Source organism: Streptococcus sp. 2100, from assembly GCF_013276335.1.
Classification (GTDB): Bacteria; Bacillota; Bacilli; order Lactobacillales; family Streptococcaceae; genus Streptococcus; species Streptococcus pseudopneumoniae.
Window position 1 is genome coordinate 57,672 of record NZ_VMKV01000017.1, and the last position, 41,337, is coordinate 99,008.

General features: G+C 38.2%; 42 protein-coding genes, 5 pseudogenes and 1 riboswitch (1 of these 48 cut by a window edge). Of the genes and pseudogenes, 8 read left to right on the forward strand and 39 right to left on the reverse strand.

The window, feature by feature from the left end:
• The 14 genes and pseudogenes from galE to HT669_RS03545 all read right to left on the reverse strand — a co-directional run.
• A protein-coding gene (gene galE, locus HT669_RS03480; protein WP_000996560.1) for a UDP-glucose 4-epimerase GalE crosses the window boundary here: on the reverse strand, nucleotides 1–602 show its 5' portion. The gene continues 409 nt to the left of window position 1, outside the view; 602 of the gene's 1,011 nt are visible here — the first part of the coding sequence; it begins with the start codon at nucleotides 600–602; the stop codon falls past the left edge of the window.
• A 12-nt stretch (nucleotides 603–614) separates the two neighbouring features.
• Nucleotides 615–2,090, reverse strand: coding sequence for a UDP-glucose--hexose-1-phosphate uridylyltransferase (gene galT, locus HT669_RS03485; RefSeq protein WP_172922061.1), 1,476 nt, complete (start codon nucleotides 2,088–2,090; stop codon nucleotides 615–617).
• 12 nt (nucleotides 2,091–2,102) lie between these two features.
• Nucleotides 2,103–2,744, reverse strand: coding sequence for a phosphate uptake regulator PhoU (locus HT669_RS03490; protein WP_084675175.1), 642 nt, complete (start codon nucleotides 2,742–2,744; stop codon nucleotides 2,103–2,105).
• A gap of 57 nt (nucleotides 2,745–2,801) precedes the next feature.
• The gene (locus HT669_RS03495; protein ID WP_084675176.1) at nucleotides 2,802–3,548 is read right to left on the reverse strand and encodes a protein phosphatase 2C domain-containing protein; all 747 of its coding nucleotides are present in this window, start codon (nucleotides 3,546–3,548) and stop codon (nucleotides 2,802–2,804) included.
• Nucleotides 3,532–5,688, reverse strand: a complete 2,157-nt coding sequence (gene pfbA / locus HT669_RS03500; RefSeq protein WP_172933621.1) for a multi-ligand-binding adhesin PfbA — start codon at nucleotides 5,686–5,688, stop codon at nucleotides 3,532–3,534. Before pfbA ends, HT669_RS03495 begins: the two co-directional genes overlap by 17 nt.
• A 1,163-nt stretch (nucleotides 5,689–6,851) precedes the next feature.
• A complete protein-coding gene (locus HT669_RS03505) occupies nucleotides 6,852–8,078 on the reverse strand; it encodes a DegT/DnrJ/EryC1/StrS aminotransferase family protein (protein ID WP_084675178.1) in 1,227 nt (408 codons plus the stop codon).
• A 42-nt stretch (nucleotides 8,079–8,120) separates the two neighbouring features.
• Nucleotides 8,121–8,813, reverse strand: coding sequence for a sugar transferase (locus tag HT669_RS03510; RefSeq protein WP_000922216.1), 693 nt, complete (start codon nucleotides 8,811–8,813; stop codon nucleotides 8,121–8,123).
• Between the two features lie 183 nt (nucleotides 8,814–8,996).
• Nucleotides 8,997–10,739 carry an ABC transporter ATP-binding protein gene (locus HT669_RS03515; RefSeq protein ID WP_001180122.1) on the reverse strand — a complete coding sequence of 581 codons (1,743 nt, stop codon included), beginning with the start codon at nucleotides 10,737–10,739 and terminating at the stop codon, nucleotides 8,997–8,999.
• A complete protein-coding gene (locus tag HT669_RS03520) occupies nucleotides 10,729–12,474 on the reverse strand; it encodes an ABC transporter transmembrane domain-containing protein (RefSeq protein WP_000022577.1) in 1,746 nt (581 codons plus the stop codon). The genes HT669_RS03515 and HT669_RS03520 overlap by 11 nt, the downstream gene beginning before the upstream one ends.
• Nucleotides 12,475–12,528: 54 nt before the next feature.
• Nucleotides 12,529–13,160 (reverse strand): annotated as a pseudogene (locus HT669_RS03525) (DUF421 domain-containing protein).
• Nucleotides 13,157–13,612, reverse strand: a complete 456-nt coding sequence (locus HT669_RS03530) for a DUF3290 family protein (RefSeq protein ID WP_000675346.1) — start codon at nucleotides 13,610–13,612, stop codon at nucleotides 13,157–13,159. The pseudogene HT669_RS03525 and the gene HT669_RS03530 overlap by 4 nt, the downstream one beginning before the upstream one ends.
• Before the next feature lie 126 nt (nucleotides 13,613–13,738).
• A complete protein-coding gene (locus HT669_RS03535) occupies nucleotides 13,739–14,380 on the reverse strand; it encodes an SdpI family protein (RefSeq protein ID WP_079247579.1) in 642 nt (213 codons plus the stop codon).
• The gene (locus tag HT669_RS03540; RefSeq protein ID WP_050222921.1) at nucleotides 14,361–14,648 is read right to left on the reverse strand and encodes an autorepressor SdpR family transcription factor; all 288 of its coding nucleotides are present in this window, start codon (nucleotides 14,646–14,648) and stop codon (nucleotides 14,361–14,363) included. Before HT669_RS03540 ends, HT669_RS03535 begins: the two co-directional genes overlap by 20 nt.
• Nucleotides 14,632–15,531, reverse strand: a complete 900-nt coding sequence (locus HT669_RS03545; protein WP_101514727.1) for a type II CAAX endopeptidase family protein — start codon at nucleotides 15,529–15,531, stop codon at nucleotides 14,632–14,634. Before HT669_RS03545 ends, HT669_RS03540 begins: the two co-directional genes overlap by 17 nt.
• Nucleotides 15,532–15,750: 219 nt before the next feature.
• Between HT669_RS03545 and HT669_RS03550 the strand changes: the two genes are divergently transcribed.
• From HT669_RS03550 to HT669_RS03565, 4 genes are all read left to right on the forward strand, one after another.
• Nucleotides 15,751–16,578, forward strand: a complete 828-nt coding sequence (locus tag HT669_RS03550; protein ID WP_172922065.1) for an exodeoxyribonuclease III — start codon at nucleotides 15,751–15,753, stop codon at nucleotides 16,576–16,578.
• Between the two features lie 11 nt (nucleotides 16,579–16,589).
• On the forward strand, nucleotides 16,590–16,976 hold the full coding sequence (locus HT669_RS03555; RefSeq protein WP_172933622.1) for a VOC family protein: 387 nt from the start codon (nucleotides 16,590–16,592) through the stop codon (nucleotides 16,974–16,976).
• A 217-nt stretch (nucleotides 16,977–17,193) separates the two neighbouring features.
• Nucleotides 17,194–17,289: riboswitch (purine riboswitch) on the forward strand.
• 122 nt (nucleotides 17,290–17,411) lie between these two features.
• The gene (locus tag HT669_RS03560; RefSeq protein WP_000770400.1) at nucleotides 17,412–17,993 is read left to right on the forward strand and encodes a xanthine phosphoribosyltransferase; all 582 of its coding nucleotides are present in this window, start codon (nucleotides 17,412–17,414) and stop codon (nucleotides 17,991–17,993) included.
• Nucleotides 17,993–19,255: a nucleobase:cation symporter-2 family protein gene (locus HT669_RS03565; protein ID WP_023940821.1), complete on the forward strand. Its 1,263-nt coding sequence runs from the start codon at nucleotides 17,993–17,995 to the stop codon at nucleotides 19,253–19,255. The genes HT669_RS03560 and HT669_RS03565 overlap by 1 nt, the downstream gene beginning before the upstream one ends.
• Before the next feature lie 55 nt (nucleotides 19,256–19,310).
• Here HT669_RS03565 and HT669_RS03570 read toward each other — a convergent pair.
• Nucleotides 19,311–20,801, reverse strand: a pseudogene (locus tag HT669_RS03570) (Sau3AI family type II restriction endonuclease).
• A 117-nt stretch (nucleotides 20,802–20,918) separates the two neighbouring features.
• On the opposite strand from HT669_RS03570, the gene dcm reads away from it, so the two are divergent.
• Complete coding sequence (gene dcm, locus HT669_RS03575; protein WP_000865858.1) at nucleotides 20,919–22,184, forward strand: DNA (cytosine-5-)-methyltransferase; 1,266 nt, start codon at nucleotides 20,919–20,921, stop codon at nucleotides 22,182–22,184.
• A gap of 63 nt (nucleotides 22,185–22,247) precedes the next feature.
• Here the strand turns inward: dcm and HT669_RS11025 are convergent.
• From HT669_RS11025 to HT669_RS03685, 22 genes and pseudogenes are all read right to left on the reverse strand, one after another.
• Nucleotides 22,248–22,628 (reverse strand): annotated as a pseudogene (locus HT669_RS11025) (DpnD/PcfM family protein); the annotation flags it as partial.
• A pseudogene (locus HT669_RS03585) lies at nucleotides 22,624–23,386 on the reverse strand (DpnI domain-containing protein). The pseudogenes HT669_RS11025 and HT669_RS03585, both read right to left, overlap by 5 nt.
• Before the next feature lie 139 nt (nucleotides 23,387–23,525).
• Nucleotides 23,526–23,864: pseudogene (locus HT669_RS11030) on the reverse strand (hypothetical protein); the annotation flags it as partial.
• A gap of 256 nt (nucleotides 23,865–24,120) precedes the next feature.
• On the reverse strand, nucleotides 24,121–24,471 hold the full coding sequence (gene rbfA / locus HT669_RS03595) for a 30S ribosome-binding factor RbfA (RefSeq protein ID WP_001273597.1): 351 nt from the start codon (nucleotides 24,469–24,471) through the stop codon (nucleotides 24,121–24,123).
• A gap of 165 nt (nucleotides 24,472–24,636) precedes the next feature.
• A complete protein-coding gene (infB, locus tag HT669_RS03600) occupies nucleotides 24,637–27,519 on the reverse strand; it encodes a translation initiation factor IF-2 (protein WP_172933623.1) in 2,883 nt (960 codons plus the stop codon).
• Between the two features lie 16 nt (nucleotides 27,520–27,535).
• Entirely contained in the window at nucleotides 27,536–27,835 is a 300-nt protein-coding gene (locus HT669_RS03605; protein ID WP_172933624.1) for a YlxQ-related RNA-binding protein, read from the reverse strand.
• On the reverse strand, nucleotides 27,828–28,121 hold the full coding sequence (locus HT669_RS03610; protein WP_000857562.1) for a YlxR family protein: 294 nt from the start codon (nucleotides 28,119–28,121) through the stop codon (nucleotides 27,828–27,830). Before HT669_RS03610 ends, HT669_RS03605 begins: the two co-directional genes overlap by 8 nt.
• 21 nt (nucleotides 28,122–28,142) lie before the next feature.
• Nucleotides 28,143–29,279: a transcription termination factor NusA gene (nusA, locus tag HT669_RS03615; RefSeq protein WP_172922070.1), complete on the reverse strand. Its 1,137-nt coding sequence runs from the start codon at nucleotides 29,277–29,279 to the stop codon at nucleotides 28,143–28,145.
• Between the two features lie 43 nt (nucleotides 29,280–29,322).
• On the reverse strand, nucleotides 29,323–29,802 hold the full coding sequence (gene rimP / locus HT669_RS03620; RefSeq protein ID WP_001808916.1) for a ribosome maturation factor RimP: 480 nt from the start codon (nucleotides 29,800–29,802) through the stop codon (nucleotides 29,323–29,325).
• Between the two features lie 125 nt (nucleotides 29,803–29,927).
• Complete coding sequence (gene trmB, locus HT669_RS03625; RefSeq protein ID WP_023938706.1) at nucleotides 29,928–30,563, reverse strand: tRNA (guanosine(46)-N7)-methyltransferase TrmB; 636 nt, start codon at nucleotides 30,561–30,563, stop codon at nucleotides 29,928–29,930.
• Nucleotides 30,560–31,354: a phosphotransferase family protein gene (locus tag HT669_RS03630; RefSeq protein WP_016399198.1), complete on the reverse strand. Its 795-nt coding sequence runs from the start codon at nucleotides 31,352–31,354 to the stop codon at nucleotides 30,560–30,562. Before HT669_RS03630 ends, trmB begins: the two co-directional genes overlap by 4 nt.
• Nucleotides 31,355–31,515: 161 nt before the next feature.
• On the reverse strand, nucleotides 31,516–32,127 hold the full coding sequence (locus tag HT669_RS03635) for a type II CAAX endopeptidase family protein (RefSeq protein WP_023938707.1): 612 nt from the start codon (nucleotides 32,125–32,127) through the stop codon (nucleotides 31,516–31,518).
• A 29-nt stretch (nucleotides 32,128–32,156) separates the two neighbouring features.
• Nucleotides 32,157–32,405: an immunity protein BlpZ gene (gene blpZ / locus HT669_RS03640; RefSeq protein ID WP_023938708.1), complete on the reverse strand. Its 249-nt coding sequence runs from the start codon at nucleotides 32,403–32,405 to the stop codon at nucleotides 32,157–32,159.
• Nucleotides 32,406–32,445: 40 nt separating this feature from the next.
• On the reverse strand, nucleotides 32,446–33,135 hold the full coding sequence (locus HT669_RS03645) for a CPBP family intramembrane glutamic endopeptidase (RefSeq protein ID WP_023938710.1): 690 nt from the start codon (nucleotides 33,133–33,135) through the stop codon (nucleotides 32,446–32,448).
• A gap of 51 nt (nucleotides 33,136–33,186) precedes the next feature.
• On the reverse strand, nucleotides 33,187–33,570 hold the full coding sequence (locus tag HT669_RS03650; protein WP_165778272.1) for an immunity protein: 384 nt from the start codon (nucleotides 33,568–33,570) through the stop codon (nucleotides 33,187–33,189).
• Between the two features lie 625 nt (nucleotides 33,571–34,195).
• On the reverse strand, nucleotides 34,196–34,600 hold the full coding sequence (locus HT669_RS03655) for an immunity protein (RefSeq protein ID WP_101514701.1): 405 nt from the start codon (nucleotides 34,598–34,600) through the stop codon (nucleotides 34,196–34,198).
• Nucleotides 34,597–34,761 carry a hypothetical protein gene (locus tag HT669_RS03660; RefSeq protein ID WP_049511538.1) on the reverse strand — a complete coding sequence of 55 codons (165 nt, stop codon included), beginning with the start codon at nucleotides 34,759–34,761 and terminating at the stop codon, nucleotides 34,597–34,599. Before HT669_RS03660 ends, HT669_RS03655 begins: the two co-directional genes overlap by 4 nt.
• 286 nt (nucleotides 34,762–35,047) lie before the next feature.
• Nucleotides 35,048–35,167, reverse strand: a complete 120-nt coding sequence (locus HT669_RS03665) for a PncF family bacteriocin immunity protein (RefSeq protein WP_101514702.1) — start codon at nucleotides 35,165–35,167, stop codon at nucleotides 35,048–35,050.
• Between the two features lie 278 nt (nucleotides 35,168–35,445).
• On the reverse strand, nucleotides 35,446–35,802 hold the full coding sequence (locus HT669_RS03670) for a hypothetical protein (protein WP_101514703.1): 357 nt from the start codon (nucleotides 35,800–35,802) through the stop codon (nucleotides 35,446–35,448).
• 68 nt (nucleotides 35,803–35,870) lie between these two features.
• Nucleotides 35,871–37,220 carry a sensor histidine kinase gene (locus HT669_RS03675; RefSeq protein WP_101514704.1) on the reverse strand — a complete coding sequence of 450 codons (1,350 nt, stop codon included), beginning with the start codon at nucleotides 37,218–37,220 and terminating at the stop codon, nucleotides 35,871–35,873.
• A gap of 13 nt (nucleotides 37,221–37,233) precedes the next feature.
• Entirely contained in the window at nucleotides 37,234–37,971 is a 738-nt protein-coding gene (locus HT669_RS03680) for a LytTR family DNA-binding domain-containing protein (RefSeq protein WP_001219132.1), read from the reverse strand.
• Between the two features lie 4 nt (nucleotides 37,972–37,975).
• Complete coding sequence (locus HT669_RS03685; protein WP_000682128.1) at nucleotides 37,976–38,314, reverse strand: LytTR family DNA-binding domain-containing protein; 339 nt, start codon at nucleotides 38,312–38,314, stop codon at nucleotides 37,976–37,978.
• Between the two features lie 358 nt (nucleotides 38,315–38,672).
• On the opposite strand from HT669_RS03685, the gene HT669_RS03690 reads away from it, so the two are divergent.
• Together HT669_RS03690 and HT669_RS03695 are read left to right on the forward strand one after the other, a co-directional pair.
• Nucleotides 38,673–38,924 carry a hypothetical protein gene (locus HT669_RS03690; protein WP_001130045.1) on the forward strand — a complete coding sequence of 84 codons (252 nt, stop codon included), beginning with the start codon at nucleotides 38,673–38,675 and terminating at the stop codon, nucleotides 38,922–38,924.
• Nucleotides 38,925–38,952: 28 nt separating this feature from the next.
• A complete protein-coding gene (locus tag HT669_RS03695; RefSeq protein WP_000131861.1) occupies nucleotides 38,953–39,276 on the forward strand; it encodes a hypothetical protein in 324 nt (107 codons plus the stop codon).
• Nucleotides 39,277–39,337: 61 nt separating this feature from the next.
• On the opposite strand, the gene HT669_RS03700 is transcribed toward HT669_RS03695, so the two are convergent.
• Nucleotides 39,338–40,387 carry an ABC transporter permease gene (locus tag HT669_RS03700; protein ID WP_000653756.1) on the reverse strand — a complete coding sequence of 350 codons (1,050 nt, stop codon included), beginning with the start codon at nucleotides 40,385–40,387 and terminating at the stop codon, nucleotides 39,338–39,340.
• Nucleotides 40,384–41,115, reverse strand: coding sequence for an ABC transporter ATP-binding protein (locus HT669_RS03705; RefSeq protein ID WP_000889950.1), 732 nt, complete (start codon nucleotides 41,113–41,115; stop codon nucleotides 40,384–40,386). The genes HT669_RS03700 and HT669_RS03705 overlap by 4 nt, the downstream gene beginning before the upstream one ends.
• Nucleotides 41,116–41,182: 67 nt before the next feature.
• Between HT669_RS03705 and HT669_RS03710 the strand changes: the two genes are divergently transcribed.
• A partial coding sequence (locus HT669_RS03710; RefSeq protein ID WP_172924385.1) for an HIT domain-containing protein occupies nucleotides 41,183–41,337 on the forward strand: 155 nt, incomplete at its 3' end.

The window sequence follows — 41,337 nt, forward strand, 5'->3', positions numbered from 1 at the left end:
GGCATCAAGTTGTTAGGAATTCCTGAGGGATCTTCCCCAATAAGCCCAGACTCATGAGCACCAATTGGATTGAAATAACGAAGCAACGCAATACTCCATTCTGAATCTGCCACATGAACATCTTTTAAAATTTGCTCAAGCATCACTTTCGTATACCCATAAGGATTTGTCGCACTTGTTTGCATCGTCTCAATTAGAGGTGACTGATTGTTAATTCCATATACAGTCGCGCTTGAAGAAAAGACAATCTTTTTAACATTAAATTCTGACATCACTTCAACAAGTGCCAATGTACTCATAATATTATTTTTGTAGTACATCACAGGCTTTTGCACGGATTCTCCGACAGCTTTATAACCTGCAAAATGAATTGCAGCATCAATCGATTCTTGTTCAAATACCTTTCTCAATGCTTGTTTATCACAAACATCTAATTCGTAAAACACAGGACGTATTCCTGTAATTGCTTCAATACGGTCTAGCACCAAGATGCTAGAATTCGAAAGGTTGTCGACAATGATAACTTCCTTTCCTAAATTTAGTAATTCTACTACGGTATGGCTACCAATATAACCAGCTCCGCCTGTTACCAATATTGCCATTTGGGTTTCCTCCTAATTAATTCCAACCGACTTAACAAATCTCATAAACGCTTCATGTCCAGATGAAGTATTCTTATAAACACCTGCATCTTCTAGGACTCTCGCAAATGCTTGTCCTACTTCGTGTTGAACTACGCTATTAACCTCTTCTTTTTTAATGTTAGGATATTTTTCTTTCAATTGGTCGGCCCATTCTAAATGATAATCCGCAATTGCGTTTTCCTCTCCTAAAAGATATTTTCCAACTTCTTCTAACTCTGGTTTCAAACGAGGTGGTAATATCGCAAGTCCCATCACTTCGATTAATCCGATATTTTCCTTTTTAATATGTTGTACATCTTGATGAGGATGGAAAACACCATCTGGGTATTGTTCAGTAGTATGATTATCTCTTAGAACAATATCTAATTCATATCTCCCGTCCACTTTACGAGCAATAGGAGTCACCGTATGGTGTGGGACATCTTCAGTCATAGCAATGATGTCTACTTCTAAATCTGAATATTCTCTCCACTTATTTAGAATTTTAGTAGCTAAATCTAACAAGCGATTTTTATTTTCACTTTGTAACCTAATTACTGACATTGGCCATTTTACAATACCAGCATTAATATCCTCAAAGTCTTTAAAACGAAATTCACTCTCAAATTTTGCTTTTTCCATTGGGAAAATATGTTTCCCTCCCTGGTAGTGGTTATGACTAAGAATGGAGCCTCCTGAGATAGGAAGATCAGAATTTGAACCAGCAAAATATCCTGGCAAAATATCAACAATCTCCAATAATTGTTCAAATGTTTTAGAGGTAATAGCCATTGGTACATGTTGACTATTTAAAAATATCGCATGCTCATTAAAGTATGAGTAGGGAGAATACTGGAATCCCCATACTTCGTCACCAAGTTTCAACCGAATAATTCTATGATTCGAACGTGCTGGATAATTTATTCGCCCCTGATATCCTTCATTTTCCATACATAGTAAACATTTGGGATAATTAGTTGCTTTTACTAATTTTTCAGCAGCAATTGTTTTTGGATCTTTTTCGGGTTTTGACAAATTTATCGTAATCTCTAGCTCTCCATATTTAGTTGATGCTCTAAACTCAATATTCTTAGCAATAGCAGAAGTTTTAATATAATCACTATCTTTACTTAACTTATAAAATTCTTCAACTGCTTCTTGAGGTGATATATCATATGAACTCCAAAAAATATCATTTAATCGACTAGGTAAAGGAACTATGAAATTCATTAACTCTGCTCCTAAACATTCCTTTTCCTCAATTAAATCTTTAATTTTACCGTTTTTTAAGGCGATTTCCACTAAGCAATCTTTTATTTGTTTCAGGTCATTTTCATCGGAAATACGATCAGTTCCCTCCTCACCTATTAACGCTAGTACTCTATTTTTCACATATATTTTGTCAATTTCATTATACATTCCGTATTCAATTACTCTATCAACAAAATTATCAATAATTGTTTTCATATATTTTTCTTTCTAATTTATGTTCCCATATTTTCTATACATTATCCATTTATAAATTGCTTGCGTAGTATGAGCAATTTTATCAAGGTGATGAATAATATCTAAAGCACCAATTACTTCAGAAACGTTCCCATCATCTTCAAATATGTAATTCATTATTTTCTTTTCAATATTTATACTAAGCTCTTCTATCTCATTCTGTTTTTGTATAACAACCATATCTAAACATCCAGATTGTTCCTCTCTATAACAAGATATAGCCCTATTCATATGCAGTCCGATAACTTCATGAAGTATTTTTATTTCTGAAATAATTTTCTTCAAATTTTCATTATTTTGAATAATCTGTAGATTTTTTAAAATTTCAACAATTCTATCCCCAATACGTTCAATGTCAGTTGATATTTTTATTACACTAATAATTCTTCTTAAGTCATATGAAACAGGATGTTGTAAACAAATTAACTCAAATCCTTTTTTATCAATATTTAGAACTGACTCATTTATGATTAAATCTTCTTTAATCAATTCTACTCGTTCTTCATTTGATAAATATTCAAATAACTTCTCGTATTTATCAAGCACAGATACCCAAATAGTCTCTAAATTATTTGATAATTCTATAATTTCATTTTCTAAATATAACCTTAACATTTAGGTACCTCTTCTTAACAAAGTTCAATAGTAACAATTAATATTTTAAACAATATATCAAACATCAATAACTAGAATACTTGCATCATCCTTCTTTCCATAGATTGGATCAATAGCAGAAGAATTAAATCTCATCTTAATTAACTCTTCAAAAGTCTTATTTTGATTATTTTGATAGAATTCATAAAAGCCATCGCTCATTAAAACAATTTGTTCACTAGTAACATCTATTTGATTAATAATAGCATGGTCTAAAAATCTCTCATCCAACGAACCTATCCAGTACCCACTCGGTTGATTAGATAATTTTCTGATTTTTTGTAAAATAATTTTTTTATTTAAAGCACTATTTGTACCAATTGAATCTTTTATCTCATTTTTTCCTTTTTCAAATAAGTTATCTACTCTATGATCAGTTATTTCCATTTCGTTTACTAACATGACGCAGTCACCTAGCATCATATACTCCAACTTTTTTTCTGAAAGTTTAGCAAATATAAAAGCAAATGTTGGTAAGCGATAATACTCTGTTAATTCATATGAGTTTAAACCGATTTCATCTTTAACCTCTAGTAAAGCAGTTTCAAATATTTGTTTAAGAGTTTTTGATTCTTTACAATTAACCGACAAACTTTCTGATAAAATATGTACAACTTCTGAGACTGAATAACCTATCTCCTCTTTAGAATTATATAAATCTGTAGCTCCATCGATAATCCAAAAATACTGATTTTGTGAACCTACAGTATCCTCATTTTCTACAGAACTTCCTTGTATCGAACAAATTTTATTTATCTTTACCATAATACTTCAACCCTTTTAGTGTCAAAAGTAAACCAATTCCTGTCACTGTTAAGAATAGTTCCATAATCTTGTTCGAACCAGTCTTTGGTAATTTTTGTTTTACATCTACTATTTCTTTAGATTTATTAATATGATTTTCAGTTTCTCTGCCATCTCCAACTATTTTATAGTTTACTTCTTCTGTCTTATTATCTTGTTTATTGTCGATCTTGTCATTAATTTGTCTATTATCTTTACTTGAGTTAAACTCTCCTTTCTTCTGGTTACTATCAATTACATTATTTGAATTAGATTGTTTTTCATGCACATATGAACTTGTTTTAAATTTTTCCTCTTTGTTTTTTTCTTTTTCGTTTTTATCACTTAAGTTATTTGTTACAATTTTATAAAGCCCATTCTCCGTTACAATATTGAAATTACCATCGCTATCACGTATAACAGGTTCTTTCTCATTTGCATTAGATTTGATGAATGATATATACTTACCGGATAAATTATAAAATTGGTTATTTAAAACGGTTATTTTACCCTTTGAATCCTCAATAACAATTCCTTCTTTACCACCGAATATACTATTCTCTGAGACTACTAAATTATCACTAACTCGTAATAATTCAATATTTGGTTGTTCTGTTTCCTTAGAATTATTATTAATTACATTTTTTGTTACAGTAATATCTGATACTTTTCCTAAATATTCTGCACTATCTTTTGCAACTCGTATCGCTTTTGTTTTAGGATCGGCAATATTAAATATATTTTCGGCGATAACCACCTGTTTATTTAAATCTAATAGGTCTTTAGTGTTTTTATAGCTATAAGCATTTACTAAAGCTGCTCCGCTTTCTCGATAATGTACACTCTCTCCTTTAACTTTCTTATCAAAGCGATTTCCTTTGATTAATACATCAGTGAATCCTGTAAAACGTACACCTGCATACATCATGTTATCAAAATGATTATTTAAAATTTTAATATTAGAGGGGTTCTGTGTCGACAATGTTTGATAGTGTGTGCCAATTGCTGTTACTAATTCTCCAGATTTATCACTTTTGCCAAAATAGGAATTTTGAATAGTCACATTTTCAGATTTTTTCCCATCATCATTCAAGGCATAAGGAAAACCTTTTCTAGTTAATGGTTCAATCTGAATGCTCTCCTTACTTATGATTTGCCCATCCTTCATCGTTTTGGGTAAGGCTTGCCCAAGAAAACGAGAATTATCAACTAATACATTTTTCGAACCTGCAATTTGAATAGCATGCCCTTGATAACTATCCTTGAATGTTACATTTTTTATAGTTACGTTATTTGAATTCCCAATAGCAAATGCACCTGAAGAATTTATAAGTGGTAGATTTTTTGCTTTAGTTCCTTCTTCATTCAAAGCACCGTTCATATCAATAGTACCACCAGAATAACTAATATCTTCTGTTGGGCTCCATCCTACTTGCGCACCATCATCCGTAAATAAACCTGTCATAAAAACAATGGAAGGGTGATTCTTAATATTTATACCATTTAGAATTGTAGCTTTCTCATTCAATTCTAAGTGTGTATGACTTTTTAAAAAAACAATTTCTTTTACTAAATAAGTTCCTTCAGGAAAATATACATTTCCTCCACCTAGTCCTTTAGCTGCAGCATCTATTGTATCTTGAATTGCTTGACGATCATCATTAACTCCGTCACCTATTGCTCCATAATCTTTTACACTTAAAGCAGTATCTTCAAATTCTTTTTTGATAATTCTGTCACTTATAACATCTTCCTTATAACTCTTATTTTCATTAGTAGATGTTACTGTAGATTCAACTGTTCTGTTGTCTAATTGTGAATTAGAACGAATAGTACCATTAGAGCTGATACTATTAACACTTAACGAATTATCTAAACCATTAGTGGTTGAATTAGAGGCAATCATTTCAGCAGAACGATTCTGATTAACAGTTGGTGAATTATCTAAATCATTAGTAATTGCATTAGAAGACTCTTTTGTAGCCATCGGTGAAGAACTAGTAACAACTTCATCCGATAAAATACCTTGGCTTCCCAAAATTGAAATTGCCAATAGTACCGAGCAAGTCCCCACCTTTAATTTACGAATACTGAATACCTCATTAGGAACAAAATATTTCATCAGAACCTCCAATTTTTTTACTATTTTTTAACAATTGATTATTACTTTTCTTAAAATAGATAGAATGACACCGCTGTCATTATCTTTATCATATATTTTCCAAATTGAATTGTCAAGGAATAACACAAGAAAATATTAAAATTTATACTCTTCGGAAATCTCTTCAAACTAGGTCAGTGCCGCCTTGCCCTAAGTCTAGGTTACTGACTTGGTCAGTTCTATAGTAGATTGAAACTAGAATAGTACACCTCTACTTCTAAAACATTGTTAGAAATCGATTTGACTATCCCGATTGATTTGTCCTATTCTTATTTCATTTTACTATATCTACAACCTCAAAGCAGGGTTTTGAGCTATCTATGGCCAACTTCCTAGTTTGCTCTTTAGCCTTCCATTTAAAAATGATGCTATCTTTCTTAGCTTGAATATAAAATATCCCATTTACTATATTTAAATTTATTGATATGTTGTAAATTATAAATGAAAGAACAAATACCTTGTCATACAAGCATTCGCCAGGGATATTTACCTGAATATCGCTCATATGGCGGATTGAAACTAAAACACTACAATATATTTCTTAAATAGACCTTCTATAAAAGCTAGATTTAACCTCGATAAAAATAGATGCAGTGCTTCTAAAATACTGGAATAGGGTATATAGGTAATCGTAGACAAGTGTTTTATAGATTGTCTCGCAGGAGATCTAATGATGTATAGCAAGCTTCACTAAACATATGGGATATTTGTATTATTATAATATCAAAACGCTATAAATTCTATCATGCAAAAGAATGACTAGAACATGAAAGACAGGCACAAAACTTTGAACAATATTCTGAAAACAAAAAAAGACGCGAGTTTCCACAATCTCACTCATGGAAACTCACGTCTTTCAAAAAATAGGGTGAATTGAAAACTAGAACAAGACACTAGATTTTCTAAATGATGTCTAGTAAGGATTCTAAATGCTACACCAAATTGCTCACATCTTATTTCAAACCACGGGACTCCCACAAGAAAGGAAAATCCTATAAAAATTCTCTCTCTGAGGAGAAAGGAGCCTCAACTACAGGTGTAAACTATTATCAATTGAAAACAACAGTTTTTACACTCAATTAGACTTTTTAAGGACAGGATCACTTTCGCTTGTCTGTAGTTTGTCATTTTTTTGATAAAGTTAGTACTTTTTCAGAAACTGTTTTGAAAGTCTCAATGATATAGTCTACTTCTTCATCGCTTAATTTAGTATGAAGAGGGAGGGTAATTTCATTCTCAAAGAAGGCATAGGCCTTAGGATAGTTCGTCATATCAAATCCAAGATTCTTATAGGCTGTCAAGAGAGGAAGCGGTTTGTAGTGAACATTACTTGCAATTCCTGCTTTAGCCAATTCTTGGATGATGAGGTTGCGTTCTTCTAGGCTTGCTCCTTCTACACGGGTGATGTAGAGGTGGCGTGAAGATTCGACAGTTTCAGTCTTGTGTGCCAAAGGATGGATGCGAGAACCTGCAAAACCACTATCATAGCGGTCCACAATGTCCTTACGGCGTTGCAACAAACTTGGATAGCGGTCCAATTGTACCAAACCAAGTGAAGCCATGATATCGGTCATGTTGCACTTATAGGCTGGTGTAACGATATCGTATTCCCATGACCCCAATTGCATCTTGGCAAGAGCATCCTTAGTTTGCCCGTGAAGGGAAAGGATTTGGAATTCCTTGTACATCTCTTCGTCATCAATCACTGGATTGGCTTTCCAAGTCGCACTTCCACCTTCTGCCGTTGTAAAGTTCTTAACGGCATGGAATGAGAAGGAAGTAAAGTCAGCGATAGAACCAGAAGGTTGTCCTTTATAAGTAGATCCCAAAGCGTGGGCACTATCAGAGACAATGACAATACGGTTAAAGGCCTTTTGCCACTTGCTTGAAGCGGTAAAGAAGTCACGTTTTTTCTCCACGACTTGGAACAAACGGTCATAATCGCAAACAATCCCTGCGAGCTCTACTGGGATAATCACCTTAGTTTTCTCAGTGATAGCTTGCTCCAGCAAGTCATAGTCCATTTCAAACGTATCTGCTTGGATATCTACCATGACAGGGGTCGCTCCTACGTGCGTGATGACACTACATGAAGCTGTATAGGTCATGGCTGGAACGATGACTTCATCACCAGGCCCAACTTCAAGCACACGCAAAATTAACTCCAGAGCGGCTGTCGCAGAGTTAAGGCAGACAGTCTTAGGCGTCTGTGTGTATTGGGACAAGCGACGCTCCAGTTCTTTGGTCTTAGGACCTGTTGTAATCCAACCAGAACGAAGGGTATCCGCTACTTCAGCAATTTCTGATTCCGTAATATCGGGTGGTGAAAATGGAATATTGTAATTTGGCATTGATTTGCTCCTTTTATCTGTACTCATTCTCTTATGACTACTTTATTTTAGTACCTCAAATACGGTTTGAAACATGATTTTGATGTCTCCAAGGAAACTAAACTCTCGGAGATAGACGAGGTTATAGCGCATCTTTTCAGGAAGGACGTGTTCGACATAGGCTTGGTCAACCGACAGACCTTTCTCCGTCATTTGACTGATGATAGTGTCCTCATCCTTGTAGTTGATGCTGGTTGGAGAGGTAATCCCTGCTGGTAAGAGCAAGGTCGCCATCATTTCAGGGCTATACCGCTCTGTGTAACGAGGCACTTCAGGTCGTGTACCGACAAAGGACATTTCGCCTTTCAGGACATTGACCAACTGAGGAAGTTCATCCAAACGCACACGGCGGATGAAATTACCAACCTTGGTAATGCGGCTATCGTTAGCAGAAGTCACCAGGCTCCCTTTTTTATCCGCATCCGTCACCATGGTACGGAACTTCCAAATCTTGAAAGGTCGATTGTACTGGGTCACGCGCTCTTGCTTGTAAATCACTGGCCCCTTGCTATCCAACTTGATCCAAATGCTCAAGATGAGAAAGATGGGTGAGGTCAGAACCAGTACTACCAAGGCTAGAACCCAATCCAAGCAACGCTTGAAAATCAGCGAACTCTTCCTTTTAGAGACAAGCTGGTAGTAAGACTCAACCTCGCTTGATTTCATTTCCACGGGCAAGTCTTCCCATTTCAGCATGCTGTTTCTCCTTTGTTTTTATTATACTATTTGTCAACATTTTTCATTATACCACAAAATGGAAAAGGCGGTGAAAGAAATCTGTAATTTGAAAGATTTCCTTCTGGTACTCAATGAAAATCAAAGTACAGCTTTTAGGTTGCAGATAAAGCTGACCTGGTTTTAAGAGATTTTCAAAAAATATTAAGACATAGCTCCTGCCTGCAAGCTATACATCTTGTGATAAGTCCCTCCCAAGGCCAAGAGTTCCTCATGTGTTCCACTCTCAATAATGCGCCCCTTGTCCAAAACATAGATGCAGTTGGCGTCTTGAATAGTAGAAAGGCGGTGAGCGATAGCAATAGTTGTTCGGCCCTGTCTCATCTTCGCCAGAGAAGCTTGAACCAAGCTTTCTGTTTCAGAGTCAATATTGGCGGTCGCTTCATCCAAAATCAGGATTTTAGGCTGGCTGGCAACTGTTCTGGCAAAGGCAAGAAGCTGTCGCTGACCAGTTGAAAAACTCGATCCACGCTCAGACACAGGGGAGTCGTACCCCTTAGGAAGTTCTTGAATAAAGGAATCTGCATCCACAAAGGCTGCCGCAGCCTGAACCTGATCATCACTGATTTCTTGGTACATGGCGATATTGGACTTAATAGTTCCATGATAGAGAAAGGGTTCCTGCAAGACCAAACCGATGTTTTTTCTCAGCTCTTCTTGACTGAAATCCCTGATATCCACATCATCCAAGAGAACTCTCCCTGACTGGAATTCATAAAAGCGCATGAGAACATTTATAATCGAAGATTTCCCCGAACCTGTATGACCTACAAAGGCAATGGTTTCACCCTTGTTGACCGAAAAAGAAATATCATCCAGAATAGGATGTTTGCCATCATATGAGAAACACACATGTTCAAAACGAATATTGCCTTCTTCAACCTCAACCTGACTATTTTCTTGAAGAGGCTCATAGGTTGCCTCGTCAATCAAGGCAAAGACACGGCCTGCAGACACCATAGACGTTTGCAGGGTTGAAAAGTTTTGCGTTACTTCAATCAGAGGATCAAAGAGACGATTGATGTACTGGATAAAAGCATACATAGTCCCGACCGTTATCCCGATAGAAAGACCACGGTAGCCAAAATAGGCCATTAAGACAGTATAACCTAGGAGTTTCAACAAACTCATAGCAGGGCGCAACAAGAGGGCATCAAAGGCTACAGAGCGGTTGGCATAGACCAAGTGTTCTTGGTTAATCTCATCAAATTCTGCCTGCTGGCGCTTTTCTTGATTAAAGACCTGGATAATCCTAATTCCTTCGATATTTTCTACCAGCTTACTATTGATATCTGACAAGAGACTTCTGGTTTTCTCGATAATCTTGACTGATTTTTTACGATAGAGATTGACCAAAAGGAAAATCAAAGGGAGAAAGAGCAGGACTAATGCTGTCAAACGAAAATCCAACACCAACATGGTATAAAGGGTTGTCAAAAAGATAAAAATTGCTGAGATAAAACTGGATAAAATCCCCGAAAACATATCACTGATTGTCTCGGTATCATTAGTCAAACGAGAGACGATAGAGCCTGCTGGCGTCTTGTCAAAATAAGACATGCCTAGCTTCTCCATATTGGCAAAGGCATCGCGACGAATATCCCTCACAATACTGTAAGACACCCGTACAAAGAGAAGATTTCCGACATACTGAACCAGAGTTTGCAGGATATAGAGACCATAGTAGGCCAGCAACACTGTCACAGCGAGTTGATTGAGATTGCTGAGATACTGGTCGATAAAGTGGGAAGCCACAAGGGGAATGACACTTTTAATGACCGTAGTCGCTAGGAGAAAGCTGAGTGCCAAAAAGGTCAGAAGACCATAAGGCTTGAGATAAGATATCAAGCGCTTCAATACAGCCCATTGTTCTTGTTTATTCTGCATCTTCTTCTCCCTTCATTTCCAGCTGCTGAGACTGGTAGGTTTGGGCATACCAGCCATCCAAAGCTAGCAAGTCTTCGTGCCTGCCTCGTTCGATGATTTGACCATTTTGCAGGACTAAAATCAAATCTGCATGGACAACTGCACTGAGGCGATGAGCCGTAATAATGGTTGTCTTGTCCTTTCGCGTCTCCTTAAGGTTGTCGATAATCGCATACTCTGTCTTGGCATCCACGGCCGACAAAGAATCATCCAAAATCAAGATATCAGGGTCTAAAATCATAGCCCGACTCATAGCCAGACGCTGCTTTTGCCCACCAGAAAGACTGACTCCCTTTTCACCAATCAACGTATCAAATCCCTGTGACATGGCTACAATGTCTTGGTAAACTTGAGCTAGCTTAGTCGCTTCCTCGACCGCTGAAATGGGCAAGTTAGGATTGCCAAAGCGAATATTGTCTAAAATCGAAGTCGCAAAGAGGAACTGGTCCTGAGGGACGTAGCCCATAAGACTACGAAGGTCTGTCAAACGATAATCGCGAATATCGTGACCATTTAGATAAATAGCTCCCTTATCCACATCGTACTCACGCAAGAGGAGTTTAATCAAGGATGTTTTCCCAGAGCCTGTCTGCCCAACCAAGCCCAGAGTTTGCCCTTTTTCCAAACTAAAGTGAATATCCATTAGCGTTTCCTCGTTTTCAAAAGCAAAGTTATCAATAGCATACTCCAAGCGCCCGTTTTCAATACCATCCAGAGGAAACTCGGAGTCTTTTACAGATGATTCCTGAGACAAAAGATTCTCAATCCGCTGGTAAGAAACCTTTCCTCGCTGAGTGATATTAAAGAGGAAACCAATAGCCATGAGAGGCCAGACCATCATATCCAAATAACTAATAAAAGTGACCAAATTTCCAACTGTAATCTGCCCCTCCCGAACCATCAAAGAGCCGACTAAGAGTGTTAAAACATAGGATAATCCAACAAACAAGAAAACCATTGGGTCAAAGAGTCTATCGTATTTCATGGTTTGGAGATTCTTTTGGAAGGTTAATTCATTGACTGCCTGAAAGGACTCCAGCTCATCTGCCTGATAACCAAAAGACTTGGTCACTTTGATACCTGATACAGACTCCTGAACCTTGTTATTGAGTTCAGAAAAGGCATCCTGTGACTCTCCAAAGACCTTATGAGTCTTTCTTCCCAAACGACTGGTCGCATATGCCATAAAAGGCAGGGGTAAAATTGCAACTAGAGTCATCTGCCAGGAAATGCTAAAGAGCATGGTCAGCAAAGTCACTAAAGCTGTAATAGAGGCATCCACCGCAGATATAACACCACCACCTGCAAGACTCGTCAAAGAATTGATATCATTGGTTGCGTGTGCCATCAAGTCCCCCGTCCGATAGGTTTGATAAAAGGCTGGAGACATCTTTGTAAAATGCTCAAACAAGCGAGACCTCATAATCTGCCCCAGACGGTAGGATGTCCCAAGAATATACATACGCCAAACATAGCGCAGATAGTACATACCAAAGGCCGCAAGAAGCAAGTAAAATAGGTAAATAAGTAGTTCATTCTGAATTAATTGCCCCGATGTGATAGCATCAATGATCCGCCCCATGACCATTGGGGGAATGAGGTTAAGGACAGAAACCAAGACCAAGGCCACAATTCCGACTAGATAACGGCGTTTTTCTAGCTTAAAAAACCACCAGAGTTTTTGAATAATGGACATAAAATTCCTTTCTAGTTCCAAATGGAAACCTGAGACTCCGACCCCAGGTTTTTCTTATTCATAGGTTACAACTGTAACGTCACCTTTGTCATACTCAGCGATAAAGATATTGGCTACATTGTCATGCCCTTGTTTGCCGAGATTATCAATCAAGCACTCTTCGCTACAGCCAAGCGATTCCAAGACTTCTACTTGGATAACACCATCAGTCACAATTAGATACTTAGGATTTTCATCTCCCATTTGGACCACGATGAGTTGGTCATTTTGCTCCTGCACAGCTCGTTCAACTTGCTTCATCTGGAAAATCCCTTGGCTACGAAGTTTGAGGGTTACATCCACCCCAAACAAATCAACCGAACGACAGGCTTCTAGGTCAATCTTCTCATGTTTGATGAGGAGAGTTGGCTTACCATCAATCAAACATTTCACAAAACGAATATTATGAAGCCACTTGAGGGTCAAAACCAAAATAGTCCACATCAGTAAAATCACCTCGTACTGCAAAATGCTGATAGAACTATTGTAAATCACACCACCAATGATAGCACAGAGAACATAATTCTGAATTTAATCTGTCGCAGAGTTAGGTGCTAAGTTCCCCTTTCCTGTCACATTGATAACAAAACAAGTGAGAAGAGCCCCAAGGCCAGTTCGATTACAATTTCCATACAGTTGAGTGTCACTTGTTTACCTTCACCAATTCAATAACGTCTGTTTGATGCAATTCTAATTTCTTTAAAAGATACTTGTCTAATTCGCTCCCGTTCATAGCACGATAGACATTTGAACCTACCTTGACAAGCGCTCCATCAGTGGTAACTGAAGTATTTACGTAAACTTCTGATTTATCCACTCCCAAGTCTTTGGAAACGACCTCTATAAAATGAAGTGAAGTTTGAAATTGGTTGTTAGAGGCTTGATTGGTCTGGTATTTTGAAATTGTCACCAAAAGCATGGCTACTAAAGTCAAGGCTAAAATCATGACCAATTCCCGAAACTTAGTCCCCTTTTTATCTCGATAAGCTTTAAAAGCAAAAAAACCTGTGATAGCTAGGAGAATAATCCCAAAGCCAATCATGATTCCATTTTGCTGACTGATTTGGCTAAGAACATATTCATATGAGTAAAATTTCATTTATTTTCACGCCTTTTCATAAAATCATTCTTCATTATAAATGAAAGAGGGTGATTTTTCAAACCATACGTTGGGGAAACAGACATATCAGACCAACTTCTCAAACTAATGACTCCAGTAGCTATTTCAAGATTCTAATTTTGATAATTGATAAGAATAGACACTAGGAATTATCACTACAAAGAAAAGTGTCAAGAAGAATACCCAGTAAACATATAGTTGCACAAAGGAATTTAGAAACAATAACAATCCTCCGAATACCCAAATTTTCCCAGCTAGGCGATGCGTTTTTCTCCAGTTTTTATCATTCTCCAAGGTCCACGGAAGTCGAATACCGATTATATAATTTCGGTGTGTTTTTGGTAGATAATTTCCAATTACGATCATCACGACTCCCATAAAAATCTGAGCTAGAATCCCGCTCATCATGGAATAACCCAAAGATTCTCCGAAGATAGAAATCATTAATAGACAAGATACAAAAGGAATAATCCAGTAAATCAAAACTTGTATTTTTGAACTGATATTGCTAGATTTAGGATCCTTAATCATTAAAAATAGAAGCAACCAATGCATCAAAAGCATGAGAGTCGGTAATCCAAAGATAGCAGACATTTTATGATTGTAGCCATCTGCTTGACCCAGTAGATTAAAATGAGTGGGTATCTCCTCTGGTAATTGATTCCAGAAAACACAACCTACAAGGGAAGGTAGTAGGATGAGAATGCTCGTAAATAATACCAATTTCTTATTGATTTTTATCTTCATCAAAATGATCTCCTTTCAGATCTGCTAACCAAACCATTATATCCTCTAAAACCGATGTATTTAACTCATAATAAATAAAGTTTTTTTCTTTCATTTCATGAATCAAATCCGCTGCTTTCAAAATCGTGAGATGGTGTGAAATAGTTGCACTAGTCAACTCGAATTGACTGGCAATTTCTCCTGCAGGTAATCTACCTGTTTTGAGTAAATTCAAAATCTCTCTCCTAACTGAATGAGATAAGGCTTTAAAGCTATTTGCAAAACTCATAATGCCTCCTTTCCCTTTGTAATATTAGTAGGGCTAGGACTAAGCAAGGTAGAACTGATAGCATTCCTGTCGGTGATGGGTCTAAAATCAAGAGGCTTGAAACTTTTTCTCCTGGTAATTGAAAGAGTAACCCAATACCTGCAGTTGCATTGATTGCCCCATGAAATAGGACTGAAGCCCAGATAGAGCCTGTCTTTTCCAACAACCAGCTTAACAATATTCCTAGGCTAAAACAAAATAGAAACATGGCGACAACTCCTAAAACGGGATAAGAAAAATAAGATAGTCCATAATTATAGCCTTGCAAATTGATTGGTAGATGCCAAAGACTCCAAATGAGACCAAGCAAGACATGAGTCTGGACTCTTGAAAAGCGTCCTCTTAGCACTGGGTAAAGATAGCCACGCCAACCAATTTCCTCCCCTAATGCAAAGAAACTATTAAGAAAAGGAGCGTAAGTCAAACTAGCTAGGATTTGAATCAAAGCCAAGAAAGATAAGGGAATGGCTGATTGAGAGACACCTTTTTCTTGTAAAATAGCTTGAATAGATTCAAAACCAAGGCTGAAATTGCTAGGAAATACAAGAAAATAAAGTCCCGCTCCTAAAAAACTGATAACTGCTGGTAACCAGATAGCTAGTAAGTAAAAGCGCCAGTTCCTCTTGAGATTCACGGCTAATTTAGATTTGATTCCACTAGGTTGATTCGTGATTTTCCCTAAGAGAAAGACTGCAAGCGCAGGCATCCACATGGCTACAATACTAGCAAGTTGACTCCATGGAGAATTTAGACCAACACCACCTATCCATAGTGCCAACCATATTATCCAAGCAAGGGCATAAGCCAAGACCACAAAAAGAAGGATTGTTCTCTTATTTGACATATATGTAACTTCACTTTCTATTTAGATATTTTTCTAAATAACATTATACACCTTTCTATTCTAAACACAAGAGCTATTTAGATTTTTTTCTAAATAGTTTAGGGAATTTTTATTTTCTCAGGATAAAGTCTAAAGAGTGATTTTTCAAACCATACGTTGGGGAAATAGACCTTTTTTTGGTATAATAAAATCTATAATCTGAATGAAAAAGGTAACTTTATGAAACTTATCTCATGGAATATTGATTCCCTAAACGCTGCCCTAACTAGTGATTCAGCTCGTGCCAAATTGTCCCAAGAAGTCCTACAAACCTTGGTCGCTGAAAATGCTGATATTATCGCTATCCAAGAAACCAAGCTTTCTGCCAAAGGGCCTACAAAGAAACACTTGGAAATTTTAGAAGAACTCTTCCCAGGCTACGAAAACACGTGGCGCTCTTCTCAAGAACCTGCCCGCAAAGGCTATGCTGGTACTATGTTCCTCTATAAGAAAGAACTCACACCTACTGTCACTTTCCCAGAAATCGGTGCCCCTTCTACCATGGACTTGGAAGGCCGCATCATCACTTTGGAATTTGATAAATTTTTCGTGACCCAGGTTTACACACCAAATGCTGGTGATGGTCTCAAACGCTTGGAAGAACGCCAAGTCTGGGATGTCAAATATGCTGAGTACTTGGCTGAACTAGACAAAGAAAAACCAGTTCTTGCGACCGGTGATTACAACGTTGCCCACAATGAAATCGACCTTGCAAATCCTGCTAGCAACCGCCGTTCACCAGGATTTACCGACGAGGAACGTGCTGGATTTACCAACCTTTTGGCAACTGGATTTACCGACACCTTCCGTCATGTTCATGGCGATGTTCCAGAACGCTACACTTGGTGGGCACAACGTAGCAAAACTTCTAAAATCAACAATACAGGCTGGAGAATCGACTACTGGCTCACAAGTAACCGCATCGCTGACAAGGTGACCAAGTCTGATATGATTGACTCTGGTGCGCGCCAAGACCACACACCCATTGTCATGGAGATTGAGCTCTAAGGAGAAAGCTAATGGACTATCAAGCTGTCATTCCTGAATTTGTAGTATCTGACCTCGAAAAGTCACGCCACTTCTACTGCGACTTGCTGGGATTTTCTGTCGAATACGAGCGTCCAGAGGAGAAATTTCTCTTCCTCTCGCTTGAAGACTGCCAACTTATGCTAGAAGAAGGCAGCACAGAAGAATTAGCCCAACTAACCTATCCTTTCGGGCGCGGTGTCAATATTTCCTTTGGCATTGCAGATGTCCCTCAGCTCCACCAAAAACTGCTGGAAGCTGACTATCCTATCCATTGTCCGCTGACCAAAAGAGAATTTCGAGTGGGAGATAGCTTTATTTACCCTCACGAATTTGCAGTTTTGGATCCAGATGGCTATTTTTTAAGATTTAGCGAATAGAAAAATCTTTCAAATCAGAAAAAGACATATTGTCAGGTCTTGAAGAATCTTGATAATATGTCTTTTATGATGGAAAATACTTCTAAATGTTAGCCTACAATTGATAATTTATCTATTTTTCTTCAATTTGTTCGTTTTTTATTCCAAAAAAACTGACAAAACATTTGATTTCTAAAATTATTTAGTATAAAATAAAAACATTGGCACAAGCCTGTTTAAAATTGAATATCGTTTTACTTGTTTATGTCGTGAATTGGCACGACGTTTCTACAAGGTGCCGGAACACCTAACAATAAGTAAGTTGGCTTAAAGGTATGGTCTTTTTTGTCATGCCTATTTTGGGACTTGCTTAGAGATTAAGTAGGTCCTTTTTCAATTTCTTACTAGAAACTCTAAACAAGCAAATGAAGCATCTTTTAGACTTTAGGAGGTCTTATGAAATTATTAGAAGAGCGCATCCTCAAGGATGGGCATATCTTGGGTGACAACATCCTCAAGGTGGATTCCTTTTTAACCCACCAAGTTGACTTTAGCTTGATGCGAGAGATTGGTAAGGTTTTTGCGGAAAAATTTGCTGCTGCTGGCATTACTAAGGTTGTGACCATTGAAGCGTCAGGCATTGCCCCAGCCCTTTTTACAGCTGAATCCTTAAACATTCCCATGATTTTCGCTAAAAAAGCTAAAAACATCACTATGAATGAAGGCATCTTAACTGCCCAAGTCTACTCCTTTACCAAGCAGGTAACCAGCACCGTTTCTATCGCTGGAAAATTCCTCTCACCAGAGGACAAGGTATTGATTATCGACGATTTCCTTGCTAACGGCCAAGCTGCTAAAGGCTTGATTCAGATCATCGAACAGGCTGGAGCCACAGTCGAAGCTATCGGTATCGTAATTGAAAAATCTTTCCAAGATGGCCGTGATTTGCTTGAAAAAGCAGGTTACCCTGTTCTATCACTCGCTCGTTTGGATCGTTTTGAAAATGGTCAAGTCGTATTTAAGGAGGCAGATCTCTAATGCAAACTCAAGAAAAACATTCGCAAGCAGCCGTTCTTGGCTTGCAGCACTTACTAGCCATGTACTCAGGATCTATCCTGGTTCCCATCATGATTGCGACAGCCCTTGGCTATTCAACTGAGCAGTTGACCTACCTGATTTCCACAGATATCTTCATGTGTGGTGTGGCAACCTTCCTCCAACTCCAACTCAACAAATACTTTGGGATTGGGCTACCAGTCGTTCTTGGGGTTGCCTTCCAGTCGGTAGCTCCCTTGATTATGATTGGGCAAAGCCATGGTAGTGGCGCTATGTTTGGTGCCCTTATCGCATCAGGGATTTACGTGGTTCTTGTTTCAGGTATCTTCTCAAAAGTAGCCAATCTCTTCCCATCTATCGTAACAGGATCTGTTATTACCACGATTGGTTTAACCTTGATCCCTGTCGCTATTGGAAATATGGGAAATAACGTTCCAGAACCAACTGGTCAAAGTCTCTTGCTTGCAGCTATTACTGTTCTGATTATCCTCTTGATCAACATCTTTACCAAAGGATTTATCAAGTCTATCTCTATTTTGATTGGTCTGGTTGTTGGAACCGCCATTGCTGCTAGCATGGGTTTGGTGGACTTCTCTCCTGTTGCGTCAGCACCACTTGTCCATGTCCCAACTCCACTCTACTTTGGGATGCCAACCTTTGAAATCTCATCTATTGTCATGATGTGTATCATCGCAACGGTGTCTATGGTTGAGTCGACTGGTGTTTACCTAGCCTTGTCTGATATCACGAAAGATCCAATCGACAGCACGCGCCTGCGCAACGGTTACCGCGCAGAAGGTTTGGCCGTACTTCTCGGAGGAATCTTTAACACCTTCCCTTACACCGGATTTTCACAAAACGTTGGTTTGGTTAAATTATCAGGTATCAAGACTCGCCTGCCAATCTACTACGCAGCTGGTTTCCTGGTTCTCCTTGGACTCCTTCCTAAGTTTGGTGCCCTTGCTCAAATCATTCCGAGCCCTGTCCTCGGTGGTGCCATGCTGGTGATGTTTGGTTTTGTATCCATTCAAGGGATGCAAATCCTCGCTCGTGTTGACTTTGCTAACAATGAACATAACTTCCTTATCGCAGCTGTTTCAATCGCTGCAGGTGTCGGACTCAACAACAGTAATCTCTTTGTCAGCATGCCGACAGCCTTCCAAATGTTCTTCTCAAACGGAATCGTCGTAGCCAGCCTACTCGCCATTGTCCTCAATGCCGTATTAAATCATAAAAAGAAATAAGAAAAAGAGGTGTGAGCCTCTTTTTTTGTTTATCACAAATTGATTATAAATACTATCAATCCCAATTCCCATCTAATATTTCTTTTATAAACTTCTTAGGCATCCAAAAGGAGTGTTTTGTAATCCTACGTCCATCTGGAAGTTCATCTGTATCAGATAATGAGCCTTTCCCAACAAATTTTCCTTTTTCAATTTCATAGTAAGCATTGGTAGCATGTAATTTCGTAAATAGAATTCTATTTATCTTACTTTGAGGGAAATTAGTTGAAACTTTATTACCATTTTGAGTTAATTTAACTCCGTCAGAAATAATTTGTCTAGTTTCCTGCCACACTCTTTGGATTTCTTCTAATTGTCTATCCTGAAATCCCCAAAATTTGATAGAATCTAATACAAATAGCTTAGGTTCAATTTCCTTAAAAATAACGAAAAGGAATCGTTTATTATAAATTTCATTATAAACATGTGATGATTCCTAACTATCTGTTGCTGCTAATTCTTTAAAACAATAAGTTTTAAATGGAGAGTCTTCCTTAGGTAAATTATTCTTATCTACTCGAATAACTCTCAAATTCATGTTTGCTTTTTGAAATTCTTTGGTCTTATCCAAATCCCCTGTCAAGCCTAAAATTTTTCTAATCAGAGTACTATTCTTACCTTTTGCCTTGGGATTCACTTCAAATCTATCATATAACTTTTGTTCAGAGAAACCTTTGTAGGAAAGAATCTTCTCTGCAATAACCTCAGTAAATGACTTTTTTTCACCCCTAAAATTAGCCAAAACACTTTCTTGATCTGATTGGTTAAAAATTTTATGATTAATCAGATAGGTCATATAACTTGATTTTAATTCCCAAGCTCTTTGTTTTGCTAATTCATGACTAAATGGTTGCTGTCTTAAATCCTTTCCTTTACCTGCACCTTTTGTACAAGTTGATAAATAGTTTCCATCTGATTCTGATAATTCATGTGCCCTTCCATTTTTGATTTTATCTATAATCTTCTGATAGTCTTCAAGGATGACTGCCATATCCTCCTCAAACCATTCATATAAAAATATTTTTTCAATGACATAGTCCTTCATTGTTTGATTGGGAATTAAGCCATTGTAAAACAATAACAAAATCTTTGCACATTTTTTCCATAAATGAGTGGAGTAAAAATCCTCTAAATTTTCCTCCATATAGTTTAGTATTGTTAATACAAGTCGTTCTTTTGCACTAAGTGTCCCATTTTTGTTTATCTTAAAAGGAGTAACTTTTAACTCTACACCTATTTTTTCAAAGTCAGCTTCCGAGTCACTATTTGGCTGGTAACCATAGAAATATTTTTCAATATAATTTCCATACTGCCCTTTTGACTTCATACTAATTGCTTTATCTTGTACCTCAGAGACTACTCTATCATTATAATCGTCATATGATTTATAAAGCGAACGATTATACTCTTCCATAACATCGGAAAATTTTCTATTTAATAGTTTATGAGAATATTCAATAACACTATCGATATCTTCATCGTTATAGTTAAATAAGTTTTGATCCATTTTCTTCTCCTATCTTTTATATTATATCAAATTAAACTAAAGCAAACATTAATACTTGATCAATCATTGAAAATAGTATATAATGGATTAAACTGTAAAAAAAATGAAGGAGAAAAGATGAAAGTTCTCGAACTATTTGCTGGAGTTGGCGGTTTTCGGATAGGATTAGAAAATGCCGATAAGCAACTCTTTAAAACAAAATGGGCAAACCAATGGGAACCATCTCGTAAATCTCAAGACGCATTTGAGGTCTATGATTATCACTTCCCCAATAGCGAAAACATCAATATTAGTATCTCTGATGTAACAGACGAACAATTTTCCAAAATGGATGCCGATATGATTGTCGGTGGTTTTCCTTGCCAAGATTACTCTGTTGCGCGTAGCAAGAAAGATGAAAAAGGTATTGAAGGAAAAAAAGGAGTTTTATTTTGGGAAATCATTAGAGCAACTGAAATCATTAAACCCAAATACTTAATTCTGGAAAACGTGGATAGGCTTTTAAAAGCGCCCTCAAAACAGAGAGGACGTGATTTTGCAATCATGCTAACAGCTTTTAATAACCTTGGATATTCTGTAGAGTGGAGAGTTATTAATGCTGCTGAGTATGGAAGAAGCCAACGAAGACGTCGTGTATTCTTTTTCGTATATCGAAATGATACAGTCTTTGCCCAAAAAAATGACAATCTTTACGAAAAAAATGAAGAAATCTTTGAAGATAATAGGTATGATGACTATATTTTCAATCAAGGTCTATTTGCAAAACAATTTCCTATTAAACCTATAGCAGTTAAAAATCGTCATGTGTTTTATGAGTTACCAAATGATATAGTTGAAGTTTCAGATACTTTTACTGGTACTGTTTGGAATACAGGAATTATGAGACATGGAAAATACTATTCTATTGATACAGAACCTAATTACAATGGCAATCCTATCACTCTAGGAGAAATTCTTCAAGATGAGTCTGAAGTACCTGAAAAATATTTTTTAACTGATCAGTCAAAATTGGAAAAATTTCAATATCTTAGAGGACCTAAGAAAATTGAACGAACATCCTCTGACGGACATCAATACATCTATTCAGAAGGAGGAATGTCCCCTTATGATGATTTAAACCTTCCAGGACGAACAATGCTTACATCCGAAGGAACAGTTAATCGTTCCACACATTTATTATTTGTAAACAATAAATATAGATTAATTACACCCATTGAAGCTGAACGCCTTCAGGATTTCCCAGATGATTGGACAGCTAAAAAGAAATTGTTAGATGGATCTATTGTAGAGGTATCTGATAAAATGAGAATGTTTTTTATGGGAAATGCTTTGGTTACTGAGATTGTAAAAGAAATTGCTAAATTTATTAAAAAAATTGATTAATTTATCTGAAACTAAAAAAGAGGTGCGAGCCTCTTTTTTGTGTGACAAAATAAAAACATCTATCTAATCATATATGCTAGTGTCATAGTTCTGAAAATCATCTGAATCAAGAACAATTTCACAACTCTTATACTTTTCTCTTACAAGTCGTTCGACTTCATCTGGATTTTCAGCCTCTATACTTACTAAACGTGATAAAGTTTCTGTAATTTCTACTGTATACTTTTTCAGTTTTAAATTGCTTTCCAATCATTCACTTATTAGCAATAATCTATATAGTTTTGGGCTTTCCAACCACTCTGGTAATTCATCTCCATATTCCCAGCTATATTTTTTATTCAATAAAAAAAGTTGTTTCTCATCACCAAACTCCATATTTTCAGACAACCACCTCACACAATCAGGGTCTGATAAAGTATAAACCATTACACATAAGTTTTCATAATTTCCGATACTTTCCTCTACCTTTAAATTCTATTATTTCTTTGTCTCTTAATATTTGAAGCTGTTGCCTAATCTTTTCTTTGATATGATTGTTCTTAACAAAGATATTTTTTAGGTCACTTTCAAAACGATACATATCTTCAAGGGTAAATTCTGAACCCTCTATCTTATCTATACAATTTAGAATTTCTATTGTCCAACCTCTTACTGAAAGAGAGTTCTTCCTTAAAAATAAACTTTGCTTAAATTCTTTTGTAACTTTTTCTGGATCTCTAACTTGTCCATTTTTCACAAAAAATATTCTTCCTTTAGAAAGTACTTGTGATAAATCAATGTTACAACCAATCCAACCTGCTCGTCTAGCAGTTGGCGCAAGTGGCTTCCTTTGAATAATTGATTTCGGTGTAACAAATTGCTTCGGAAGGACAAGAAAATTATTTACCTCAAAATTTTTTGTATAAGTTAAAAAAGAAATTAGAATTATTATCTACCTGCACACGCTCCATCATCGTTGCATAAGCACCATCATTGATTGTTGATGAAAAATTTCCTTTTTTGCTCTTTAGTTCAAACTCCTCACTACAATGATTACAGTAAAAATCTGCTACAGGTCTATTATTTTCAAAATGATTTAAAGGATTTTTCCCACAATTAGGGCAATAAGACTGACGATAAACCCAATCCTCCATTAAGATACGTGCCTTCTGACTATTACTTTTATAGGTTTCTACTAGTTCTAAATTAAATTGTAATTCCATTTAAAAATTCCTCACTAATATGAGAATTCACTCGATATAAGCAATTAAAATCTACTATAACTAGTATACCACATATATGTACCTATTACATTTGTATTTCATCATTCTCTTTTATATTTCCTTCTCACATATCTCATAAAATATACCCTAGTTCTTGAGCTAATTTTAAAGAAAAAGCATAAAATTGAGCTATATTCGCTGGTATGGTAATTGCCATGGCAAGTCCACCTGGTAATCCTGCAACAACAGAAGTCCCACTCGCTAATAAAACATTATCCCTAATACAGACATTAGCCACTCGATCTAAGATTTCTTAAGATAAGAGAGACGTTGGGCCTTGTTCTAATAAGGTAGGAATGTCCTGTGAATCTAATTCTTTGGAAAACTTATCCACTAAAAACTTCGAACGATCAACCTTAACAACAGGTAGTTTCACCACTTGTTGCAATACTTGCATAGCTAAGTCTTGTTCAGCCATATAAATACCTCTTTCTCTTGTATCTTTATCTCATAATATCACACTATCTAAATTTTATAAATCTTTTTAATAATTTTTAATACTCTTCGAAAATCAAATTCAAACTACGTCAGCTTCACCTTGCCCTACTCCAGTACAGCCTGCGGCTAGTTTCCTAGTTTGCTCTTTGATTTTCATTGAGTATAAGTCTAGAAAGATTCCCCCATCATGTTTTATTGCCTTTTTCTCCACCAAAAAAGAGGGTTGCCCCTCTTCTTTAGTTCTTATCCAGATTGCGTAGCATCTCGTCAATCTTGTTTCCATACTCGATGGACTCGTCTTTGACGAAGGTCAAATCTGGGATTTTGTACAATTTCAAATTGCGACCAAGTTCACGTTTGATGGTACCAGTTGCTTTTTCAAGCCCGATTTGGACTTTTTGGATATCCGAAGCAAGGTTACTCAAAATGGTGTAATAAACCTTGGCAACAGACAAGTCACCCAGCATCTGAACATCTGTGATGGTCACACCTTGGACACGTGGATCACGGACTTTCTTTTGCAAAATCTCATTGACTTCACGCTTGATTTCCATGCCCACACGATCTGTACGGAAATGATTTGCCATGATATTCCTTTCTCTACTTTGAACCAAAAGCTAGGCCAGCAGACCTAGCTATTTTTATTAGATAGAGGAACTAGAGCCATTTGAATCTAGGAAACAAGCCTTAGATAGAACTGAAGTTCATCAAGGCGCTGTTGACGACGAGTCAAATGAGCTATCGTTTCTCTATTATCTCTTGATTTCTTCCATGACATAGGCCTCAATCACATCATCCATCTTAATATCATTGTAGCCGTCGATCATCATTCCACCTTCACGGCCGTTTGTAACTTCCTTAACGTCGTCTTTATAGTGTTTCAAGCTTGCGAGTTCACCATCATAGATAACGACACCATCACGGATAACACGGACTTTAGAGTCACGGGCAACCTTACCGTTGATAACCATAAATCCACCGATAGTTCCCACTTTAGACACCTTGAAGGTTTCACGAATAACTGCTTCACCGATAACTTTTTCTTCGAATTCTGGATCAAGCATCCCTTTCATGGCTTCTTCCATCTCTTCGATAACCTTATAGATAATGCTGTGGAGACGAATTTCCACATCGTCAGCTTCTGCTTGTTGACGAGCTTGTGGTGTAGGGCGTACGTTGAAACCAACGATAAAGGCATTTGAAGCTTCGGCAAGGGTCACGTCAGATTCATTGATAGCACCGACCGCTGAGTGGACGATGGTCACTTTGACACCTTCCACATCGATTTTCTGAAGTGATGCAGAAAGGGCTTCAACAGAACCTTGTACGTCAGCCTTAATGATAACGTTAACAGACTTGAGTTCACCAGCTTTAAGGGCATCAAAGAGGTTTTCAAGGCTAACACGTTGGGTAGCTTGACGTTGTTTCATGAGGGCACGTTTGGCACGCTCTTCACCTGCTGCACGCGCAGATTTTTCATCTTCGTAGACAGCAAAGTGGTCACCCGCCATTGGCGCTTCGTTCAAACCTGTGATTGAAACTGGCGTTGATGGACCTGCTACCTTAACACGACGACCAAGGTCATTGGTCATAGCACGGACACGACCGAAGGTATTTCCGACAACGATTGGGTCTTGAACATTCAAGGTACCTTGTTGAACAAGAAGGGTTGCGACCGCACCTTTTCCTTTATCCAAGCGCGCTTCGATAACTGTACCGATCGCACGCACTGTTGGGTCTGCCTTGAGTTCTTGAATTTCAGCTACAAGAAGGACTATTTCCAACAATTCTTCGATGTTTTGGTTGAATTTAGCTGAGATTTCAACAAATTCAGAATCTCCACCCCAAGCAGTTGACATAACTCCATGCTCTGCCAATTCACCGATAACGCGTTCTGGGTTAGCACCTGGTTTATCAATCTTGTTGATAGCTACGATGATTGGAACATTGGCCGCTTTTGAGTGGTTGATGGCTTCGATAGTCTGAGGCATAACCCCGTCATCTGCCGCTACGACCAAAATCGTAATATCGGTAACAGAAGCACCACGCGCACGCATAGATGTAAAGGCCGCGTGTCCCGGTGTATCAAGGAAAGTAATCTTCTTGCCATTTTCCACGATTTGGTAGGCACCGATATGCTGAGTGATACCACCTGCTTCACCTGTCGCAACACGAGAATTACGAAGGGTATCTAGGAGTGTTGTTTTACCGTGGTCAACGTGTCCCATGATAGTTACAACTGGTGGACGCTCAACCAATTCATTTTCATTGAGATAACCATCTTCGACAAAGAAACGTTCGATGTCAGCATTATCCACTTCAACCTTTTGTTTGGCTTCGATACCGTAATCCACCATGAGGAGTTCGATGGTTTCCCCATCCAAGGATTGGTTTTGTGTGGCCATGACACCCATCATAAAGAGTTTCTTAACGATTTCAGCTGGTTCACGTTTGATACGTTTTGCGATTTCCGCAACGGTCATACCATCTGTATATTCAAATTCTGTTGGCAATTCATGGAATTTACGCTCCGTAACAGGTTTTGGAGTCTGATTACGGTTGTTCTTGTTATTGCCTTTTTTGTTCTTTTTGTTATTCCAGTTACTATTTCTTTGATTTCTCACTTGATTTTGACTACTTCGATTCTTTTGTTGTTTTCTAGGACCATCTTCTTCGTGATCGAAATCATCACGTTCTTTGTCTGGTCGAGCTTGTTTTTTACGACGTGTATCCACTGCAGGTTCTTTTTTCTCAGGGACGACTTCAACCACTGCTTGAACTTGCTGTGCTTGTTGCGCTTGTTCAGCTAACTTAGCCGCTTCTTCAAAGATTTCCTCTGGTTCCTTGCGTTTGTTAGCTTGAGCCAAGGCTTCTTTAGCAGCCTGATACTGCTTGAAGCGTTCCTCGCTTGAACGTGCGTACTCTGCATTTTGCTCTGCTTTTAGGGCTGCTGCACGGGCTTTAAAATCAATGCGTGGAGCCGCTTGATTTGGACGTTTGTCCTCTTGCTGACGACGATCGTTTCCACGATTTTGCTGACCTTGCTGTTTCTTAGATTGGTCATTAAAGCGACGATTGTCGCGATTTCCTTGACCTTGTTTTCCACCATTGCGACCGTCGTTTTTCTGACGGTTGCCGTTTTGTTGTTGGTCACGGTTATTGCCCTTATTTTGCTTGCGTCGTTCTGCCTGCTCTTTAGCACGTGCTTCACGCTCAGCCTTGAAATTACGGCTTTGCGGTTTAGCTGCTACTTTTTCTGCCTTCGGAGCGACTGGCTCAGCTGGTTTTGCCTCTTCCTTGGCTACAGCTGGTTTTACTGGTTCAGACTTTTCGGCTTTCTTTTCTGCACTTGCTTTTGGGGCTGCAGGTTTTGCCTCTTCCTTAGCTACAGCTGGTTTAGCTGGCTCAGATTTTTCGGCTTTCTTTTCTGCACTTGCTTTTGGTGCTGCAGGTTTTGCTTCTACTTTCGGAGCAGCTGCAGGCTTAAAGCTGGCAGCGATTTTTGCAGCGACAGCTTCTTCCACACTTGATGAGTGGCTTTTCACATCCAAGCCCAACTCTTTTGCACGCGCTACAACTTCTTTACTTTCTTTTCCAAGTTCTTTTGCGATTTCGTACAATCTTTTCTTAGACAAATCATGTCCTCCTCTTCTATTCCATAAGAGACCTCATTTTCTTTGTAAATCCAGCATCTGTCACAATCAAAACCTTTCTTGATTTACCGACTGCTATGCTTAATTCCAGTGTTGAAAACACGGTTACAATTTCTACTTGATAATAATGACTTTTATCTTGAATCTTCTTGGTCAGATTGGGTCCAGCATCATGAGCTAGAAAGACCAACTTGGCCTTGCCGTCTTGAATGGCCTTGACCACCAATTCTTCACCCGATATAATCCGCCCTGCTCTCTGAGCAAGTCCCAAGAGATTGCTTATCTTTTGCTTATTCAAGTCCTAACTCTCTTCTTTTCACTTTGTGATCCACATAAGCGATCAACTCGTCATAAAAGCTTTCTTCCACTTCCATGCTAAAGCTACGGTTAAAGACCTTCTTCTTTTTCGCCTCTAGGGCTTCTGCATTGTCTAGTTTGATATAAGCACCACGGCCATTGGCCTTGCCTGTCGGATCGATAAAGACTTGTCCTTCCTTGTTCTTGACAATGCGGAGCAAATCACGCTTATCAATCACTTCATTGGACACGACAGACTTGCGCAAAGGGATTTTTCTCGTTTTCATCTTTCCCTCCTCTAGCAGCTTTTATTCTTCTACAGTATCGTTTTCTACTTCCAACTCTACTGAAGCAGCGTCTTCCATGGCTTCAAATTCGCTAGCAGATTTGATATCGATACGGTAACCAGTCAAGTGAGCCGCCAAGCGCACGTTTTGTCCACGACGACCAATAGCAAGAGAAAGCTTGTTATCTGGAACAACCACCAAGGCATGTTTGCTGTCGTTTTCATCAAAGATAACTTGGTCAACTTCAGCAGGAGCGATAGCATTGTAGATAAATTCAGCTGGATCTGCTACCCACTCGATAACGTCGATGTTTTCTTCGATTGGTACCATGCGGTCATTCTTAGCATCGTAGCGAGCTGGGTGGAATTTGCTAGTAATCTTCTTGATATTAGCACCACCACGTCCAACGATTGTACCGATAGCATCCACGTTTGGATTGTGGCTACGAACGGCAACCTTGGTACGGTCACCAGCTTCACGAGCCACGCTCATGATTTCAACAGTTCCGTCATAGACCTCAGGAATTTCTTGCTCCATCAAGCGTTTGATCATTTCTGGATGGCTACGGCTAACAAAGACATTGACACCGCGAGGGTTATCTTCAACCTTGTAGACATAAACTTCAATACGATCATGAGAAGCAAAAACTTCTCCAGGGATTTGGTCTTGTTTTGACAATTGGGCTTCGATGCTGCCAAGGTTGACATAGATGAAGCGGTTGTCAAAGCGTTCTACAGTACCAGACATGATTTCTTGTTCATGCTCTTTGTAAGTATTGTAAGTGATGGCACGTGTTTGCTTGCGCATTTTTTCCATGATAGTTTGTTTGGCAGATTGGGCTGCTACACGACCAAACTCAGCAGGCGCTTCTTCAAACTTGATTTTATCACCAAGTTCATAGGCTGAATTGATGGCAAGAGCATCTTTCAAGCTGATTTCCAAACGGCTATCAAATACTTCATCAACAACTTCACGGACAGTGTAAACGGTAAAGTCACCTGTTTTTTCGTTAAAGTCAATGGCTACGCTGTCTGATTGACCATAGCGTCTGCGATAAGCGGAACGAAGCGACTCTACTACTGCGTCGATGATATCTTCTTTTTTGATTCCCTTGTCTTCTTCCAAAATGCGGAAGGCCTCTAGCATTTCTTTACTCATGTTTTCTTCACTTTTGAATCCTCAAAAGCTATCCTTTCTTTTTCTATAATTTAACTGCTAAACGTGCTTTTGATACTAAACTGTATGGAATTTGGACAGTTTTCTTACGTGTCTTGTCCATATATTCCATAGTCAACTCGTCCTCTTCGAAGGCCAACAAGGTTCCTTCAAAGACCTTTTGCTTATCGATGGCTTGGTAGAGCCCGACATGGATGTATTTCCCAACCGCTCCAGCGACGGCATCTTTGGTTTTCAAAGGACGTTCCAAGCCTGGACTGGTAATTTCTAGGAAATATTGTTCTGGGAAGGGATCTGGCTTGATGGTGTCTAGGACAGGACTGATCATTTCTGTCAAGTCTGCCGTGTCGTTCAAGGTAATTCCTTCAGGTTTATCTACAAAAATACTGAGAATCATGTCACTGCCAATCTTTCCATACTCGATATCCACGAGTTCGAAAGGTGCTTCTATGACAGGTTCTACAACTTCTCTGACTAATTCTACGATTGTTGCGATTGCGTCCACCTCCTCATAAGCAAGAGGCGAAGATATTTCCCCGCCTCACTTTTCATATTCTTACTATCAGTATAGCACGTTTGCCAACTTATGTAAAGCAAAAGCACTTATACAGCCTGATTTTAGGCTATTTCTTAAAATTCTGCCTCAACTCGGTAGATAACTTGCCCCTTGTTGGAGAATTTTTGCTCGTATTCTGTCATGACATTGCCTTCAAAATCACTGGCATGTAAATCTAACCAGACACCATTGAGTTTCATGCCATACTGAGAAAAGCTCACTAGGCTGTACTCAAACAAGCCACGGTTATCCGTCTTGAAATGAATTTCTCCATTTTCAGGCAAGATACGTTTGAAGGTATCCAAGAAGGTCTTGTAGGTCAAACGACGCTTTTCATGGCGTTTTTTCGGCCAAGGATCTGAAAAGTTCAGATACAAGCGATCAATCTCACCGTCTTCAAAGTAGTCAGTCAAGTCAGAACCATCTACCCACAAGAGCTTGATGTTAGGCACTCCAACTTCAAGAACCTTGTCCAAAGCGTAGCTCAAAACAGACTTTTGAATATCAATCCCGATATAGTTGATGTCAAGGTTCTGCTTGGCCATCCCTGAAACAAAGGCACCCTTTCCACTTCCAACTTCCACATGAATGGGATTATCATTGCCAAACAAGTCCCGCCATTTTCCCTTGGCTTCTAAAGGATTGAGGACCACATACTGGGGATTTGCCTCTAGTAATTCTGTCGCCCCTTTACGATTTCTAACTCTCATCTTCTCTTTCCATACTTGTCTCGGAAGTGACGCAAGCCATGAATCTCCCGATTGACATTTTCTAAATCTTGGTTCATATAATACTTGGAAATCTGGCTCAAATAAGACAATTGACCATACCAATACAATTTACTTAATACCGTTTGATTGTACTTGTAACCGTAGTAGGTCAACCATTCCTTCCACTGATGTTCTGGAATATAATGGCAGAGCATATGGGCCACATCAAACATGCGGTCGGTCAAACGAACCGAATCCCAATCCACCAAATAAATCAAGCCACTGTCTGTCTCAATCCAATTACTATGTCGTACATCTCCATGGACAATGGTCGCATGGTCCTCTCTAAATCCTGGAATAGTCTGACGTAAATCAGCCATCACTTCACTGATAAAATGATTTTTACGCAAAGCATCTGGAGCCGTTTCTTGCCAAGACTGCAGTAAATCTACAGGCGTTTCCATGGCATATCCCAAACGACTCAACTGTGTCATCAACGGACGTGAGCGATGAAGGCGGGTTAAAATATTGACGATTTGCTTACGATTCATATCATAGGGGGTCAATATCTTGCCTGTCAACCATTCTTGAGCACACATATCACGCCCATCTGCCAAACGGCGACTCCATAATAATTGTGGAGCAATTTGTTCTCTAGCTAGACCAGGTAGGATTGGAGAGGTGTTCATTTTTACAAAGATGCGCTTCCCATCAGGATAGCTACCCATATAAGCTTTGCCACTTTTCCCAGGTATGGGAGTCAGTGTTAGCTCATTATCACCCAAATCCATTTCTTTCCTCCGTATAAAGTTTCCTTACTATTCTACTAGTTTTTGGCCTATTCGTCAACCGCTCCACGCCCGATTCTCAAAGAAAAGCATCTGGATTGGCTTGGGTATCATTATAGAAAGAAAAAGGCAAGCACCGTCTTCTGCTTACCTTTTCATAATTTTTATAAATAATATAAGAGTGGCCAACTGTTGTAAAACATGTGGACTAGAGTAGAAACCCATAAGTTTTGGCTCTTTTTATAAGCAAAGCCCAGCAACAAGCCCCCAAGTAGATAAAAAATAAACGAAGGGACATTAGAAGGTCCATGCATAAAAGAAAAGAGAGAGGAAGTTAGCACAAGCCCTAACCAAGAGTTGTCAAAAACCGCACCTTGAAGAAGTCCTCTGAAAATGAGTTCCTCCTGGATGGGGCCAAAAACTGAGGTAGTCAAAATCAAAGACAGAGAAATTCCTCTGCTGACTTCCGCCAAGTGTTGAACTCCTGCGCCAGAAGAAACAGCAAAGAAATGAATATAAACCAGCGTCTCAAGCACACTTAGAAGAAAGATTGCAATGAAAAGTAAAAGTTGTTTCCTGCTTAACATCCCAAAAGAAATCATTTCAAACTTTCTAGCATAAGCAACACTCAGCGAGGTTACTAGAAGACTTACAATAATCAATTCAGATTCATTTTGAAAAAAATCCCCATGGTTAATCGTATAAGGAACTGTAATGACGATTAGTAGTACTAAAAATCCAAAACACAAGGCATGAAATTTATCAAAAAACTCCATCAAATTATCCTCCTCACCAAACAGACTTCCTACGCGTCATCCTTTAGCTCTAACCTTTCCAAAACAAACCATTTGAGTAACCAAAATCCGACCACATAGCCAGCCCCTAAGAAGATAGCCATTAAAGCTAGCATGGGATTCAGGAAATAAAAGACCACCACAGATACAAAGGTTAGCACAAAAACATTAAAGGCAATGGTGTCAGAAGCCAAGTCTAGAATATAGGGCGTCAACCAGTCTAAGGTTTTTGAATCTAGGAAAAATAAGTGTTTATACATGATGACCTCCTCTATGGCTGAAAAGCAAGCCTTTTGTTTTTTACCCCAAGACCCTATGTAAAAAAGTCAGCAAAAATGGTAATGTTGCGAAAATATTATTGATCACATGCACCGCATAGGATGGATAAATACTCTTGGTATAGCGGGTCAAACCGGCAAAGATGATTCCAACTGTTGCAAAGATGAAAATATCTAACAGACTAGGCAGGCTTGAAAAATGAGGAAGAGCAAATAAAATTGACGGAAGAAGCAAATCAAGGCCAAATCTCGAATACTTAAAAAAGGCGTGTTGCAGTAATCCTCTATAGATCAGCTCTTCCATAAGTGGAGTCAGAAAGAACAAAGTTATATAGATACCTAGCTCGGCAAAGTTGGTCCCACTATAACCGATCAATACAGCCCAACCTTCAGCAGTTGACTGAACATGTTTAGCTGTCTGAACGTTAAAAGAGATCTGGAGCACTAGCACTAATACTGTCAAAATCGAATACCAAAGCCATTTTTTTCTCGGAATGCGAAAAAGATAGCCGTGCCCTGTCTTAAACAGAATCCAAATCATGACTCCACTAAATAGCAAACTCAAGAAATTTTGAATCCAGACGAAATTGCCAATCTGGGAAGAAAATTGCCAATAATTTTGAACAATAAGCGTCAGCCGAGAAAGACCAAATACGAAAAATAGGTAAGACAAGACTACACTTATTTTGAATAGAAGTTGATACTTTTTCATAGAAATCCTCCCCACTATGACCTCCCCTTGTCAGGCTCTACTGCTGTAAGATTAAGAAGACAGCTTGTTCTTTTTAAGGCTAACCTGACTACTAGATAATAGATACATTAAGGCATTAAAGACAATGAAAATATGTCCATAGAATAAAATCAATCTCGCATCCAAACCAAGATACAGTTTGACCATCAAAAAGATGAGCCAAAGAATTTGAAACCATAGCGTTTTTCCAAAAATAAATTTAAAGCGGTTTTGAATGTCTGCTTCCTTAATCTTTACCGCCAACCCTTTATTGGCAAGAAGGAAAATTCCTGCTTCAAATAATCCACTGTAGAGAACAATCCAACCTATCGATACATTAGAGATTTGTAAAAATGTCCCTAAAAGAATATCCAACATACTACTCAAGAAAATAACAAGAAATAATCTGTATTTCATATTAAATACCTCCATTCATTTATTTCACTAACAATTTAATAGAGCCTTCTACTCAAATATCCTGTCAGAAAAGAATAGAAAGCTACTTTTAATACTTCAAGCCCCAAATGAGCAGAAGCGTGATAAACAAGTAGAGAATACACCTATATAAGCGATTAGTTGTTGATAGAATTCTGTTTCTGAAATACCTCTATACAAACAAATAATAGACATAAAACCTGTCAAGCCGATGAACATGAGTTGATTGGTTCTAGGACTAACCAAATCATCATTTACGTATATTTAAGAGCATCTCTTTTATGTTAGTGTATATTAACACTAAAAAACAAGTTAGGCCAATAATATTTAAAATGAACAATAACGGGGTTAAGTCTCTAAAAAAATTATCCACTGACTCTACAAGAAATACTATACATATTATAGTCGAAACTATCTTTTTCTTATCCATAATTATTTACTCCTTTCCTAACAAATCCAACTTATCAATCAAGAGCGATTTTTAACAGAATGTAGCAGCACCCTTTGCAACTTTGACAATTTCAGTATAGCACTATTTGTTAAAGTTTTTCATCCAAATCTTGAATTGTCATCGAGACATCTTGAATTGTAAAAACTTCATTAGCCCCTACTTTTTATAATACTTCAAACCCCAAATGAGTAGAAGCATGATAAGCAAGCAGAGAATAGCGCCAATATAAGCGATTATTTGTTGGTAGGATTCTCCTGCTGTGATACCTCTATACAAACAAATAATAGACATAAAACCTGTCAAACCAATGAACATAAGTTGATTGGTTCTAGGACTAACCAAATCATCATCTTCAAACTCTCTTATCCTCATTTCCCTAGTGAGGTAAACAGTGACCAAAATAGAAGCCAAGTTAATAACCACTAAAAGAAATTGGAAAACCAAGGAAAAATTTAAAAACTGACGAGATAGAAATAGATAAGTAGAGACAAGCAAGGGCAACTGACCTAAGAACAATCTCGCAAGGAAGATGTTCCGTTTTTTAGCAAGAAAAGTTTTCATTTCTTTGCTCCTTTCTTTTTAGTTAAAGCAAGATAAATCATAACCGCAATCATATAGGCTATGGTATAAAATAGCTGATACCAAGCACTCTCCCTAAGCGGATATAGAAAGATGGACATGATTAGATACAAGATGAAAATGACAAGTATTTTTTTCTTCATAAGATTTCCTCCTAAATGTTTGTTGAGCTAGAACCTTTACACTATTAGTATAGCACTTATTTTGACCTTGGATCACTCAAATCACGAATGGTCATCAAAACATCTTGAATTGTAAAAAATTTAAAAAGCAAGCATGAAAAACATACTTGCCCTTTACACCATATTGATACCAACTTAATTTGTAGACTTTTCATCCTGCTATCACATATCATTTTGACAGGCGAAACAAAATTAAAGAAACTCCCCTGTAAATTAAGCTAGCAAATACAGGGGAAAAATTTATTTTTTAGGGGGTACTATCTGTATCCTTCTTTGGAGATTTTAAAAATTTTTCCCTAATTAAATAAGTAATAAAAGAAACAAACATACCAACAACAAAAGCAATAAGAAAACTTTTGAAATCCATAATTACCTCCAAGTACACAAGCTCAAGTCTTTAAGCAACCATAATAACCAATTGTAACATTGTTTTTGCATTCACGAGGAATACCTCTTTTTACTTTCGTCCTATTACAACCTTAATAAGGTTAGTATACTACTATTTTTTAAAATTTTCCATCCAAATCATAAATGGTCATCAAAACATCTTGAATTGTTAAAAAATTTAAAAAGCAAGCATGGAAAACATACTTGCCCTGGGGAAACTTGACAATGTGAAAATACAAAATAGAAAACTACTTACCCTCACTTCCGTATGTTCTCATATATTCTCATAATCGCAACAAGGATAGCAGCTGTCCCACTTGCCAAAAATAGGAGGGTAATGATAATGTTGAGAATTTCAGGCGTACTCCCTATTCTGTTGATAAGGCGGAGTAGAGATATAACTGTCAACTGAATCAGAAGTATTGACTCTACTCTTATCAATGAAGTCAGTTGGTTTTCAACTGCATATAAAAAGGCTGGTAGCAAAATACAGGCTATAGCAATCACAAACAGATTGCTCCCTGTTTCTTCTCCCTTGTTCACCACGGAAATCATGAGAAGATTCGATGCTATGATCAACGTAGAACAGATGATAAAAAAGGATTTCTTATTCATATAGGATACCTCATAAACTATAGTATTTTAATCGATGACTGCAGACAGTACTTCTTTCCACAAATCTTCTAATCATCAACCGACATCGAGTGAATCGTTAAAACCTGACGAAAGACTTGATTTTGACAGGTGGTATTTAAACTAGTATTAGGATAAGTTTCCACAAGCTTCATAACGGTATAGAGACCAACTCCTCTCTCCTCTCCTTTAGAGCTTGCTCCAAAGGAGAAGATTTCAGAAATATCTATTCTCTCTTCTTTGATGGAATTTTCGATGATGAAGGTCTCCTGTGCTCCATTTTTTAAAAAGGCGATTGAAACGTGAGGTTGACCAACCTCTACACTGGCTTCAATAGCATTGTCACAAAGGATAGACACAATGGTTAGAAAATCAAGTAGTCTCATCCCCTCGACCTGAATCTCCTCAGGAACTTCGACATTAAAGACAATATCCTTTTCTCTAGCTTTTATAAATTTTCCTGCTAGAAGACTTTTGAGGCCTTTATCACGAATATTCACCAATCGGCCCAGATCATATTTATTGTCCTGCAATTTCTGACTAGAATCCTTTAAGACCGAGTCGTAGACCTCTTTTATCTGCTCCATATCCTCCTCTTCAATACCCAGACGTAAACTGGTCAAGAGGTTGGTGTAGTCATGACGAAAACTCCGTACTTCCTTGTAAAGTTCCTCTATATGCCGACTATAGCGTTCCATATCTCTGTAGCGCAAGGCCTGCTCTTGGTTCAGTTTTTCCTGAAGTTTTTCCTTCAAATATGTATCTAGCTTCTTGACAATTCCCATAAAAAAGAGGAGGTAAAACACTAGGATGAGATGGCGAACAGTCGTTGATTGAATACCTTGTTCATATTCAAGGTAAGATAGACTTTGCATCACTAGATAATAAGCCCCCATTGCCCAGTTAATCTTAGTAAGAGACTTTTGAAAACCTGTATCTAGAAACTCCCTTCTCAATCTAGTGAAATCATAGTCTAACCATTTCAAAAAGACTAAAACTATGAAGCAAACGAATATCATAATCAATACAAAGATAGGATTGCCATCCCCATCTACAATTCCTTGCCCCAAAAATGGAAGCACAAAATAGGAAACACCTCTGTAAAAGAGCTCTACTAATATCATTGGGAAGAGACCATAAAAAATAAGGATTTTTTTAGGAAGCCCTCTTAACAATAAGAAAGATAGACCTATACCGAACAAAGGTTCTATAAAATAGGACAAATATTCACTTACATCCAAAAATTGAAAAGTCGCAAAAATGGCTCCTAGAAGAAATTTCAGAAGAAAAGCTTTGAAAATCCTCTCAAAAGTGAGACCAATTCCATCTACCTTAAAGAAAATGACAATTTCTAGTCCATTAATAACAAGCGCATACAACAATATCCAAGCAACAGCCATAATTTCTCCTTAATCAGTGTAAGTTATTGATAGCTTCAGACACTTTCCTGACCTTATAACGCGCGATTAGACAGCTTCCACCATTGGGAAAGAAAAGCAGTTTTTCTTTCTTATCTAAATGCACCACATTTGCTGGATTGATAAGAAAAGAGCGATGGCACTGCAGGAGACGAGGCTCCTGCTTGAGAATCTCCTCTAAACTCGCTGTAAATTCCAGTCTGTCCGTCTCGGTATAGAGAATAACATGATGAGATTTTGGGGACGTTTCGAGATAGTAAACCTCTTTAAAAGGATACTGGAATTGAGCAAATTTTGATTTAAAATAAAAGCAATCTTCCGCCAGACTTTTACTGTCTTGACCATTGGCATAGAGGAGGGCTGTCTCGATACGAGATTCAAACTTCTCTGCCGAAAGGGCCTTATCAATATAGTCCAAAGCAGACACTTGGTAGCGAAAGGACAGGGGCATAAACTCCGAGTGAGTCGTCACAAAGACGATCAGGGCATATGGATCCCGATCTCGAATCTTTCTAGCCACTTCTAGCCCCTTCATCTCCTCGTTTCGAATCTCAATATCCAAAAAGAATAGCTGATGTGCGCCCTTCTCATGCACCTCTGCCAGTAGCTGGTCTGGCTTACCAAAGACCTCAAAAGAGCTGGGAATGATATGATGTTCTTTCAAAAGTTTCTCAATCGTCGTTTCAATCCTAGTCTGTTGGGAAAAATCATCTTCCAAAACAAATATTCTCATCTTCCTACTCTCCTTCTTTCAACCATTTTTGACGAATTTCTCTATAGCGACGTCTGGCATACTTGACAGCGTATTGACCTTCTTCTCCGAGAAAAAGGATTCTTTCTTGAAAATCAATCGATTTCACTTTATCAAGATTGACCAAACAATTTCGATGACATCTCATCAAGGTTTTCCCATATTGGTTCTCAAGATCACTTAAATTTTGAACCATATTAAAACTAGCTTCTTCTGTAACAATCTGTACAGTATGGGCTTTAGTTGGATGTGTTTGGATATAGTAGACATCGTCGATGTTTACTTTATAAACTGTTTTCTGTGTCTGAATAATCATATGTTTCATTGGATTCTCCTCCTAAGAAAAGAATAACAGAAAAGTTCTCACACAAGCGCACCCAATCCTAAACAGTCTTTGAAAACTCCTAAAAGGACTATTTTTCTACAACATCATGATGAGCTTACAACTATTTTATCATAAAATCTTAACAGTACCATTCAGGAAATTTCAAGGACAATTAAAGATTTGATGGTGAAAAAGGAGATAAAAGTGATAGATTATGATTATAGAAAGACTATGTTTGCAACAACTTTAAAAATCATCAAAAAAGGAGGGGTGCATATGATTTATTCACATCCACCATGATTAACACCCTATAAATATACTCTATTGCAATTGACGTAAATATAACAAGGAGAAAATTATGGCCAAGTCAAATAAAACAAAACAATTAACATCAATCGAACTTTCTCATATAAATGGCGGTAGTATTCCATATGGATGGTATTCTCCGTTTCATATGATTAGCGATAATGTACTATGTAGAAATGGATATTCATATAATAAAGCTAATCTTGATAATGGTAAATGTATCATTGATTGGGGCAACATAGTTGGCAATGTTGCTAACAATATAGGTGCCTCACTAGGAGATTTACACAATCCCTTACCTTAAAACATAAATTATATAGGAGGTCACGTAAATGACAGACCCAATTAAAACTGCTCAGGCACTGATAACTGACTTAAACAAAGCCTACCAAGCATGCAGACAGGCAACCGCTGACGACGTCCGCTTTCAGGAGCAATTAAACTCTATTCTTGGCTTTCTAGCAAAGGCTGAGACAGTGGATAATCGAGTCTTGATTGAACTGGAAAAATTTTACCAGACTTCCAGTCTTCTCATGGGACTCAGCGCTCTCGATCCAGATGCTCCTACTCGTGCCGCTTGGCGGGCCTATGACCGCTTCCACTTTGACCAAGTCAAGACCAAGTTGAGCCTCTACGGGCCAACCATTATCTTGTAGAAAATAAAAGAAGTTGAGGCAAACTGAACTCAACTTCTTTTTTAGTGTCATATAGGCAATGTTAGTCCTGCATCTGACGTTTTACCTGATAAGGCAAATACAAGACTTGTAAAACCAAACCTGCACCCAGCAAGGCTAGAAGGGCTAGTTTTTCTTGGAAGGTAATCAACCCGACAACTAATTCCACAAGTAAAACAAAACTGGTCAATCCTCGGACTACCGCCTGCAAGCCTTTTTCCTTTTGCCCCTTGTCCAGTGGAAAGAGTTGAGTCAAATACTGGTAGTCAAAGGCATGATAGAGGGCCAGCAACTGGAAGAGCAAGAGGTAGTTAAAGAGAACTACCACTGCTGTCGCAATCCAAGCTTGCTCGATAAAGACCTGCGCCAGCAAGGAAAGTAGGAGCAGACGGAGACTGAGCGCAAAGAGATCTCCATTTCGCAAATAAGAACGAAGATAGAGATTTTGCCAAATCTTCCCAGGCACCTTCTGAACAACCTTTAGGATAAAGTCCAGATAGGCACGACGCTTGACGCTGTTTGAAATTCCCTTTACCTGCGTAAAGAGGGCAAAGAAACGAAGCAAGACTTGTTTGCGCTTGCTTTCTTGGGAAATGACATAGTCCCAGTTCAGTCCAGTTTCAGTGAAAAATTTGCTGGCCTTTTGACGAAAGAGGAAATATTTACCTAACCCAAACAAAAGCACATAGATTAGGAAGACAGGCAAGCCATAACCCATGGCTAAAAATAAGGGCGCAAATAAAAGCAAGAAAAGGGTCTGTACAAAGAGCCAAAAGACTAGGGAAATGCCAGTTTGACGCTTGAGATGGAGCTTGATTTCCTCTTCTCCAACTAAGAGAAAGAGCTTGTCTGGAGCCTCCATATAGGTGGCAATTCCACCCCAAAGCAACAGTAAAACAGAGGTAATTCCTACAAACAAAAGGATGGGCCAATGATTTTCAGGAAAATCTTGCAAGAGTTGACTGTACTGGTAGGCTAGAAAGCCCAGCAGGACAAGCAGGAACAAGACAAAGTGGTCATTGAGAACATAACGTAGATAACCAAGACACTCCTTACGAAAAGCCTGCTTTCTCTTTAAAAACAAGTCTTTCATAGGTCCTCCTCTTTGGTCAGAGCCAAGTAAATATCATTCAAACTAGCCTCAGGCATGTTAAAGGCTTCGCGCAGTTGCAGGAGATTTCCCTTAGCACGCACTTCCCCTTTGTGAAGAATGACAAAAGCATCACACATCTTTTCCGCTGAATCCAGCACGTGGGTACTCATGAGAATAGACTTGCCTTTTTGCTTTTCCACTTCCAAAAGCTGAATCAAGTCCGCAATAGCCAACGGGTCAAGACCAAGGAAAGGCTCATCCACGATGAAAAGACTTGGATCCACCACAAAAGCACAGATAATCATGACCTTCTGCTTCATCCCTTTTGAAAAATGAACAGGGAACCAGTCTAATTTCTGGTCCAGACGGAACATTTTTAACAAAGGTTCTACTCGATCAAAAGCAAGATCTTGCTCAATACCATAAGCCATGGCAACCGTTTCGATATGCTCTCTGAGGGTCAATTCCTCATACAAGCTAGGTGTCTCAGGAATGTAGCCAATTTGCTTGCGGTAACTTGTCGCATCTTCTTGCAGGGTCAGGCCATTGATATTGATGGAGCCACTATAAGGTGTCAACAGACCGATAATTTCATTGATGGTCGTCGATTTTCCAGCACCATTGAGACCAATCAAACCGACCAACTGCCCACTTTCAACAGTAAAAGACACATCTTTCAAAACAGGGACATGAACATAGCCACCTGTCAGGTTTTTAATTTCTAACATATTTTCTCCAAATCTGGTATAATGTAGCTATATTATATCAAAATTCAGTACAGTAGAGGTAGATTTTATGTCAGATTGCATTTTTTGTAAAATCATCGCAGGGGAAATTCCTGCTTCAAAAGTATATGAAGATGAGCAGGTTCTTGCCTTTCTTGATATCTCTCAAGTGACACCAGGACACACCTTGGTCGTGCCAAAAGAACACCCGACTTTATCACTTAA

Bases quoted from the DNA above. Each gene is read 5' to 3' on its own strand.
- nusA (WP_172922070.1), bottom strand. From the start codon at position 29,279: ATGAGTAAAGAAATGCTAGAGGCCTTCCGCATTTTGGAAGAAGACAAG.
- HT669_RS03695 (WP_000131861.1), top strand. From the start codon at position 38,953: ATGACAGACCCAATTAAAACTGCTCAGGCACTGATAACTGACTTAAAC.
- galT (WP_172922061.1), bottom strand. From the start codon at position 2,090: ATGAAAACAATTATTGATAATTTTGTTGATAGAGTAATTGAATACGGA.
- HT669_RS03550 (WP_172922065.1), top strand. From the start codon at position 15,751: ATGAAACTTATCTCATGGAATATTGATTCCCTAAACGCTGCCCTAACT.
- pfbA (WP_172933621.1), bottom strand. From the start codon at position 5,688: ATGAAATATTTTGTTCCTAATGAGGTATTCAGTATTCGTAAATTAAAG.
- HT669_RS03645 (WP_023938710.1), bottom strand. From the start codon at position 33,135: ATGAAAAAGTATCAACTTCTATTCAAAATAAGTGTAGTCTTGTCTTAC.
- HT669_RS03675 (WP_101514704.1), bottom strand. From the start codon at position 37,220: ATGGCTGTTGCTTGGATATTGTTGTATGCGCTTGTTATTAATGGACTA.
- HT669_RS03505 (WP_084675178.1), bottom strand. From the start codon at position 8,078: ATGCCAAATTACAATATTCCATTTTCACCACCCGATATTACGGAATCA.
- HT669_RS03680 (WP_001219132.1), bottom strand. From the start codon at position 37,971: ATGAGAATATTTGTTTTGGAAGATGATTTTTCCCAACAGACTAGGATT.
- HT669_RS03700 (WP_000653756.1), bottom strand. From the start codon at position 40,387: ATGAAAGACTTGTTTTTAAAGAGAAAGCAGGCTTTTCGTAAGGAGTGT.
- HT669_RS03555 (WP_172933622.1), top strand. From the start codon at position 16,590: ATGGACTATCAAGCTGTCATTCCTGAATTTGTAGTATCTGACCTCGAA.
- rbfA (WP_001273597.1), bottom strand. From the start codon at position 24,471: ATGGCAAATCATTTCCGTACAGATCGTGTGGGCATGGAAATCAAGCGT.
- HT669_RS03520 (WP_000022577.1), bottom strand. From the start codon at position 12,474: ATGTCCATTATTCAAAAACTCTGGTGGTTTTTTAAGCTAGAAAAACGC.
- HT669_RS03635 (WP_023938707.1), bottom strand. From the start codon at position 32,127: ATGGAGTTTTTTGATAAATTTCATGCCTTGTGTTTTGGATTTTTAGTA.
- HT669_RS03655 (WP_101514701.1), bottom strand. From the start codon at position 34,600: ATGAAAACTTTTCTTGCTAAAAAACGGAACATCTTCCTTGCGAGATTG.
- HT669_RS03560 (WP_000770400.1), top strand. From the start codon at position 17,412: ATGAAATTATTAGAAGAGCGCATCCTCAAGGATGGGCATATCTTGGGT.
- HT669_RS03610 (WP_000857562.1), bottom strand. From the start codon at position 28,121: ATGAAAACGAGAAAAATCCCTTTGCGCAAGTCTGTCGTGTCCAATGAA.
- HT669_RS03530 (WP_000675346.1), bottom strand. From the start codon at position 13,612: ATGAAATTTTACTCATATGAATATGTTCTTAGCCAAATCAGTCAGCAA.
- HT669_RS03665 (WP_101514702.1), bottom strand. From the start codon at position 35,167: ATGGATTTCAAAAGTTTTCTTATTGCTTTTGTTGTTGGTATGTTTGTT.
- HT669_RS03705 (WP_000889950.1), bottom strand. From the start codon at position 41,115: ATGTTAGAAATTAAAAACCTGACAGGTGGCTATGTTCATGTCCCTGTT.
- HT669_RS03650 (WP_165778272.1), bottom strand. From the start codon at position 33,570: ATGAAATACAGATTATTTCTTGTTATTTTCTTGAGTAGTATGTTGGAT.
- HT669_RS03495 (WP_084675176.1), bottom strand. From the start codon at position 3,548: ATGGTAAAGATAAATAAAATTTGTTCGATACAAGGAAGTTCTGTAGAA.
- HT669_RS03660 (WP_049511538.1), bottom strand. From the start codon at position 34,761: ATGAAGAAAAAAATACTTGTCATTTTCATCTTGTATCTAATCATGTCC.
- HT669_RS03565 (WP_023940821.1), top strand. From the start codon at position 17,993: ATGCAAACTCAAGAAAAACATTCGCAAGCAGCCGTTCTTGGCTTGCAG.
- HT669_RS03545 (WP_101514727.1), bottom strand. From the start codon at position 15,531: ATGTCAAATAAGAGAACAATCCTTCTTTTTGTGGTCTTGGCTTATGCC.
- HT669_RS03670 (WP_101514703.1), bottom strand. From the start codon at position 35,802: ATGAATAAGAAATCCTTTTTTATCATCTGTTCTACGTTGATCATAGCA.
- HT669_RS03490 (WP_084675175.1), bottom strand. From the start codon at position 2,744: ATGTTAAGGTTATATTTAGAAAATGAAATTATAGAATTATCAAATAAT.
- trmB (WP_023938706.1), bottom strand. From the start codon at position 30,563: ATGAGAGTTAGAAATCGTAAAGGGGCGACAGAATTACTAGAGGCAAAT.
- HT669_RS03685 (WP_000682128.1), bottom strand. From the start codon at position 38,314: ATGAAACATATGATTATTCAGACACAGAAAACAGTTTATAAAGTAAAC.
- HT669_RS03535 (WP_079247579.1), bottom strand. From the start codon at position 14,380: ATGAAGATAAAAATCAATAAGAAATTGGTATTATTTACGAGCATTCTC.
- HT669_RS03515 (WP_001180122.1), bottom strand. From the start codon at position 10,739: ATGCAGAATAAACAAGAACAATGGGCTGTATTGAAGCGCTTGATATCT.
- blpZ (WP_023938708.1), bottom strand. From the start codon at position 32,405: ATGTATAAACACTTATTTTTCCTAGATTCAAAAACCTTAGACTGGTTG.
- HT669_RS03630 (WP_016399198.1), bottom strand. From the start codon at position 31,354: ATGGATTTGGGTGATAATGAGCTAACACTGACTCCCATACCTGGGAAA.
- HT669_RS03540 (WP_050222921.1), bottom strand. From the start codon at position 14,648: ATGAGTTTTGCAAATAGCTTTAAAGCCTTATCTCATTCAGTTAGGAGA.
- HT669_RS03690 (WP_001130045.1), top strand. From the start codon at position 38,673: ATGGCCAAGTCAAATAAAACAAAACAATTAACATCAATCGAACTTTCT.
- dcm (WP_000865858.1), top strand. From the start codon at position 20,919: ATGAAAGTTCTCGAACTATTTGCTGGAGTTGGCGGTTTTCGGATAGGA.
- HT669_RS03510 (WP_000922216.1), bottom strand. From the start codon at position 8,813: ATGCTGAAATGGGAAGACTTGCCCGTGGAAATGAAATCAAGCGAGGTT.